Source organism: Haloarcula sp. H-hyl2, from assembly GCF_056934385.1.
On the sequence record NZ_JBRIIJ010000005.1, the window covers coordinates 1 to 57,671 of the forward strand.

Annotated in this window: 36 protein-coding genes and 8 pseudogenes (1 of these 44 running past the window's edge); 17 read left to right on the forward strand and 27 right to left on the reverse strand. The window is 52.1% G+C overall.

Annotated elements, in window-relative coordinates; all coding sequences use genetic code 11:
- Positions 1-579: IS630 family transposase (locus tag Hhyl2_RS20120; protein ID WP_483552593.1), on the forward strand; the 579-nt coding region annotated here is incomplete at its 5' end.
- 103 nt (positions 580-682) lie between these two features.
- Here the strand turns inward: Hhyl2_RS20120 and Hhyl2_RS20125 are convergent.
- Positions 683-1,534 (reverse strand): fumarylacetoacetate hydrolase family protein, encoded by an 852-nt coding sequence (locus Hhyl2_RS20125; RefSeq protein WP_483552594.1) that lies wholly within the window; start codon positions 1,532-1,534, stop codon positions 683-685.
- 223 nt (positions 1,535-1,757) lie between these two features.
- Between Hhyl2_RS20125 and Hhyl2_RS20130 the strand changes: the two genes are divergently transcribed.
- The 4 genes and pseudogenes from Hhyl2_RS20130 to Hhyl2_RS20145 all read left to right on the forward strand — a co-directional run bounded on the left by Hhyl2_RS20130 (position 1,758) and on the right by Hhyl2_RS20145 (position 7,214).
- On the forward strand, positions 1,758-3,098 hold the full coding sequence (locus Hhyl2_RS20130; RefSeq protein ID WP_483552595.1) for a nickel pincer cofactor-dependent isomerase, group 22: 1,341 nt from the start codon (positions 1,758-1,760) through the stop codon (positions 3,096-3,098).
- Positions 3,099-3,280: 182 nt separating this feature from the next.
- Positions 3,281-4,378, forward strand: a complete 1,098-nt coding sequence (locus tag Hhyl2_RS20135; RefSeq protein ID WP_483552596.1) for a Gfo/Idh/MocA family protein — start codon at positions 3,281-3,283, stop codon at positions 4,376-4,378.
- Between the two features lie 661 nt (positions 4,379-5,039).
- Positions 5,040-5,719 (forward strand): annotated as a pseudogene (locus Hhyl2_RS20140) (IS6 family transposase).
- Between the two features lie 196 nt (positions 5,720-5,915).
- Positions 5,916-7,214, forward strand: a complete 1,299-nt coding sequence (locus tag Hhyl2_RS20145) for an IS4 family transposase (protein ID WP_483552597.1) — start codon at positions 5,916-5,918, stop codon at positions 7,212-7,214.
- 13 nt (positions 7,215-7,227) lie between these two features.
- Here the strand turns inward: Hhyl2_RS20145 and Hhyl2_RS20150 are convergent, their stop codons facing one another.
- The 3 genes from Hhyl2_RS20150 to Hhyl2_RS20160 form a co-directional block, all read right to left on the reverse strand.
- Positions 7,228-8,070 (reverse strand): SDR family NAD(P)-dependent oxidoreductase, encoded by an 843-nt coding sequence (locus Hhyl2_RS20150; RefSeq protein WP_483552598.1) that lies wholly within the window; start codon positions 8,068-8,070, stop codon positions 7,228-7,230.
- 713 nt (positions 8,071-8,783) lie between these two features.
- Positions 8,784-9,950: a mandelate racemase/muconate lactonizing enzyme family protein gene (locus Hhyl2_RS20155; RefSeq protein ID WP_483552599.1), complete on the reverse strand. Its 1,167-nt coding sequence runs from the start codon at positions 9,948-9,950 to the stop codon at positions 8,784-8,786.
- A 41-nt stretch (positions 9,951-9,991) separates the two neighbouring features.
- Complete coding sequence (locus tag Hhyl2_RS20160; RefSeq protein ID WP_483552600.1) at positions 9,992-11,143, reverse strand: hypothetical protein; 1,152 nt, start codon at positions 11,141-11,143, stop codon at positions 9,992-9,994.
- A gap of 188 nt (positions 11,144-11,331) precedes the next feature.
- Here Hhyl2_RS20160 and Hhyl2_RS20165 point away from each other — a divergent pair.
- Positions 11,332-11,940 (forward strand): annotated as a pseudogene (locus Hhyl2_RS20165) (transposase domain-containing protein).
- Between the two features lie 94 nt (positions 11,941-12,034).
- On the opposite strand, the gene Hhyl2_RS20170 reads toward Hhyl2_RS20165, so the two are convergent.
- A complete protein-coding gene (locus Hhyl2_RS20170) occupies positions 12,035-12,835 on the reverse strand; it encodes a creatininase family protein (protein WP_483552601.1) in 801 nt (266 codons plus the stop codon).
- A gap of 181 nt (positions 12,836-13,016) precedes the next feature.
- Between Hhyl2_RS20170 and Hhyl2_RS20175 the strand changes: the two are divergent.
- Positions 13,017-13,187, forward strand: a pseudogene (locus tag Hhyl2_RS20175) (IS1595 family transposase); the annotation flags it as partial.
- A gap of 134 nt (positions 13,188-13,321) precedes the next feature.
- Here Hhyl2_RS20175 and Hhyl2_RS20180 read toward each other — a convergent pair.
- Together Hhyl2_RS20180 and Hhyl2_RS20185 are read right to left on the reverse strand one after the other, a co-directional pair.
- On the reverse strand, positions 13,322-15,673 hold the full coding sequence (locus Hhyl2_RS20180; RefSeq protein WP_483552602.1) for a polysaccharide lyase 8 family protein: 2,352 nt from the start codon (positions 15,671-15,673) through the stop codon (positions 13,322-13,324).
- A 340-nt stretch (positions 15,674-16,013) separates the two neighbouring features.
- Positions 16,014-16,419, reverse strand: a pseudogene (locus Hhyl2_RS20185) (ISH3 family transposase); the annotation flags it as partial.
- A gap of 115 nt (positions 16,420-16,534) precedes the next feature.
- On the opposite strand from Hhyl2_RS20185, the pseudogene Hhyl2_RS20190 reads away from it, so the two are divergent.
- Positions 16,535-17,528: pseudogene (locus Hhyl2_RS20190) on the forward strand (IS110 family RNA-guided transposase).
- A gap of 1,025 nt (positions 17,529-18,553) precedes the next feature.
- On the opposite strand, the gene Hhyl2_RS20195 reads toward Hhyl2_RS20190, so the two are convergent.
- Positions 18,554-19,378 (reverse strand): IS5 family transposase, encoded by an 825-nt coding sequence (locus Hhyl2_RS20195; protein ID WP_483552603.1) that lies wholly within the window; start codon positions 19,376-19,378, stop codon positions 18,554-18,556.
- 104 nt (positions 19,379-19,482) lie between these two features.
- Between Hhyl2_RS20195 and Hhyl2_RS20200 the strand changes: the two are divergent.
- Positions 19,483-20,582, forward strand: a pseudogene (locus tag Hhyl2_RS20200) (ISH3 family transposase).
- 223 nt (positions 20,583-20,805) lie between these two features.
- On the opposite strand, the gene Hhyl2_RS20205 reads toward Hhyl2_RS20200, so the two are convergent.
- From Hhyl2_RS20205 to Hhyl2_RS20215, 3 genes are all read right to left on the reverse strand, one after another.
- Positions 20,806-21,999, reverse strand: a complete 1,194-nt coding sequence (locus Hhyl2_RS20205; protein WP_483552604.1) for a glycoside hydrolase family 88 protein — start codon at positions 21,997-21,999, stop codon at positions 20,806-20,808.
- A 192-nt stretch (positions 22,000-22,191) separates the two neighbouring features.
- Positions 22,192-23,718 (reverse strand): GAF domain-containing sensor histidine kinase, encoded by a 1,527-nt coding sequence (locus tag Hhyl2_RS20210; protein WP_483552605.1) that lies wholly within the window; start codon positions 23,716-23,718, stop codon positions 22,192-22,194.
- 354 nt (positions 23,719-24,072) lie between these two features.
- Positions 24,073-25,200 (reverse strand): ISH3 family transposase, encoded by a 1,128-nt coding sequence (locus tag Hhyl2_RS20215; RefSeq protein WP_483552606.1) that lies wholly within the window; start codon positions 25,198-25,200, stop codon positions 24,073-24,075.
- 322 nt (positions 25,201-25,522) lie between these two features.
- Here Hhyl2_RS20215 and Hhyl2_RS20220 point away from each other — a divergent pair, with 322 nt between their 5' ends.
- Positions 25,523-27,346, forward strand: a complete 1,824-nt coding sequence (locus Hhyl2_RS20220) for a DUF2264 domain-containing protein (RefSeq protein WP_483552607.1) — start codon at positions 25,523-25,525, stop codon at positions 27,344-27,346.
- A 332-nt stretch (positions 27,347-27,678) separates the two neighbouring features.
- On the opposite strand, the gene Hhyl2_RS20225 is transcribed toward Hhyl2_RS20220, so the two are convergent.
- Complete coding sequence (locus Hhyl2_RS20225; RefSeq protein ID WP_483552710.1) at positions 27,679-28,953, reverse strand: IS4 family transposase; 1,275 nt, start codon at positions 28,951-28,953, stop codon at positions 27,679-27,681.
- A 105-nt stretch (positions 28,954-29,058) separates the two neighbouring features.
- Positions 29,059-29,364, reverse strand: a pseudogene (locus Hhyl2_RS20230) (IS110 family transposase); the annotation flags it as partial.
- A gap of 192 nt (positions 29,365-29,556) precedes the next feature.
- Between Hhyl2_RS20230 and Hhyl2_RS20235 the strand changes: the two are divergent.
- The 3 genes and pseudogenes from Hhyl2_RS20235 to Hhyl2_RS20245 form a co-directional block, all read left to right on the forward strand.
- Positions 29,557-29,718 (forward strand): annotated as a pseudogene (locus Hhyl2_RS20235) (IS1595 family transposase); the annotation flags it as partial.
- A gap of 64 nt (positions 29,719-29,782) precedes the next feature.
- On the forward strand, positions 29,783-31,741 hold the full coding sequence (locus Hhyl2_RS20240) for an archaea-specific SMC-related protein (RefSeq protein WP_483552608.1): 1,959 nt from the start codon (positions 29,783-29,785) through the stop codon (positions 31,739-31,741).
- Positions 31,742-31,872: 131 nt separating this feature from the next.
- Positions 31,873-33,039, forward strand: coding sequence for an MFS transporter (locus tag Hhyl2_RS20245; protein ID WP_483552609.1), 1,167 nt, complete (start codon positions 31,873-31,875; stop codon positions 33,037-33,039).
- A gap of 39 nt (positions 33,040-33,078) precedes the next feature.
- On the opposite strand, the gene Hhyl2_RS20250 is transcribed toward Hhyl2_RS20245, so the two are convergent.
- On the reverse strand, positions 33,079-33,816 hold the full coding sequence (locus tag Hhyl2_RS20250; protein WP_483552610.1) for a uroporphyrinogen-III synthase: 738 nt from the start codon (positions 33,814-33,816) through the stop codon (positions 33,079-33,081).
- A gap of 91 nt (positions 33,817-33,907) precedes the next feature.
- Between Hhyl2_RS20250 and Hhyl2_RS20255 the strand changes: the two genes are divergently transcribed.
- Complete coding sequence (locus Hhyl2_RS20255; RefSeq protein ID WP_483552611.1) at positions 33,908-34,882, forward strand: deoxyhypusine synthase; 975 nt, start codon at positions 33,908-33,910, stop codon at positions 34,880-34,882.
- Positions 34,883-35,052: 170 nt separating this feature from the next.
- On the opposite strand, the gene Hhyl2_RS20260 is transcribed toward Hhyl2_RS20255, so the two are convergent.
- Together Hhyl2_RS20260 and Hhyl2_RS20265 are read right to left on the reverse strand one after the other, a co-directional pair.
- The gene (locus Hhyl2_RS20260; RefSeq protein WP_483552612.1) at positions 35,053-37,488 is read right to left on the reverse strand and encodes a heavy metal translocating P-type ATPase; all 2,436 of its coding nucleotides are present in this window, start codon (positions 37,486-37,488) and stop codon (positions 35,053-35,055) included.
- Between the two features lies 1 nt (position 37,489).
- Entirely contained in the window at positions 37,490-38,341 is an 852-nt protein-coding gene (locus Hhyl2_RS20265) for a sulfite exporter TauE/SafE family protein (protein ID WP_483552613.1), read from the reverse strand.
- Positions 38,342-38,450: 109 nt separating this feature from the next.
- On the opposite strand from Hhyl2_RS20265, the gene Hhyl2_RS20270 reads away from it, so the two are divergent.
- Positions 38,451-39,896 carry an amidase gene (locus Hhyl2_RS20270; RefSeq protein ID WP_483552614.1) on the forward strand — a complete coding sequence of 482 codons (1,446 nt, stop codon included), beginning with the start codon at positions 38,451-38,453 and terminating at the stop codon, positions 39,894-39,896.
- A 524-nt stretch (positions 39,897-40,420) separates the two neighbouring features.
- Here Hhyl2_RS20270 and gdhB read toward each other — a convergent pair.
- The 3 genes from gdhB to Hhyl2_RS20285 all read right to left on the reverse strand — a co-directional run bounded on the left by gdhB (position 40,421) and on the right by Hhyl2_RS20285 (position 44,861).
- The gene (gene gdhB / locus Hhyl2_RS20275) at positions 40,421-41,728 is read right to left on the reverse strand and encodes a glutamate dehydrogenase GdhB (protein WP_483552711.1); all 1,308 of its coding nucleotides are present in this window, start codon (positions 41,726-41,728) and stop codon (positions 40,421-40,423) included.
- A complete protein-coding gene (locus Hhyl2_RS20280; protein ID WP_483552615.1) occupies positions 41,725-41,868 on the reverse strand; it encodes a rubrerythrin-like domain-containing protein in 144 nt (47 codons plus the stop codon). Before Hhyl2_RS20280 ends, gdhB begins: the two co-directional genes overlap by 4 nt.
- A 113-nt stretch (positions 41,869-41,981) precedes the next feature.
- Complete coding sequence (locus tag Hhyl2_RS20285) at positions 41,982-44,861, reverse strand: bacterio-opsin activator domain-containing protein (RefSeq protein WP_483552712.1); 2,880 nt, start codon at positions 44,859-44,861, stop codon at positions 41,982-41,984.
- A gap of 259 nt (positions 44,862-45,120) precedes the next feature.
- On the opposite strand from Hhyl2_RS20285, the gene Hhyl2_RS20290 reads away from it, so the two are divergent.
- A complete protein-coding gene (locus tag Hhyl2_RS20290) occupies positions 45,121-46,356 on the forward strand; it encodes an MFS transporter (protein ID WP_483552616.1) in 1,236 nt (411 codons plus the stop codon).
- 646 nt (positions 46,357-47,002) lie between these two features.
- Here the strand turns inward: Hhyl2_RS20290 and Hhyl2_RS20295 are convergent.
- From Hhyl2_RS20295 to Hhyl2_RS20320, 6 genes are all read right to left on the reverse strand, one after another.
- Complete coding sequence (locus tag Hhyl2_RS20295; RefSeq protein ID WP_483552617.1) at positions 47,003-47,497, reverse strand: transposase; 495 nt, start codon at positions 47,495-47,497, stop codon at positions 47,003-47,005.
- A gap of 470 nt (positions 47,498-47,967) precedes the next feature.
- On the reverse strand, positions 47,968-48,717 hold the full coding sequence (locus Hhyl2_RS20300) for an SDR family NAD(P)-dependent oxidoreductase (protein WP_483552618.1): 750 nt from the start codon (positions 48,715-48,717) through the stop codon (positions 47,968-47,970).
- A gap of 208 nt (positions 48,718-48,925) precedes the next feature.
- A complete protein-coding gene (locus tag Hhyl2_RS20305; RefSeq protein ID WP_483552619.1) occupies positions 48,926-49,525 on the reverse strand; it encodes a TetR/AcrR family transcriptional regulator in 600 nt (199 codons plus the stop codon).
- Between the two features lie 1,505 nt (positions 49,526-51,030).
- Positions 51,031-51,405 (reverse strand): Rid family detoxifying hydrolase, encoded by a 375-nt coding sequence (locus Hhyl2_RS20310; RefSeq protein ID WP_483552620.1) that lies wholly within the window; start codon positions 51,403-51,405, stop codon positions 51,031-51,033.
- A gap of 74 nt (positions 51,406-51,479) precedes the next feature.
- Positions 51,480-52,259, reverse strand: a complete 780-nt coding sequence (locus Hhyl2_RS20315; RefSeq protein ID WP_483552621.1) for an HpcH/HpaI aldolase family protein — start codon at positions 52,257-52,259, stop codon at positions 51,480-51,482.
- A 151-nt stretch (positions 52,260-52,410) separates the two neighbouring features.
- Positions 52,411-53,565: an ABC transporter ATP-binding protein gene (locus Hhyl2_RS20320; RefSeq protein ID WP_483552622.1), complete on the reverse strand. Its 1,155-nt coding sequence runs from the start codon at positions 53,563-53,565 to the stop codon at positions 52,411-52,413.
- A gap of 122 nt (positions 53,566-53,687) precedes the next feature.
- Between Hhyl2_RS20320 and thsA the strand changes: the two genes are divergently transcribed.
- Positions 53,688-55,406, forward strand: a complete 1,719-nt coding sequence (gene thsA / locus Hhyl2_RS20325; protein WP_483552623.1) for a thermosome subunit alpha — start codon at positions 53,688-53,690, stop codon at positions 55,404-55,406.
- Between the two features lie 912 nt (positions 55,407-56,318).
- Here the strand turns inward: thsA and Hhyl2_RS20330 are convergent.
- Both Hhyl2_RS20330 and Hhyl2_RS20335 read right to left on the reverse strand, forming a co-directional pair.
- A complete protein-coding gene (locus Hhyl2_RS20330) occupies positions 56,319-57,152 on the reverse strand; it encodes a carbohydrate ABC transporter permease (protein ID WP_483552624.1) in 834 nt (277 codons plus the stop codon).
- Positions 57,149-57,671: the 3' portion of a carbohydrate ABC transporter permease gene (locus Hhyl2_RS20335; RefSeq protein ID WP_483552625.1), read on the reverse strand. Its footprint extends 404 nt past the window's final position; the window shows 523 of its 927 coding nt (coding positions 405-927); its start codon lies beyond the right edge, outside the window; the stop codon is at positions 57,149-57,151. Before Hhyl2_RS20335 ends, Hhyl2_RS20330 begins: the two co-directional genes overlap by 4 nt.

Genomic DNA, 57,671 nt, shown 5'->3' on the forward strand with positions numbered 1-57,671 from the left:
ATGGCGTACAAGAAACCCCGTCCACAGCCGGCGTCAGTTGATGAACGTGAGCGCGAGGCTTTCTACAAGACGGTTGTGGATCAGATTGGAAACCGTGACAGTAGCGCCGTCGTCGTCACGATCGATCACCTGCGGAAAACGGTCGGCACTGATCTCGCCTACGCGTGGTTTCCGGTCGTCGAACGCCCAACGATTGATGCATCAGCTTCACGCGACAGGATTAATCAATTGGGGGCGCTTACCGAACACGGCGAGACGCTGTTTCTGGAGTGTAACGGGTCGTTCACCAAGGAAGTCACAGATCGGTATCTCCAAACGCTTCAGGAAAAGTTTGGCAAGAGCTTCATCGTGGTGCTGGATCAAGTTCCGAATTTCATCGCCAACAAGGTAAAGAACTTTGTTGAGGACACAGCCATTGACTTGGTATACTTCTCCGCAGAATCGCCTGAGTTGAATTCAACTGAAGAGTGCTGGCGACAGTTCACGAAGGCGCATGGAAATCAGTACTTCGGAAGTCTTGATGAACTTCGAGCCGCAATCCGGCCAGCACCGCAATCAATCGATCCACCAGGAATCTAACAATACCTCTGTCAATGAGTATCATCTTGAGAATCGAAGCCAGTTCTGTCCAGCGATTCACCAGTGTCAATCAAGATTCTATGTATAAAAATCCGGAGACCGATTATTTACTGACGACAGAGTTTCGCAGCGTACCGATACCTTCAATTTGTGCTTCAACTGTTTGGCCCGGTTCTAGAACTTCGACTGGGTCACGGAAGATCCCAACGCCACCCGGCGTTCCTGTCGAAATAACATCACCGGGGCGTAGCGTCATTGCTTCACTAATGTAGGATACCAATTCACCAATATCAAAGATGAATTGCTCAGTGTTCGAGGCCTGTTTGGTCTCGCCGTCCACACGAAGTTCGACATCGAGTCCGTTGGGATCGATATCGTCCCCAGTCGCTAGTACTGGCCCCATCGGAGCGAACGTATCGTAGCTTTTCCCGCGGAAGAACTGGCCATCGGCCTCCTGGGCATTCCGTTCGCTTACATCGTTGAGTATAGTGTAGCCTGCGAGATGATCGTATACCTCTGCTTTGTTGACAGCAGACATTGTCTCGCCGACAACGGCAGCGAGTTCGACTTCGTAGTCTACCTGTGCATCGCCATCCGGATCTGGGTGGATGATTGGGTCGGTGGGATTGGTGATGGTCGTTGGAGCCTTGCCGAAAAGCATTGGACTGTTCGGAATATCCTCATTCTGTTCCTCAGCGTGGTCACGGTAGTTGAGGCCACAGCAGATAATTTTACCAGGTTGAGGAACTGGCGCGAGCAGTGAGACTGCTTCCGGAGCGAGCATCGTCAACGAGCCGTTTTCAACCCGATTGGCAACCTGGGATCGGTAGCTCTGATTCGCAATATCAGCGAGTGTCGGTTCCCCTCCCGGAAGACCCGCGAGTGAATGAATAGCATCGTTAATCTTGAGGCCCCAAGTGGGACTCGTCCCGTCGGTGTAGCGAACAAATTGCATCATCTTATGAAGGAACCTATCTCTTCTTAAATCTTGAGATTATCCAGCGGCCAGTACTCTTCACAGAAATGCTTGAGATGATCGAGCGTAGCGCGAGATAGATGGGTTCTATTAAAATATTTATATATTCTAAAAATATATTTTTGAGTAGACTATTATTTGTGCGCTAAATCCAAATACGGAATCAGCCATTTTTATGATGGCCTCGATATATGATGCGTGTATGGAACACAACCAAAGTTCTAGTGAACTAGCTGTCTCAGAATCAACAATTCTTGAGGCTTGTGGCAATCCCAAGCTACCAAGGGTCGGTATTATCGAACAGGTCTGGGAAACTGATTCACTCGGTCCAGCCGAGATTAAATCTCACGTCAGGCAGGCTGTTGACATACTCGAGTTGGCAGACGTCCCCAACGGCGGTGAAATCGCACTTGGCGTCGGTAGTCGTGGAATCGCGAACCTCGCTAGTATCGTCGACGAGACTGTCTCCGTTTTAACAGACAAAGGGTATAATCCATTTATTTTCCCGGCAATGGGAAGTCACGGAGGTGCGACAGGAGAAGGCCAAAGGGAGATGCTTGCAGAACTAGGGGTCACAGAAAATTCAGTTAACTGTGAGATCAGGTCGAGTATGGATGTGGTGGAGGTTGGACGGACACCTGAACGGGACGTACCAGTTGTCGCCGACGCCCACGCCACCGAAGCCGATGCTATTGTACCTATCAACCGCGTAAAGCCACACACCGACTTCGATGGGGCTGTTGAGAGTGGCTTATCAAAAATGCTTGTCATCGGGATGGGAAAGCAACGCGGCGCAAAAATCGCTCATGAGTGGGCTGTCGACTGGTCATTCAGAAATATGATTCCAGAAATTGCCGGACAATTGCTGGAGGAGTTGCCCATTGTGGGTGGCATTGCTTTGGTTGAGGACCAGCACGATGACACCACTCTGATTGAGGGCGTCCCACCGAGTGGCTTTCTAGATCGTGAGCGGGAACTACTCGAGCTCTCTTACGAGATTATGCCGACACTGCCGTTCGACGAGCTTGATGTTGTCGTCTTCGATCGTCAAGGTAAGGACATCAGCGGACAAGGCCTCGACACAAATGTCATTGGTCGCCGGACCTTCGCTATCAATGAGCCGGAACCTGATTTGCCTAACATCAAACGAATTTACACCCGTGGACTGACTGAGACGACACATGGCAACGCAATGGGAGTCGGCTCTGCCGATTTTGTCCACGAAGACGTTGCAGTTGAACTGGAAGCCGAGACAACGTTAATTAATGCACTCACAGCTAGCACGGTCCGTGGAGTTCGCTTACCACCAGTCGTCGAGAGCGACCGGGCCGGGCTTGTCGCAGCGCTGTCGACGATTGGTGTTGTCGATACCGATACTGTCCGCCTCATCCGTGCTAGGGACACTATGAATCTCGATCAGCTGATTGCCTCCGAGGCGCTTGTCGAGGAAGCGCGAACGCGAGAGGATCTGCGCGTCATAGCTGACCCGTCACCTCTCGAATTTACAGATGGCGAATTTGCTGCTCCATCCTTCAAAAAGTAATCGAACAGCAAGGTTAGCGATACACACCGAGTACCAGTCCGTGGACCAGTGCACCTACAAGTTTTATTACCTGGGGTGTAAATAATATATATATAGTGATAATCAAGGTGGAGTGAGCTGCGTTAGTCTTCATTACGATGAAGTAACTGACATATGTTCCCCACCGTGGAAATCATATAACTATGACATACAGGGCTGGAATTATTGGATCCGGCGGAATCGCAGGCATGGGTATTCTCGGTATGCACGACGAAGAGGCTATCGGGAAGGAAAAAATTGACGCGAGCCACGCAGGTGGTTATGCAAGTACTGAGGAAGTCGAACTGGTCGCCGTAGCTGATATCGACAAGGAAAAACTAAACCGGTTCGGAGAGGCATGGGAGATCCCAAAAGAGCGGCAGTACGTTGGTCATGAAGCAATGCTGGCCAACGAAGATCTCGACGTGGTCTCTGTGTGTACGCCGTCGTTCCTCCATGAAGAACACACGATCGCGGCGGCCCGCTCTAGCGCATCCCCGGATGTCATTTGGTGCGAGAAACCGATCGCCTCCCGGGTTAGTGCAGCTGAGGAAATGGTTGCTGCATGCGAGGAGACAGAAACGGAACTAGTTGTCAACCATTCTTTCCGTTTTACCGACAAACTTCAGCGGCTCTACCAGCTGGTCTCGAAGAGAGATCTGATCGGTGAAGTGAAGTCGGTCAGCACTCAGTACCGTATGGAACTGATGCGTAACTCAACGCACGTTCTAGATACGCTCGTGTATCTCTTGGACGCCAGAGCTGACCAGGTGAGCGGTTACATCACCGGGGAGAATGAGGCCGTTGACTCACTTGATGCGAATGAGACTGTGGTCGATGCTGGCGGTGGCGGGCACGTAGTTATGGATGATGGGACGTTCGTGACGATCGACTGTACAATACCACGTGAAATATCATCTATGACATTGAACTTCGTCGGCACCGAGGGTAAACTCTATCTCAACAACGATGATGGTGAGTGGCGCTACTGGGATCTGGTCGACGGAGAACACGTTGAGCGTTCACTTCCTGGCATCGACGGTGCCTGGACCTGGGAAGATGACTACAAGCAATCATTCTCCAATGCAGCTCATCATATTCAGGATTTGTTGAACGGTGAAACGGAGAACTACTCACCCGGCCTCGAAGCCACCCGGTCCTTAGAAATAATTGTAGGCTTCTATCTCTCGCATTATACTGACAGTAGTGTAGATATCCCCTTGGACAAGCCGCTTCGAGATATCTCTATCACGTCTTGGTAGCCACGCTCTGTATCATCCGCTTCACTCCAGTGTCTCGGATCCTTGTAGCTTAGTCAGTTGGTTATAGAAAAGAATATTTTTTCTCATTGACTGTGAATACTGCTGAGTGGTAGTGTGATGTCAATGTGGACAAGGTCCACGTCAACGGTTCCTAACACGGATTATCCTACCCATGTGTTTGGGTCGGAATCAAATGCACCGGACCTGCTGGAACAGGTTCGGTGACGTGACGGTATTGCCAGTCCTCACTGCCACTCAGACCGTCCAGTCAAGTCTGGAAATCGTAAATATTTGACATTATAATCACGATTATTTAGTAATTATTATAGAATGCCAGAGACGTGATTATTCCGCGCTCGAAATCGTATCTGGTCCTCCCAAGCAATATCAATGTGACTACCAAGATGTATAGATCAAGTCGACGTCTATGAAGGAAATTAGTAATTTTACTTTTGTTTCATCCTATGATAGTTAACCTCGACCCCATTACAAACATAGAGTTGTAATTTGAGCTAATATGTGGTGTCTATAACACCAGCTGTTCAGGAATACAGAACAAACATTGAGAATAACTTTCCTATTTAGTAGCCATCACTAGTGTATGAAAGGCACCGTCTAGTTGAGGAATTGAGAAGTGAGCAGGCCGTAGCGAGAGGTGTTCATGACACTCGCAGGCCAGCTCAGCGAACCGTTAGAGGAGGACAGTCAAGACGTTTGGGAGAACAAGCGCACCCCGACACCCGTCCGGCGGTTTGGGGTGCGTCTCCACACGGTGGGGCTGTCGATCATAGAAACGGTCGCCATCTTAGACCTGCTGGGTGTCGATCGCTCTCACGGTGCGGTCTGGAACTGGGTTCATACGTTGTCTGAATCCCAGAGCAACCCGCCGACTGCGTCGCCGTCGCAGGTCGCAGTCGATGAGAAACAAATCGAGGTTGACGGCGAGAAAAAGTGGCTCTACGCCGCTGTCGACACAGAGTCAAAATTACTGCTCGAAATCGACGTGTTCAGCCGCCGCGGGACTGACCTCGCGGCGGCGTTCCTGCATCGCCTCACTGAGAAACATGATGTCGCCGATTCAGTGTTTCTTGTCGATGCTGGCGGCTATTTGACTGCCCTCTCATGGCACGATCTGAGCGGTCGGTTCGACTATCGAATTCGGAATCACATCGAAAAGTGGTTCCAGACTGTGGCCATGCGGATCGACTGCTTCACTCGTTCTGGCGGGGCAGTCAATCCAGCGCGGAACAGTGGCTCCGGCGCTTCAGACACCACTACAGCCACGAACGACCGAACCAGGCACTCGACGGACGAACGCCAGCTGAGGTCATTCAGAACTAGACAGTGCCCCTCGCTTAGGATTTGTTCCTCGCAAGTACGAATCGATGCTATTCAAGACATCGTTGTTATCTCCTTAATGATCATCCGTCTTTAGCTAAGAGGAGAACCACGTGACAGCAGCGGCTTATCGAGGCTTCTTTTCGAGAGGAATGAGGAGGAGAAGTCTGTGCACAACCCTCGCTCCTCATCGAGAATCATGCGTCGGCTCACTACACTGTTTCCCTCTGAGTTCCTCGAAGAGCACGCCGAGGAACTCGGCGTGGTCGAGCGAGAGAGCAAGCTTCAGATTCCAGTCCTTGTGTGGGCGTTCGTGTTCGGCTTCGCCGCAGGCGAGAGCCGAACACTCGCTGGGTTCAGACGCTCCTACAACTCGACAGCTGACGAGACGATCTCTCCCGGCGGTTTCTATCAGCGGTTGACGCCCACGTTGGCAGAGTACCTCTGCGACCTCGTCGAGGCCGCGCTCGACGAGGTCGCTGTTCCCGACGCTGTTGACGCTGATATCGATCGGTTCCGAGACGTGATGATCGCTGACGGAACGGTGTTGCGGTTGCACCAGTTCCTTGCTGATGAGTTCCAAGCCCGTCACGAGGAGCAGGCTGGAGCGACGCTCCACCTGCTCCACAATGCTACCGACAAGACAATTGAACGGATCGATGTAACGGACGAGAAAACGCACGATAGCACGCTGTTCAAGACGGGTTCGTGGCTGCAAGGACGGCTGGTTCTGCTGGATTTAGCGTACTTCAAGTACCGCCGCTTCGCGTTGATCGACGAGAACGACGGCTACTTCGTGAGTCGGCTGAAACAGAACGTAAATCCGGTGATAACGGCGGAATTACGGGAATGGCGCGGGCGCGCCATTCCCTTGGAGGGCAAGCAGATCCAGGATGTGATCGATGACCTCTCACGGACGTACATCGACGTCGAGGTCGAAGCGGAATTCAAGCGAGGGAAGTACGAAGGGACGCGTTCGCTGGATACGAAGCGGTTCCGCGTCGTCGGCGTCCGCGACGAGGACGCCGACGACTACCACTTCTACATCACGAATCTACCGAGAGAGGAGTTTCTCCCATCAGATCTAGCAACGTTGTATCGGTGTCGGTGGGAAGTAGAGACGCTGTTCCGTGAGCTGAAGACGCAGTACGAACTGGATGAGTTCGACACAAGCAACCGTGATGTCGTGGAGATCCTGCTGTACGCGGCGTTGCTGTCACTGCTGGTAAGTCGTGAGCTGTTGGATCTGGTCACCGAACAGGCTGACGATGAGATCTTGTTTCCGCCGGAACGCTGGGCGGCGACCTTCCGGTCGCACGCCCAGCTCATCCTCAACGAACTCAGTGAGTACCTCGGCTACTCGCCACCGCCGCTGTTGGAGCGGCTGATCGAAGACGCACAGAAGATTCACCAGCAACGACCGATCTTACAGGAGACGCTCGCTACCGCCACGCAACCGAGGTGTGAGTCTAAGCTAAAGACGAATGGTCCTTCATGATTTCCGCACTATATTACTCACGCATTTGAACTTCCTTCATTTGGTATGCCTCGTTCATAAACGGTGTTGGAAGACTGGTTGTCAAACCACCATCAACAACAATGTTTTCACCGGTGATGAAGCTTGAACGTTCAGAGGCAAGGAAGAGTGTAGTGTCTGCAATCTCTTGTGGTGAACCAAACCGTCCAAGTGGATACTGATCGAGCCAGCCGTCCCGAGCACTGCTTTCTCCTGTGCGATCTTCAGTTCTTTTCATCTCCTCACGTCGATTAGCAGTTTCAATCGTCCCTGCAGAGATAACATTTGAGCGAATATCGTGTTGACCATAATGGGCAGCGATATTCCGCGAAAGAGCGAGCAATCCGCTTTTTGCTTCAGAATATCCAGAAAGTCCGATTCCGAACAAACCATTGACTGACCCCATATGGACCATTGAACCACCGCCAGCAGCCACCATTGCTGGCAAGACCTCCTTGCTCAACAGGAACTGGCTCTTGAGATTTAGATCTAACATCCTATCGAATGTCTCTTCATCGCACCTATGAATTGAATTTGCGGAATCGTCTGAGCCACCTGCGTTGTTCACCAATACTCGAATACTACCGAATTCCTCACAGGCTGTATCAACCAGTTTTCGGACTTGATCCTTTTCAGTAACATCACATTCAACAGGTACAACACGCCCATCGTGCGTATCTGTGAGTTCTTCGGCAACTGGTTTAATCCGGTCATATGATCGTGAACAGATAGCGACATCGCCACCGGCTTCAGCGAATAGCGATGCAATCTTACGACCAATTCCACGAGACGCACCAGTAACGATTGCCGGCCGATTCTGAAGTGATAACTCTACCATAGCAAGCCAATTGATGAGACCCTGCCTATTGAATTTTGTTCTGTACTGTGAGAGATGGCTTGCATCCCGATGTACTCACGCATATTCAACATCATTTGTCGTTAGATAGTAAGTCCATTTTTGTCTTCGTTCTTGCGTAGCACATTGTTGATGGAGAGCAGTCTTGCGATTCTATGCTGAACTAGGCTCAACGAGAACGAGCTGGTCAAGTGCTCAAACTACCGGGTTCAGTTATCAACCTACTACGGAACGCAGTATCAACAATCTCCTTCGGAAGAGCGTTTGTCTTACCGTTGTATTTTCGTTGATACTGTAACCAACAACGGTGGTGTAGGTGAGAAGGATGTTTTGTCGAAATGATGCGAGAAACCTCTTCTAAACACTAAAATCAGTAGTGTATAAAATACGGCCTTGTTTTAAACCCCTTCTTGTCTGGCATTTGAAAGAGGTTCTCTCTGGATTGGAACATGTGTGGAGGGAGCTACACCTATCCGGGCTTACCGCCCGACTGCCACCAGCGGTGGGGCGGTCTAATGCTGCTTCATAAGCAGCAGACTAATCAGAGCCATGCGTTCCGAAACGCTGTTGAAACATCGGCCTTCGTCCACCCTAGTCCTCTCCATGGACTTATCCGGCTTTCATTGCATCAGGACCAAGATACTGTTTTCTCCCAGACTACAACTTCAGAGTTCATAAAAGAAACCTCAATTCAACTATATTCGATATTCCTCAATTGCATCTAAGTCGACTGTGATGCCAAGACCGGGGCCACTTGGGGCAGGGAGGCTGCCATCAGAAACGTTGAAAGGTTCATCAATAATATCTGCCTCCCAAGCATAGTATGTTGAGTCAGGTGGTAGTGAGAATCCAGGAATACCACTGACTGCGTGGAGGATTGCGGCTGTCCGGACCCCAAGATCAAACGCACAGTGATGGGTAAACGGGACACCTGCTTCTTCGAGCACTGCTGCCTGCTGACGAAGTCCACTAATACCTCCCGCTGGAGTAAGGTCAAGGACAGCCACATCCATCGCACCAGCCTCAACTAACGAGAGAATATTATGCGAGATGTATGTGTCTTCGTTTGGTGCAATTGGCTGACGCAAGCGTTGGCGTAATCTCGATAAAGACCTGTGTGAGTCGACACGAATTGGTTGCTCAAGATACTGGAGATAGATCCCAGCATCTTCTAGCATCGAGCCGACACGTACAGCTTGATCGAGTGTCCAGCCCTGGTTAGGGTCTAATCGAAATTCGAGGCGGCCATCTGTCTCATCATGCATCGCTTTGATTCGCTCGACATCTTGTCGCCAATTCTCTCCAGCTTTAGTTTTAAGAACATCAAATCCAGCCTCAAGTGCTTCCCTTGCTTTCACACGAGATTCTTCAGGTGAGAGAATGCCTAAGCAGAATGCAACAGGGACCTCTGCTGGGGTCAGGTCCGCATTTGCAACTTTGGCACGATGTTGCTGAGTCCCCTGTGACGGGGCAGTCCAACCTCCAAGTAATTCATAGACTGGCTGTTCAAGAGCTTTCCCGACGATATCCCAACATGCTGTTTCAACAGCTGAAAAGAACATATCAACATTTGTGTACTCAACAAACACTTGACGACGGAGACGCTCGATCTCGAAGGGGGACTGACCGGTAATTAGTTGTCCGACACCATCTTCGATTATAGCCTCGGTAGTAGAGGGTGACAGAAACACACGCATTTCTCCCCAACCAATGATTCCCTCGTCCGTATCAACCCGAACAAGTACTCGCTCCATCGATTCGAGCTCACCATGATTTGTGGTATACGGTGCGATACCCAAATAATCGTCAAGGTCAGTTAATGGGACATCTACAGTAACCGCTGTCACGTCAGTTATCTCCATAGTTGTGAATGATTTGGGGGGGAGTAAGAAAGTATCGCTTGTCACAAATCATCGGTGTTCGTTGCTGCCGCGATCCACTCCAAACTATGCTCAGGTAGGAGACCATAGTTATAGAAAGATACGCGAGGCACCTCCTCAGTTCGGAGCGAATCTACAATGTCAATGAGTGTCTTTTCTTTGTGGATCGCTGGATGACCTGGGAGAAGGCCCACATGAAGAGGAACATCAGGAATTAACTCATCGACCGTCCGATACTGGTCCAGTACTGACTCACGAGAAGACTCATATGCTGGTAGGCAATAGTAATCTACGTGCTCTGACAATTGATTGAGATCAGAACCCACTATCCACTCTCGGCCGGGTTCAGGTATACCAACATAATAGCCGAGAGGAACTGACCCACTAGCCGATGCCAGCTTTTCGTAGAGAGATGAAAGTGTGTTTTCCCGGACGCTAACGTAGTCATACACTGCGTCGTTCTCCCGAATCCACAGTTCAGGTGAGAGATCGTGTGGGATAGATCCACCAATGATACTGTCTATTGTTTTGACGACTTTTTCTCGAACAAATTGGATATCGACCCCAGCGTCAGCGGCAGCGTCCTGACAGTAGTCACAGAAACAAAGGCCAAATAAAAATTCACCCAAAGTGCCTAATTGTGTGTGATTCTTCTGATGATGCCAACCGAACCCAGTTCCGTAGAAGTAGTCAAAAGTTTCTAATTCAATACGGTGAAAATTTTCGCGCGTAGCCAAATCCTCAATAAGTGAGATTAGGTAGTGTTGTACATCAGGATTGGACGGGCAGAGACCAAAAACTAAGTCATCACCATAAGCGGATGTCAAAGTCACATCACGGTGTTGCATTCCAAGCCGTGAATTGTGACAGCCAATAGTCCAAGATGTCAACTTCACGTCTGACAGCTCTGCAGCGATATCTGCAACCCAGTCACCCATCATCTCTGAATATGGTACCGGCTTGAGCTTCCCATAATTATCCCCGGGAGTGAAATACGAACTCGCTCGGGCAAACAGAGTTCGTCGCTCGGGATTATGAGGTAGAAAAGCCTGTACAGAGTGATAATTGGTAGCCAGATTTATTTCACTGATACCTAATTCCGTGAGTCGGGTAGAGACACGATTAGGACCCTCTGCCAGAATGTCCCAGGGATAAGCCCATGTGGAAAATTCCATACAAACACCTCTATCAGGGAGGCAATAAAAGTACAGGTAGTATTCATAGTTGTGTGCACAAATATCTAGAGACAGAATACATGTACAAAAAATGAGATGGTTGGGAGGCACTGTCTAATTGAGCGAGTTCAAAAAGTGAGGAGGTAGCGAGGAGCGCTCATAGACTCACAGACCACCTCAGAGAGACAATGGATCAGGACATGGAAGACGTTTGGGAGAATGAGCGCACTCCGACATCCATCCAGCGGTTAGGGGGTGCCTCTCCACACTGCGAGACTGTCAATAAGATGTACTGTAACTAATATTGACCTGCTGGGTGTCGACCGTTCTTATGGTGCAGTCTGAAACTGGGTTCATATGCTGTTCGACTCTCAGGTCGACGAGAAACAAATCGAAGTAGACGGCGAAAAGAAGTGGTTGTGCGTTGCTGTCGATACTGAGTCAATGTTGCTGCGCGAAATCAACATTTTTGCCGCCACGGGATGACCCCGCGACAGCGTTCCTGCACCAGATGACTCAGAAACACGATGTCGCCGAGTCAATGTTTCTCGTTGATGCTGGCGGCTATCTGACTGCCCTCTCAGGTCACGATTTGAGCGGTCGACTCGACTATTGAATCCGGAACCACATCGAAAAGTGGTTCCAGACTGTGGCCATACGAAGCGACCGCTTTCACTCCTTCCGGAAGGGAGTCAATCAAGCGCGGAACAGTGTTTACGACGCTTCAGACACTTAACCACGAAAGACCAAACCAAGCACTCGACGACAAAACACCAGCAGAGGTCATCCAGAACTAGATTGTACCGTAGAGATAGAATGATAGTACAGGTACAGTTTTTCAAAATATAATTCTTATAAATTTTTATATAGTATAAATATATTTGTCATGTATTATAAGTTATATTCATGTATAGCGACTAATAACGCGGCGAGCTCTTCGCTTATAATCGATAGTATCTGCTGACCCTTCTCAGCACTAGCCTTTTCTGCTGCACCGATTGCACCCGATTCAGAGTAGAAATCAAACGAACGGTACACACCGATGGATCCACCGTCAAGCAGATCTTGGCTAGCCCACCGATATGGATCATCGAGGGGCTCACTGTCAGATTCCCCCATTTCAGTGACAAGATCTGGCCGGAGGGCGAGCATAAGAGATGTTTCGAATTCTCCACCGTGCGCCATACCACCAGTACCACTATCTCGAATTTGGTCAATTCGATCCGATGCTAATTCGAAATATGTCGTCCCCAAAATTTCAGCATTGGTGTCAGTACCGACTGTACTAACGACTGATGAAATCAATGGCCCGTTACCACCGTGTCCATTGACAAACAACACAGCATCGAATCCATTTTCAAGACCAGTACTGGCGATATTTTCTAGCATCTTTCGTAACTGTTCAAAGTCGAGTGACAACGTCCCACCAAACACGAGGTGGTGTGGCGAGAAACCGCTCCAAACTGGCGGCGTCACTACAGCTGGGACATCATCAAGTTGATTGACGGCAGCATCGACGATAGCTTCAGCGAGAATCGTATCTGTAGCCACTGGTAGATGGTTTCCATGTTGTTCGATACTGCCGACAGGAATTACTAGGATCGACCCGTGTTTTTTACCAACGCTTCGAATCTCATTGGCGGTCATCCCGGCAAATTCTTTCGGATTCTGACCGATGGTTTCGTACATCATAGTGAGTTACATCCTCATCGAGGACCTCTATGCGCTCGTTATCAGTGGGACGAGGTCCACGTTTACGTATTGAACTCAAACGTAATATTCGCATCGAATACTCCGTGTTGTTGGCTTCAATCCTGGGTCAAGATTTCGGGCATTCGCCCCTACCATCTGTAAATGGCGATAACAGCGTAGCGTCAACACGTGCGAGAGCCACGCGTCGCAGATGCGACGGTGGCTCTCGCCCCACCGAGGTATCTCCAAAGACAAGCTAACACAGTATCTTAGAGCGTTTCAGCTACGCCGGGAGCTGTTTCGGAAACCCGGCCGAGACGCTCTCAAACACGCTGTTCGAGCGACTCTGTGAAATCAACAATGTGCTACGGATGAGCGATAATAATTATATAGAGGTTTGGCTTAGTTGGGCCAATTCGATTCCTGGAGGCCGGACATCATACCAGCTAGTTATTACCGAATCCCGTGGAAACTTGAGCTATGATATTAGTTTTGGCTCAAGGTCAGTGCGTGCGTTCTTCCCTTAGAACCGCCTACGTCCACTTCAATTTCAACATTGGGATGGAGTTGAGTGACACTAATGGACTCGTCGCTGTGGGCAACAGATCCCATTTTTCGATCAAGTTCAATAGTCAGAACTTCTTGGGTTCGGGTGGGGTCAGAGATAGCTACATGTAATTCGTTTGAATTACGTTCCAGCATTACTGAAGCGGGACCACTCACTACCATATTTTCGAAGTGCCCTGGTGAAGATGTAATAGAGCCTTTTTCCCAGAAATTAGCGGTGGAAATAGATAAGCGAGGCACCGAGACGGCTTGCACATTAGAATTGTTTCGAATTATCTTATAATCGGGATCTTGACTCCGTTCCCGGGTCTCTTCTGGATTAGAATCTGGTAGGAGAGCATATGCATATGTCTCGTTATTAGGACCAGCCCCATGGTCGTAATATAACGTCTGGTATCGGCGCGTGACCTCCGGGTAATCCTCTGGTGTAGATGCCGGATTAATATCTTGCCAAGCACCAGTACGATCCTCACGTAGAACATTCACACTATGACTTTCAGGGAAGTGATATCCTCCCACACCTTCTAGATGGGCCCAATCGGGATTTTCGTAGGTCTCGGACCAAGTGGGAGAGTTTTTATTATCTCCATCAATGGTGAACTCATCATCTCCATCTTTATGGAGATTCCTGTTCTCAATGATTGTTTCTACAGCATTGCTTTCATTACTAGAGATGTCTGCACCAAGTGCTATAACTAAATCATCAAGGAGGACCCATGATTTCTTCGCGGACAATGTACTTTTTTCGGCATCTAATCTCATGCCTGCGATCCCGAATTTTTCTTGCAGTTCTGCTCCACCAACCCATTTAGTTTCAGGAGTCGTGGATTCCCACCCCGGAAGATCTTCGCGCTCTTGCGTATCAACCGTAATTCCTGGCAGTCGATATGGATCCACAGTAGGCCAGAAATCATCGGTATAGTGCCCCTGATTTTCTTCGTTATATAGATAAGTCATCCCATCTCCCTGGTACCACCCATGGAGATTTTCGTCATTACCCGATTCATATCTCGCAATTCTTTCTGAGCACATACTAATTACATATGTCCAGTTATTTCGGCTATGAACTACCCGATCCATATTGTGGAACTGTTTATGATTTACGGGCTCTGACTTAGCCGAGATAGATGAATCTTTTATAATATTATTGGCTAGCGTGGTCTCCAAAATATTGGCATCATGGAAATAATCATCCCAATCATCGTTTTCGATCCATCCCTTTGCATACGATTTCAATTCTCCCTTATACGGTTCAGGAGCTGATTCGGCTAGTCTGAGGATATCTGCTGTCATCGCATGTCCTCTCCAATGATCCTGGGAATTATACCGACTTATTGAACGTCCACTAACAGCGTCCATCATGAGGCCCTTATACATAAACGGAGCGATGGACTTGCTAACTGACTTGTATATGATTTCTGCATCTTTATCCAACTCCCATTCCGATTCAGCAAATACCAAAAGTAGTTCCGCTAACCCTTGAAGCAGGATTCTTCCATAAGTTCCAATGTATGGAATATTGTCGTGGAAAACATATGAACCATCCCTATAGAAGCCATTGCCATCCTCGACGTACGAGAAGATATTGCTATTTACCACGGCTTCTCGAGCCTCACTGATTTTTTCGCCATTTTTACCCAGGATCCCACGTAGAGCGAGATTCACAACCTCATCCATTAGGTTCGTTCCGTTCAGTTCGACTTTTTTCGTATATGGCTCATAGCTAGATCTGCGATAATTTGGATCTTCAAGGAAATGGTCAATTGCGCTCATATATTTAGATATCTGTTCTTCAGTGAGTTCAGAGTAGATTAGCGTACAAATCTTTGTTAGGCGAGCAGGGATCCCAATTTCCCAAGGCCACCAGTTCCCAAATCGTTCTCCATTTTCGTTGTAAACACGTTGGTGAATGAACTCGAGACCATCAATAATGGCCTCAGCAAGGCCACCATCGTTCTGTAGACCCGCCCCAGGTGTCGCGTACGCAAGGGACATTTGATACAGTCGCTGATAGCTATCAGTGATGTCTGAGGGAGCTAGCAAGCCACCAGAAGTTGGGATTGAAAGATCTTCCCAAAGTTTTGTTCGATCGTCGGAAACAATCATATTGTCCCAATGATCTTTTGCAGTATCATTAATATTCTCAATGTCAGATTCATAGGCTGGATCGTCTGGCTGAATATCGCCCCCAGTCAGGTAATCCTTCCATCGTAGACGTAGACGATCAAATTCGTCTGCATCTTCAGTGGCAGCACTCGAAGAAATGGGCAATAGCGGCGCTGCTAACGCGGCCCCTGAAACCTGTAGAACTGACCGGCGGGACCAATTATGAGTCATTGTACCCTCCGATAAAGGTAAATTTAATGTCATTACTAACCATGCCATCACTTACCGGTTGCCATGATACTGGCATACTATCCACGAGATGCTAATGTATAATAATGTTTTTGGCCACAGTGAGTAGTAGGACTAAGTTTCAGTACCTCACAAAGCATCGCCAGTTAGCCTGAATTAAGCCACCTATTCCGTCAGGGTGAGTCATCGATAGTGGTCAAGGAACATTACTCGAAAGCAGCGCTCCCACTCTCCTGGAGGCGTGCTTGGTCATTGATTACTGGTGGAACCGGTCGTCAGGTGGCCGGTTCGCGGGGACAGCCCGGCGCACCGCGAGGGCCGTTCATGCTGCCCGATACAGCATGTTGATGAATCCCTTGAACGACGACTTCCAGAGGCGACGCCCCACGGCAGCGAGTCGCGACATACTCCCAATGGAAATACCCACACGTTCTGTAAAAGCAGACCCACTACGACGTACAACAGCCGTACGACCGAATTCCGCGTTGAGTCGTCGCAATGCTTTGTTCGGCGAGCCGATAGCTGGTTTCGATACCGAAGCGTTTGAAGTAGTGACTCGATGGAAACGCTGCTACTCCATGCGAACGTGAACCAAGATATGGGGCGCAAGAGACCGAGCTCGATACCGTGTCATCGAACACGTCGTAGTGACTGGTCCATGTGCGAAAGAAGCCGAGTCATGGGCGTTACAGCCCGGATGCGGCGAGGCGCGGCATCCGGGAAAGCCCGCATAGGTGGTTCTCTACTTCACGCACTGGCGTCCCGGGTGAACAGACTATGTACCTTGGAATCGATGTCCACAAACGGTACGCACAGGTGGCAGTAATGGATGAAGACGGTGAGATTGTCGAAGAGGTTCGCGTCGAGAACGCGAACCTCGACGACCTCGCCCAGCGGTACGCTGGTGCCGAGGCCGTCATCGAAGCGACCACCAATTACTACCACATCCACGACACGCTGTCAGAGCATTTGGATGTGACTGTTGCTCACCCTGGGAAACTCTCGCTGATCGCAAACGCGGATAAGAAGACTGATCACGTCGACGCTAAAGAGTTGGCGCGGATGGGTCGGTTGAATTCAGTGCCGGAGAGTTACGTTCCGACCGACGCAGGGAAGCCCGCGCACTCGTGCGCGGGCGACAGAACTGGTAGAGACTCGGACCGACTACGCCAACAAGATCCACGGATTGTTGTCCGAACACGGGATCACGCGAGAGATCAAGCCGCTGAGTGTATCGGGGCGAGAGTCCCTTCGGGACCTCTCGCTCCCGACGCCGTGGGACGAGTTGTTAGCGTTGTATCTCACGATGATCGAGACACTGACCGAAGAGATCGAGCGACTCGAAGCTGCAATCGAAGAGCGCGCTGGGTCTCTGAAGGAGACCCAGCTGCTGATGACGATTCCCGGCGTAAGCTACTATTCGGCGCTGATGATCTACGCCGAAGTCGGCGATATAGGGCGGTTTGATAGGGACAAAGAAGTCGTGAGTTACGCTGGATTGAACCCGGTGATCCGCGAGTCAGGCGACTCGCGGATCGAGGGTGGTATCTCGAAACGTGGATCCCAGCAGTTACGCTGGATCCTCGTCCAGTGTGCGCGCACAGCCGTCCATACCTGCAACGATGAGTATCTTAGTCGGTTCTACGACCGATTAGCGGGAAAGAAAGGATCGCAAAAAGCGATCGTCGCAACTGCTCGCAAGTTGCTGGTGTCTATCTTCCACATGCTCGACCGAGAGGAGGTGTATAACCCGCCAGGTGTGAGTGTCTGACCGCCGCCGGACCGGCGGCGGTCAGTGGCCGGGTCGCAGGCCGCATCAGCCACAGCTACCGCACACGATGTCTCCCGCCTGCCACTGATTGAGATCAGCATCAGCCTGTCGTCTGGTCATTTCCTAGATTTTGGGTCCAATCAGCGCAGCGGTCCAAAATACTATGTCGTCAACGGCGGTTTGTTCAGGTAGCAGAATTTCCATAGGCGAATACGGATGCATCTACTTCTTAGATGCTGGTTTCGGTGATCTACTGATCAGTGAACTGTTCTATGACACCCTGAGGTACTGAATTTAGCTCTACCGACCGTCACACGACTATAGACACAGAATTCCAAGGCCGCAAAACCAGGCCTCTTCGTTTTGACTCGAAATAATGCAACATATTCGTTGAATTTAGCAAAACTATGGAGCAGAACGTTCAACGATTCTCAACGGTGTTCTGTAAATTAATAAGTCTAATCAGAATAGTTCATATATACCATTTACTATGTATTTTTATATGTAAAATAATTTAATACTACTATAATGATTAGTTTTATCATCTACTTATGGGGGATGTGATGGAGTATGTGCATTTTTGAATTGGTCTTTGAGTATGTGTAAATATATTTCAGAATTAGAGTTGCTTCAGTTTCGAATTGAACCTGATCGGTTTGTGTTTATAAAGGATTACATCTATAGTTTTGTAATGTCATGAGAGGAGTGTACCGCCAATGAATAGTATATCCAGTAGTACAGACTTCTCCGTGAGAAAGACTCATATTACAAAATCAATAGCTCTGTCCCCAAATAGTTATATAATTTACATCATTTATCGCCGTCATAGCTGCTCGGTGGGTGTGTAAAATCTTGTAAGATAAACTATCATATTCAATAGGTTATTTGTGGGCATGCGGTATACACTGTGCAAGAGATGTACAGTGTTTACGAGAGAATAGGCAGCCCAATTGTCGATACAAACAACCCTCAGTACTTCACAAAGCCGGTTAGTTGTGCTCTGTTGAATAGATGCTGAGTCACTGTTAGAGTGGTTCACAGAGCGGTTCTATGTTTGAGATGGCGAACATCAAGACGATTTCACGGAACTGTCGATACCAGCCAAGCGCTCGCACGGCATCGCCGAGCGAGCGCTTGATTGTCGAATACGAGGTTTCGGCCATCCAGCGCTGAGAGTAGCCTTTTGAGCGGATGAGTGCATTATTTGCGGTTGCGTTCAGCGACGAGCCACGATAGTGAACAAGATAGTCGATATCTAGTGCCGCAATCTCGTACTCGGTGTTCCAGTCTTGGAAACCGTTGTCTGCAGCGACGGACAGCAGGTCGTCCGCGTTCCGGCGGACGACCTGCGGCCCGGTCTTGGTATCGTGTTGCCAGCGTGCCGAGATGTGTACGTCAAGCACTGCAAGCGATTCCACGTCGGTCAATGTCGTCACTTTCAGCGTCTGAACGCTGTTTCCTGAGCGTTGGCGGTAGTACGATGAGGAGATGCGGCGGTCGAAGAACGTGCTGTCTAGTGCCGCGTGACCGGACTGCGGGTGTTGCTGCGCTGAAACGCGCAGCAACGCCCGCCAAACCCACATCTTCAGCCGATCGAAGGACTTGTAGATCGTTGTGTAGTCCGGGAGTTCGTCCTGATCAAGATCAAGAACATCACGGAGTTCAGCCATGTACTCCAGCCGATTCGGCGTTTCACGGTAGCTGTGCTCTTCTTCGACCCGGAAACAGTGCAAGACGACGTGAACCCAGCGGGCGAACCCGCCGCTGGCGGGCTCGCCCGCGTGCTTCCCTAACGCTTGTTTGACTAGACGTCGACACTGCTCAACGAAGTCGAGGATATCGATCTCCATAGGCAGAGACGATTTCCTCGGCTTCGTCCTTCTGCTCCGTGATATGGGCCGATTGGATCGCTATTCAACAGGGCAGTTAGTTGAGAGGTCTGCTTGCTGAAGGTGTGTCTACGACCCCGCAAGCAGACGGTGAAATCCACGAAGACCAGCTCCTTAACTTCCTCGTCAACAAGCTCGACGAGGAAGTTGATCTCGGTCTTGGCGCTAATGCTGAAATCGGCTCTGAGGATATTTACGAGGTCCTCGTCGGCGCTTGCGCCGACGGGACCTCGATATCTGAACTCTGTGAGACCAGTGAAAATTCTCCTCATCAAAACACGATTCTGTACCACCTCCGCGAGAAGTTCGACATAACGTCGGTTGAACAAGTCGGGAACGCACTCCTACAAAAGGACGTTCTAGAGGTTCTGCCCGAGCAGGTAGAGGTCGTCCCAGACCTCCACCTGCGGCCTTACTACGGTGACAGGGACGAAACAGACGGCCTCTACCACTCAGGGGCAAAACGTGGAACCACCGCGTTCCACGCATATGCAACACTGTACGCGCGTGTGAAGAATAAGCGATACACGCTGGCGGTGCGCCGTCTCGTCGACGGCGACACCGCCAGCAGTGTCCTCGCGGAGTTTCTTGGTTTGCTCGACGGCCTTGACCTCAGCGTCAAGGCCGTCTATCTTGACCGCGAATTCTACGATAGCAAGTGTCTCACGCTGCTTCAAGCCCACAACTCTGCGTACGTGATGCCAATCATTCGGTGGGAAAAACAATCAAGCAGGAATTCTCGGAAGGATGGAGTCGTGTCATCTAAGACGAGCTGACGGGGAAACTCGACGGTCCAGCTGTGACCGTCGAGTTCCCCGTCTACACCGACTGTACCTACCAAAACGGACGATATGACGAACATGGAGTGGTGCGTCACGGCTGCGCCGCTGACGCGCGGTTCATTCAAATACCACGAGGTGCTCGATACCACGACGCAGAATCCGGTTGTACGGCTGCTGTACGTCGTGGTTAGTCTACTCTTGCAGAATGTGTGGCGATATCTCTATTGGGAATATGCGGCGACGCCCCGCCGTGGCGGCGTCGCCTCTGGAAATGGTCGTTCGAGGAGTTCATCAACATGCTGTGTCGGGCAGCGTGGACGGCCCTCGCGGTGCGTCGGGCCGTCCCCGCAAACCGGCCACCGGACGACCGGTTCCACCGGTAATCACCCACCGAGGACACTGACTTGTGAGTGGCAACGCTGTCGCGTCGGCGGCTGATCGCCGCCGACAGCGGCAGCTCGGCCTTCGATTAGCGTTCTTTGACCACTATCGACGACTCATCCCAACAGAACAGGTGACTCAAGTCAGGTCAAGTGACGATGCTTTGTGAGGTACTGAAACTGTAGCACGTGTTGTGACACAACTAAATTATTCGCAAGGCAGGCACTACCAGTACGGTTCCCAATTTTGGGTTGCTCTGACTAGTGCTTCAAAAAAGTAGTAGTCTCCCCAAATACAGCACTCATCAACTCCATTTCCTGTAGGCTTACTGTACACTCCATGATCAAGAATACCATTCGAACACTTATTTTCTGTTGTATAATCTTCGCACAATGACACTAGACTTTGAATGGCCGCGTTCCGGTATATTGGTCTAGATTTATCACCAATTGGAAGAAATTTTATGAGCTCATCTAGCCCACAAACTGCAATTGCAGCTGCCGAACTATCACGCTCCTCGTCACCTGAATCAATATCTAAATCCCAGTATGGTACGTTGTCAGCAGGAAGGTTGGCAAGATAGTAATTTGCTGTTTGCTTAGCTGTTTCAATAAACTGACTGTTGTTAGTATATCGATGACTGAGAGGAAATCCATAGATTGTCCATGCTTGTCCTCTAGACCAGCAAGAATCATCAGCGCGACCTTGATGTGTCTCACCACCGAGCGGTTTGTTTTCACCAAGATCGAATTGGAAAGTGTGGTATGTTGAACCATCTTTTCGAACGATATGATCTGCTGTTTGTTCGGCGTGAGAATGAGCAAGTTCTTGATAATATTGACGGTTTGTTGTCTCTCCAGCCCAGTATAGGAGTGGAAGATTTAGCATGGTATCAGCTATAATACGACCGTGTGCCCAGGGTCGCTCTTCAGGATTTTCAATGTCACCCCATGCTTGAATAATTCCGGGACCTTGGCGAAACCGATCTGTGAGTAAATCTGCAGCTTTGAGAGCCACCTCTCGAGCAATTGAGTCCCCAGTCAACTTGTAGCCTGCAACTGCAGAAAGCGTGTAAAGAAACCCAAGATCATGATGATCAAGATGTTGCTTTCTTTCAATTCTTCTAGAGAACGAGTCTAAGTGATATTCCGCTATATTCCGGTACTTATCTTCGCCAGTTACTTCAAAGGCAAGCCAAAGCATCCCAGTCCAAAAGGATGTGGTCCAGCCATAATCATTCTTGACCGGTTGATAATTCAACTCCTCACTAGCAGGACCTGGGAACTTTTCCCTACCAAATTCCTCTATTAAAGCATCTATTTGATCTAAAACAAAATCAATATTATCTTCAATTGTCTCTTGATAATTCTCTGGAACCGTTGTATACTGTTTAGTAATTGAATCTAGTTGATTGCTCATATTAATTCTCAATCTAAGATATCCGCATTTGTATATATATATCTATCGGTTGGGAAAGTGGATGATTTCCCTGCTGGTACTCCAATCAGGACATTCTGGCAGTGTGCGAAAATCTGTAACTAATCTTTGACCGTGTATCAGTCACATCAAGCCCGAACCTATCTACTCTTCTTTCTGTTTGATTTCACGTTGTCAATCGCGTTCATCGGTCACATCTCGCCCAATCAATAGGTGCTGATCCGGCACAACGTCAAGTGTCACAGAGTATTCCATCACGTGCTTTTTTTCCCGCGTATCCGTCACTTTGACACGTTCGAGTGATTCTTGTAAGAGTTCATCGAGTACATTTGTCTGAGCAGAATCCGAGATTATGTACTCTTGCACGCGCTGTCCGACGAGTTCTTGCGGTTCGGCCCCAACAATTTCTCCAGCCCGCTTGTTGCTTTCAATAATTCGACCCTTGTCGTCAATAAACAATATCACTTCGAACGCATCATCGAAGGCTTGTCTGAACTTGTCATACTCTGTTTGGAGTTGGTCGTCGGAGTCGCTTAATGGTAGACTCGGCATTGTGTGAGGTAGTGAGATAGTTACCGTTGTTCCCTCGTCGGAGACGCTGGTCTCGATGTCGCCGTCGTGTTTCTTGATGATTGTACGAGCAATCCAGTGACCAAGCCCTGAGCTGTGAATGAGTGGTGTTTCGGTACCTTCAGCGATGACGGTCTGTTCCTCCTCTGGAAGTCCTGGCCCATCATCCTGAATGTTGATTTTCATGCCACTATCGAGATCGGTCGCCTCGATCAAAACCTCAGGTGTGTCTCCAGCGTGCTCGGTTGCGTTCTCGATGATTTCTCGAAGTGCGAGTGGGAGTGTTAGTCGTGCAAAATAATCAAGTGTATCAGGAATATCTACCGTAATGGATGCCGTTGGGACTTGGTTTTCTATGGTAGCGACGATACGTTCAATTTCGCGTGTCAACTCGACAGTCCGTCGGTCGGATGATTCCTGCAGGATCCGTTCGAGCTTCCGGGCTTTCTCACTTAGGTTGATCACTGAATCGACAGCGTCTATCGCAACTTCTGATGATAGATACTCATTGGAGCTCTGGGATTGTGTGTTCAAATATGCTTTCACGACAGTGAGTTTGTTGCGAATGTTGTGTCGGAGTACCCGTGTTAACGCAGAAACAATTTCTAGAGATTCGTCAAGGTCTGTTTCATACTGGGACTCGACAAGTTCGTTTTCGATGAATCGGGCAAGAAGCTCCAAGAAGATTGCTTCCTCAGAGTTGAATGGCTCTCGCGGGTCTTGCCCAACAAAACAGACGGTTCCAGAGATCTCGTCTCCTTCGTACAACGGTGTTCCAAAATACACGGTAACATTCAAGTCTTGAAAGGCAGGGTCATCCCCTAATCCTTGCTCAGTCGCGTCGTGAACTGTTAATGGGGAGTCGTCTTCGACGACACGGCGACAATACGTGTTCGACAGGTCGAGCGTAGTTCCTTCCGAGAACTGGCTGTCGTCTCCGGCGGTACTAACGATTGCTTCCCAGGTCGCTTCATCCTCAAATGTCTGTGAGACGAGTCCGGCATCTACATCTAAATACGAGGCCCCCAGTTCGAGTGCGCGCTGGATTTTCTGGTTGGCCGGCTGATCGGCTGTCATGAGTTTTTGCAACCTTAGGCTAAGAGTGGCCATATCTTGGTTTTGAGCGTCCATGAATCACTATAGATTTGAAAGGGTCGTGTTTACTTTTGATTCTATAATAAAGATATATCGAGGCGATAAAACAGTGTTGTCGAAATTGTTGGTTATCCTTACTTTCAGTAGCTGTAATAGTCTGTGCGTCGTACTTGAGTATAATCACCGATAGTGTCATGATACAGGGTCAGTTGATCACGTCGACAGCCGTGTAATCTCGTCTGATGGTGGAGAATCAAATCGAACTGATCGTGGAGTGTTTTCGAAGCACTGGTGAGCGCGATCTTCGGGATGAATCGTCGCTGTCGGCGGCGGACTGCCGCCGACGCGACAGTGTCGACACTCACGACCGCAGTCCGGATCGATGGACAGCTACCGGAAGAACCGGTCGTCGAGTGGTTGATTTGCTGGAACAGCCCTGCGCACACCGAGCGCTGTCCAGGCGGCCCGCAGCGTCATCTCACAGAACTCCGTGAACGACCACTGCCAGAGGCGGCGCCCCCCGCGGCGGGGCGCCGCCACGTACTTCCAGTGGAGATACCGCCAGCTGTTCTGGAGCAGCAGACTCACGACAAACATCACCAGCCGCAAGCCAGCGTCCTGAGAACTGGTAAACGCGAGGCTCTGCTTGGCTAATCGGTAGCTCGACTCGATGCCGAAGCGTTTGCTGTAGTGCTCTCGTGCATCCCGCGGCGTGTCGATGAACGGCGCGTCAGCGGCGTAGCCGTGACGCGCCACCCCGTGCTCGTCGTATCGTCCCTGCTGGTAGACGCAGTCGATGAACACAGGGAACGTCACCTCGCCGGCGAGATCGTGTTCGATCTCGCGGCTCCAGCCTCTGTTGAGTTCCTCTTGAATCGCCTCCCCCCACTTGACGATCGGCATGACGTAGGCGTAGTTGTGCGCGTACAACAGCCCAAGACAGGTGCTGTTGTAGAATCCGCGATCGAGGTAGACGGCCTTGACGCCGAGGTCAAGGCCGTCGAGGAGGTCGAGAAACTCAGCAAGGACATCGCTGGTGGTGTCGCCAGAGACGAGCTGGCGAACCGCCAGCGTGTACCGCTTGTTGCGTACCCGCGCGTAGAGCGTCGCGTACGCGTGAAACGTCGTTGTTCCCGCCTGCGAGGAGTACAGCGCTTCTGTCTCGTCTTCGTCGCCGTAGTAGGGATCGAGGTGGAGGTCTGCGCAGACCTCCACCGGTCGATCCGGCAGTGTCTCAAGCGCATCTCGTTGTAAGAGAGTGTCACCGACCGCTTCAACCGAATCAAGTTCGAACTGATCGGTGAGATGTCCCCGGACGGTGTAGGCATGCGGGGAGTCGTCGGTTGTTTCGCAGACGTGGTTGATCGAGGTCCCGCCGGCGAGGACCTCGTACAGTTTCTCCGTGGTGACTTCAACGTTCTCGCCGAGATCTATCCCAAGTTCCTCGTCAAGGCTGTTGACGACAAAATTAAGCAGGTACTCTCCCTCTATCTCACTGTCTGCTTCGGTAGGCTTCACACCACATCCAAGCAGACACTTCCTCTAACCCGATGTGATCGACTGGACCTCAGTTGAAGCCGTATCCACACATAAAAAGTATTGTTGTGGTGTGTCTTCGCCTAGTTGGTGCAATTCTCAATTACGGTCAAGGAACCAACCCGGACTCTGAGAAGCTATGAGGTAGATTCTATGATACGCCCAGAGGGAATGCCCGAGAATTTATATTAGAGGCACAAAGATAACAGACCACAATTGCATGTATAAAGTTGCCTGTCAGTACAAATGCCGAATAATAATCGAGAAATCGCATGCTAAATATAATATAAGAGGACTATAGCTAATGCCAAAGATGGATCCAGACATTCAAACTAGAACAGATGTAGAAAAGCTAGTAAGAGAACTTTTTGAGCCACTGAAACAGAAATTCAGTGACGGGAAGGCCCGGGTCGAGGTTGGCAATCTAGGGGCAATTCAGCCAGATACCGCATTAGAGGGATTTGCACGTCCACTTTGGGGTTTAGTGCCTTTAGCGGTGGGGAATAGTGATTTTGACTGGTGGGAACCCTATCAGACGGGCTTACTCAACGGTACTAATCAGACTCATGAGGAATATTGGGGGAAGATCACCAACCAGTCACAAAAAGCCGTTGAAGCACCAGCAATTAGCTTAGCCTTGGCACTTATTCCTAAGCGATTATGGGAACCGCTAACTCAAGAGCAACAAAATAAAATTTCAAATTGGTTATACGATATAAATAATGTTGAACTTATTGACAATAACTGGCTGTTCTTCCGAGTGATCACTAATCTCGGCTTGCGGAAAATTGGTGCACCCTATGACTGGGAACAGGTTGAATCAGATTTCAGACGGCTCGAAGAGTTCTATCAAGGAAACGGATGGTACACTGATGGGCCAAATAAGGGAGATTACTACATACCATGGGCCTTTCATTTCTATAGCTTGATATATGCGAAATTGGCAGAAGATATTGATTCCCAACGTTCTATCAAATTTAAAAAGCGTGCAAAAGAATTTGCATCAGACTATCGGTTACGGTTCACTAAGGAGGGGGAAGCACTTCCATATGGGAGGAGTCTCTTATATCGGTTTGCCCAAGGCTCTTTTTGGGGGGCACTAGCATATGCGGGAGTTGAGGCACTTCCGTGGGGGGAGATGAAAAGGATTTGGTTACAAAATATTCGGTGGTGGCTACAACAGCCGATTTTTGATTCTAACAGACTACTAACTTTGGGATATAGATACCCCAATAGCTCTATCATCGAAGATTACAGCTCTCCAACCTCCCCCTATTGGGCAATGAAAACATTCCTCCCACTTGCATTGTCTCCTTCGCATCCATTTTGGGAGGCTGAAGAAGAACGACATTCAACTCTTTCTGAAACACATGTGCAAGAAGAGAGTGGCATGATCGTATATTCTAGTAGTCAGGATAATTTCGTGTGTGCTCTCACTCACGGTCAGGCAACCCCATATGATGAAAAGTATAGTAAATTTGCTTATGCGACTGGATTTGGCTTCAACACTCGAACTGGTGGTTCCAAACTATCTAGTCAGGGAATAGATAATACGCTCACTGTGTCTGATGAGTCCGGGTACTACCGCTCACGAGATGAATTGGAGGAAGGTACGATGCATAATGGGATACCCTATTCCTTATGGAAACCGTGGAGTGACGTCGAAATTGAATCTTGGGTTGTTCCAAAAATGCCTTGGCACATCCGAATCCACAAGATTACAACTGACCGTACAATCAGGAGCGTTGAAGGTGGATTCCCAATCGCCTATAATCGAAGTAAAACACCGGAATCTGATATTTCATCAATTATTCAAGATGCATATAGTAAGGTCAATAACAGTAAGTATATAAGTGGTATCATAGATTTGATGGAAGACCGAACTTCTGATCTTCCGAAGTCAGACCCGAACTCTAATATTATGAACCCATGTACCCTAATTCCAATTCTAACGGATGTTCATGAGCCAGGTGAGCATATTTTGTCTACAGCAGTTCTGGGCGCGCCAGTGGAGAATAAAGACGATTGGAATGAGAAACCCGAAGTAAATATCCAGGAGGATACCGTTGAAATCAAAGATCCAGATATCGAAAGTGGCAAAGTTATAAAAATTCATAAATCAAAATGATATGGTTCATTCACAGAATCTCGACAAGTATCTGCAGCCAGACGAAGCAAAGCCACAGACGATTCACGTAGTGGTACTACGTCTTTCAACACACATCGACGCTGGCCATAACCCAAGCGTATTGAACAGCCGCTCATACCCAGGATTGCCTGGAACTATGCCTCCCCAGTGACCCCGAAGTTTGGGAGAGGATACATCTACCGAAGCACCTCCCAATATAGGATTCGCTCTTGCGAAGGAGATTATTGATTGCGAGAGCAGCGGCTGAAAGTCGAAGAGGGCAAGAGTACCGCGCCAGCGATGCCCAATATGTTCCCACCATTCGTCTTTAGCTAAGACTCACACCTCGGTTGCGTAGCGGTAGCGAGCGTCTCTTGTAAGATCGGTCGTTGCTGGTGGATCTTCTGTGCGTCGTCGATCAACCGCTCCAGCAACGGCGGTGGCGAGTACCCGAGGTACTCACCGAGTTCGTGGAGGATGAGCTGGGCGTGCGACCGGAAGGTCGCCGCCCAGCGTTCCGGCGGAAACACGATCTCATCGTCGGCCTGTTCGGTGACCAGATCCAACAACTCCCGGCTCACCAACAGTGACAGCAACGCAGCGTATAGTAGAATTTTCACGACATCAGGATTGTTCGTGTCGAATTCGTCCAGTTTATACTGCGTTTTCAATTCCCGGAACAACGTTTCTACCTCCCATCGACACCGATACAGCGTCGCTAGATCCGCCGGGAGAAACTCCTCTCGCGGCAGATTCGTGATGTAGAGATGGTAGTCGTCGGCGTCCTCGTTGCGGACGCCGACGACGCGAAACCGCTTCGTGTCCAGCGACCGTGTGCCGTTGTACGGCCCACGTTTGAACTCTGCCTCGACTTCTACGTCGATATACTTCCGCGAGAGATCATCGACCACGTGGTGGATCTGCTCGCCCTCCAAGGGAATGGCGCGGCCGCGCCATTCCCGTAATTCCGTCGTTATCACCGGATTTGCGTTCTGCTTCAGCCGACTCACAAAGTAGCCGTCATTCTCATCGATCAACGCAAAGCGGCGGTACTTGAAGTACGCTCGATCAAACAGAACCAGTCGTCCTTGCAGCCACGATCCTGTCTTGAACAGCGCGCTGTCGTGCGTTTTCTCATCAGTCACATCGATCCGTTCAATCGTCTGGTCGGTGGCATTGTGGAGCAGGTGGAGCTTCGCTCCAGCCTGCTCCTCGTGACGGGCCTGGAACTCATCAGAGAGGAACTCGTGCAACCGCAACACCGTTCCATCAGCGATCATCACGTCCCTGAATCGGTCGATATCAGCGTCAACGGCATCAGGGACAGCGACCTCGTCGAGGCCGCGCTCGACGAGGTCGCGGAGATATTCCGCGAGTGTCGGCGTCAACCGGTGATAGAAACCGCCAGAAGAGATCGGTTCGTCAGCTGTAGCGTTGTAACAGCGTCTAAACCCAGCGAGTGTTCGGCTCTCGCCTGCGGCGAAGCCGAACACGAGCGCCCACACGAGGACAGGAATCTGAAGCTTGCCCTCTCGCTCGACCACGCCGAGTTCCTCGGCGTGCTCTTCGAGGAACTCGGAGGGAAACAGTGTAGTGAGCCGACGCATGATTCTCGACGAGGAGGCGTCAGTGTGCACAGCGGACTCCTCCTCATTCCTCTCGAAAAGTAGCCTCGATAAGCCGCTGCTGTCACGTGATTCGTCTCTTAGCTAAAGCCGCGCGAGGTTTTTGGCGTCCTTGCGGTCGTTTTTCTGTTTCTGGTCTTCGAGCCAATCGGCCTTGGCCGGATTGGCAAGCGTCACATCCAACTCTTCATCAAGCCTATCGTAAATCGTGAAATAATTGCTTCCCGCTTCGAGTGCAGCACTACTTCCAGCGTACTTCTGTGCGATTTCGTCGAGGTCCGCGTTGGCGACGCGGACCTCTTCAACGACTTTGCCTTCGTCATCGAGGACAGCGACTTGCGCTTTGCGTTTGTGGACATCAATGCCCAGGTAGTGATCAGTGGTTGCGGTCATGGTGTCCTCTGGAGTCCTGAATGCGTGAAGCGGAACGACATCGCTCCGGGCTTGCAGCCTTGGCCGACCACGGTCGGCCAGGCTGCGATCCCAATTCTCCTGTTCCTTCGCATCCGAGGTCTGTCACCTGCACGCGCTTTGGTGCGCGGTTGACGTGGCGACCTTCGTGACTCCATTTCGTACTTCACGCTCCAGTGGTTTCAACGGGATTCTCATGGAGTTACCTGCGAGAGCCACCGAGGAGTGTCGAAAGATAAGCTAACGCCGTATCTTAGAGCCTTTCAGCTCCGCTGCAAACTCTACAGAAAACCAGGTGACGAAGCGCTCAAACATGTTCTCGACGCCGCCCTCTGAAAATCAACAACGTGCTTCACAAGAGCGTATAGGATTTTAATAGATAGAGCTATTCTGTTGATGTATGCCTAATTCAGACCAAGTTTCTCCTACAGTAGAATTTACTGTGGAGAACATTGGCGGTATCGACTATACCCAAGTTGCGATTCCACCTGGGGTAACCGTCCTAACTGGGGAGAATGCAACTAATCGGACATCGTTTCTGCAATCAATTATGGCTGCCTTGGGGAGTAATCAAGCGACACTCAAAGGCGATGCTGACGAGGGACGCGTCCAGCTTGCCCTCGACGGTAGTGCCTATGAACGGACACTCACCCGAACGAGCGACTCAGTTGTATTCGCTGGTGACGGCTATCTCGACGATCCCGAGGTTGCCAAGCTCTTCGCGTTCCTACTCGAAACCAACGAAACACGCCAGTCTGTCGCCCGTGGTGATGACCTACGCGAGATTATCATGCGTCCTGTCGATATCGACGATATTAAAAATAGAATCCAGGAATTAGAAGCACAGAAAGACAAAATAAACAATCAGTTAGACACTATCGAGAACAGAAAATCAGAGTTACCCAAACTCGAACAACGTCGAAAACAGGTACAGGAAGAGATACAGGACAAACAGAGTGAGCTTGTAGACAAGGAAGTAGAGATAGATGAGAGTAATCAAGAATTAGAGACAAGTCGACAAGAGAAAGAAGAGCTGGAAGCAAAACTCGACGAGCTTCGCTCGACGCGCTCAGAGCTCGAATCGACACGTCGCCAAATTGAGGGGCAAACTGAAAGTATCAATTCACTCAAAAAGGAGCGTAGCGAGTTCGAAGCCGAGCTCGAAGAGTTGCCCGAGACTCCGATGGGCGAACACCAACAGTTGGACACTGAGATCAAACGGCTCCGTGAGAGACGGCAAACGCTAAATTCTCAGATGGCAGACCTCCAGAGTCTTATTCAGTACAACGAAGAACGATTAGATGATGAGGACTACGAGGTGCTTGAGATGCTCGGTGGAGATGATCAGTCCCAGTCTACCGGCTCACTGACTGATAAACTCCTTGCTGACAGCGATAACAAAACCACTTGCTGGACGTGTGGCTCGACGGTCGAACGTGAGCAGATCGAGGAGACTGTCGCGCGTCTCCAAGAACGTCGGCAAAATCTAATGCAAAACCTTAACGAGGTTAAATCCGAGCTTAAAGACTTGAAATCAGAGCGGCACGAGGCGAAACAGCAACAAAATCAGCGTGAAGAGATCGAGCGCAAAATTGAGGACCTCGATGATGAGCTTGAAAACCGCGATGCACAACTCGACTCGCTCAGGTCCCAGAGTAATGAGTTAACGGACAACATTGAAACACTCGAAGCTGACGTTGAGGACCTCGAATCCGAGGATTTCGAGGAGGTACTCTCACTCCACAAAGAAGCCAACCAACTCGAGTTCGAAATTGACAGTCTCGAGTCGGATCTTAAGGAGGTCATCGAGGAAATTGAAGATATCGAGAGTATGCTTGACCGTGTCGATGGCCTCAGAGAAGAGCGGGAAGAGTTGGTCGAGCAACTGACTGAGGAACGGACGAAGATTGATCAGATCGAAGCCGACGCAATCAACGAATTCAACGAACACATGGGCGCGATGCTCGAGATTCTGGGGTACAAGAACCTCGAGCGCATCTGGATTGAACGCATCGAACAGACGGTCCGTGAGGGCAGACGGAAAGTCGACCAGACAGCGTTCGAGCTCCATATCGTCCGGACCACTGAGAATGGGGCTGCCTACGAAGATACGGTCGAGCACCTGAGCGAGAGTGAGCGCGAGGTCACCGGCCTCATTTTCGCACTAGCTGGATATCTCGTTCACGACCTTCACGAGACAGTCCCGTTCATGATGCTCGACTCGATGGAAGCGATCGACTCAGGCAGGATCGCCCGACTTGTTGAGTATTTCGAAGACTACGCTGACTATCTTGTGGTGGCATTGCTCCCGGAAGATGCACGAGCGCTAGACGGCGTGAACCGAGTCAACGCCATCTGAGCGACACGGTTCTAGTTACGACAAACTCCATAGAATTGAATTAGAACTACATCTCCAACACTGATCAGCGAGGCCACCGCCCTGTAGCGGATGACTTACGGGGAGCACTTACCGAGAGAGTAATAGAACGGATGGAATGGATACGGAAACTCCGGAATTCGCCAGCAGCGGCCGTGATTTTCGCGAGTACGCTTATCGCTGTCATGGGTGTCTCACTCATCAGCCCTGTACTCCCAGCGGTCCAGGAGGCATGGAACATTTCGGAGGCACAGGCCAGCCTCTTGCTGTCGGCGTTCACGCTCCCCGGGATCTTTCTCACTCTCCCGATTGGACTGCTAACCGACCGCATCGGTCGAAAACCGATTCTAATCCCGGCGCTCGTTGTCTTCGGACTCAGTGGGGGCGGTATCATCTTCATTTCCGACTTCACCCTGATCTTGGTCCTGCGAGCCATCCAGGGGGCGGCGAGTAGTGCGATTGCGATGCTCACGGTCACGCTCCTCGGCGACCTCTATTCCGGAGAACAACGACGAGTGCTAATTGGGGCCAACGCGGCGATTCTCGCGGTGGGTGCTGCTGGCTATCCGTTACTCGGCGGTGCGCTGGCGACAGTCGCTTGGTCGGCTCCCTTCGCGTGTTTTCTCCTCGCGCTGCTCGTCGCTGTACCCGGCATAACCTTGCTTGAGGAGCCACAGCGCGACGAGAACAATACGAATTCGAGTATCCGTGTATTCCTCACCGGGCCCACATCGATGAACCCCTTCGTCGTGCTCTATCTCGCAATCTTCGGTATCTTCGTCATCCTCTACGGCGCGCAGCTCACCGCCGTTCCGTTCCTACTCGCCAACGAATATCAGCTCTCTTCAGCCGGTATCGGTCTTCTCGTGGGATTACCCGCGGTTACGATGGGAGCGACAGCAATGCAAGGTGATCGCGTGCTTCGGTCGCTCACGAGCTTCCAATCGATAGCGCTTGGATTCGTGAGTTATGGGATCGGACTCGTCGGCGTCGCCGTCGCGGACTCCATACACGTAGTTGCTGGCGCACTCCTTCTATTCGGACTTGGTCAAGGACTTGCAGAGCCGATTACGGATACGGCACTCAACGAACGAGCACCGGACGAATTCCGCGGGAGCATTATGAGTATTCGGACAAGTGTTCTCAGACTCGGCACGACGGTCGGTCCGCCGCTTAGTGTCGGGGCTGCAGCACTGTTCGGCTATCGTCAAACCCTGTTAGTGTCTGGTGCCGCTGCCTTCTTGATCGGAGTAACGTGGTTTACGGTGAGACGTCAGTGAACACTCAAAGTCAGCTAACAGATTGGAGACGGAATGTGTTCATTGGTGGGTATCCCGAATTCGACGTACGGTGACCTCGGCAAGCTGTGTGAAACCCACTGTATCCGGCATAACATCGACAGCGATCCCATGCTTGTCGACAGCACGTTTTGTTGGTGCTCCTATCGCTCCAACAATCGTCTCCTCTAGCTCGCGTTGGAGTGCAGCGACAGCGTCACGTTCAGTCGCAATTTGAACGAAGTGCTCTACCGTCTTTGGCGAGGTGAACAGTATCCCGTCCAGCTTACCGTCTCCCGCAAGTGAGACCGACTGTCCCGCAGTCTCCGGTCGTTCCAAACGATATAAGGATGTTTCGCTAACAATTGCACCAGCTGCTTCCAGTCCTTCAACAAGTACTTCGCTGCCGTGTGCACTCCGAGCAAGTTCAACGGTTTGGCCCTCGACATCAGTAGATAACTCGTCGACGAGTCCTGTGGATGTGAACGTCGATGGAACGATATCGACTGAATAGCCCCGATTGCATAATGCGGTTGCAGTCTGATCTCCGACAGCACAAACAGTGGTTCCTCGTTGTTTCCATCCCGCTGTCGCAGCTAGATCGACACCGGTCTCGCTTGTGAAGATACAGTAATCCGCATGTTGGGGAACCTGACCGGTCGGCGTGATTGCCAACATCGGATCTGGAATCGGGGATACATCGAGTGTCTGGAGATACTCGACCGCCTCAACGATACGGCTGTCGTCGGGTCGGAGAACAGCTACCGTCGGCTGGGACATATTGAACAGTTAGCCGATGCTGGACTTGTGGGTATCGAGAATCGGCGACCAGTCTCGAACGATTCAAACCGGCATCCTGCAAATTGCCGGTGTGGACGAGGAATCTCACGACCACGTTGTTCCGGGAAGTGATGAAGAGTTGACCACGCCAGACGTGCAGGGCTACGACTTCCGTGGCGAATTCGATTTTCAGGAGATGCTGGAAGCGTATGCAACGACGGGCTTTCAGGCGACGCAACTCGCAGAGGCCATCGACATCGCCGAGCAAATGCAAGACGCCGATGCCACGATCTATCTCACATGCACGTCGAATATCATTTCGTCGGGATTGCGTGAAGTCGTCGCCTACCTCGTTCGTGAAGGGTACGTCGACGTGCTTATCACGACCGCGGGATCGCTGGCGGAGGATGTTATCAAAACGGCGAAGCCGTTCAAAATGGGAGAGTGGGATGCGGACGAGGCTGCGCTCCGGGAACAGGGAATCAACCGTCTTGGGAATCTCTTTGTTCCTTCCGACCGATACGTCTGGTTGGAGGAGTACCTGTACAACTTCTTCGAGGAGTTCTTCGCCGACGAAAAGGTCCGGACGCCGACGGCGTTTGCCCGCGAGTTAGGGGAGACACTCGACGATCCCGATTCGGTCCTGAAGCAAGCGGCGGACAACGACGTTCCCGTGTACTGTCCAGCACTGACAGACGCCGAAGTTGGGAACTTTCTCTACTATTACAGACAGGGATACGACTCGGAGGTCGGCATCGAAATCCTCGACGATTATGACTCGCTTATCGAGGACGGGATGCTTGCTGACACGACAGGTCTGATCGCAGTTGGAGGGGGCGTCCCGAAACACCACGCGATTATGACAAATCTATTCCGTGGCGGGGCGGATTACGTCGTCTACATCACGACTGGTATGGAAGGGGATGGCTCGCTCTCTGGAGCGCCCCCGAACGAGGCAGTATCGTGGGGAAAGATCAAAGACGATGAGCGGACGAATTACACGCAGGTTGAAGCAGAAGCAACGCTCGTCTTCCCACTGCTTGTAGCGGGTGCTTTCAGCGAGTGAGTGCGATCTGCTGATTGAACTGGTGCTGTAGCAGACTGTAGCTATACTGTCGGTCGTACGTCCTTGTGCGACGTCCCCGACCCGTCGATGCGACGATGCACAAATAGCTACGACCGACAGTATAGAAAGCGTAGTAGGGTGGTTACAGTTGATGCTTGGCGGTCGACCGTTCAGTCCGAGTGTGCGGGAGATCCAAGTTGATCGTTGCCTTCGCTAGAGTCGGTTGCAGCCACCTGATCTCCGTTCGCCGAGAGCAGGCGGCGCTTCGAGTTGAAGACGACGATGAGACTACTGACCGCCATCATAACGGCGGCGATCAACGGCGTGATCACGCCAGTCATTGCCAGTGGAAGCGCGATCGCGTTGTAGCCAGCCGCCCAGAGCAGGTTCTGTTTGATTCGGCCTCGTGTTTCACTCGCCAGCTCGAAGACCTCGGGAACGGCGTCGAGACGGTCGTCCAGTACTACCGCGTCGGCCGCCTCGATCGCCAGATCGGTGCCGCTCGAGACCGCGATCCCGAGGTCTGCGCTCGCGAGGGCGGGCGCGTCGTTCGTTCCATCGCCGATCATTGTCGTCGTCCCGCGCTCCCGGAGACCCTGGACTATCGCTTCCTTGGACTCGGGGCGCACGCCTGCAAATACGTGATCGATCGCTGGATGGTTTGCAAATGTTTCGGTCATCCGTTCGTCGTCGCCGGTCAGCACGACGATTTCCCGGTCCGCATCGGTGAGATCGGTAACCACGCGTTCCCAGTTCTCACGCGGCGTATCTCGGACCGAGACGATCCCCTGGACGACACCCTCCCAGGCAATCGCCGTCGGATGATTGCCCGATTCGTAGGCGTCCGTGACGGCTGTCTCGATCTCTGCAGGTATCGTCCACTCGTCGGCGTCAAAGGAGTCTGGATGGCCGATAACCACGCGGGTATCGTCGACGAGGGCTGACACGGTACGGTCGGCGCTCTCGAAACGCGACACAGAGCGTGTGGTCGGCGGGGCGGCATCGTCGATCGCAGCGGCGATGGGGTGGCTCGACCGGCGTTCGACGGCGGCCGCCATCGCAAGCACTTCGTCAGGATCGTCGCCAGCAACGTCCACAAGCTCCATCTCCCCCGTGGTGAGCGTCCCAGTCTTGTCGAACACGACGACCGCGGAGTCGTCGATCCGCTCGAGCACTGTCTCGTTGAGAACGAGTATGCGATTATCGGTGGCATCGCGGGTGGCCGCCGCGAGAGCAAGCGGGGTCGCGATCCCGAGCGAGCACGGACACGAGACCACTAACACAGAGACACCGACCATTATAGCTGTATTCGGGTCGTTGCCGAGGACGAACCAGCCAGTGGCAGTTAGCACGGCAAGCCCGAGTACGAACGGAACAAACAGTACCGCAAAGCGGTTGACAAGATGCTGGACACCCGTCGCAGAACTCTTGACGTTCCAGAGGAGTTCGACGAGGCGATCCATCGTGCTGGTGTTTTCTGGACCAACTTCGACGACAACCGCATTGTCTGTGGGGATCGACCCGCCGAGTACAGTGTCCCCGACGGATTTCCGTTGCGGGAGAGATTCACCTGTGACGAGTGCCTCGTCGATCGCGGCAGTCCCGTCGACAATCTGGCCGTCGACTGGGACCCGTTCGCCAGGTTTGACTAACAGTTGATCGCCAGGCTCACACGCTTCAATGTCGATGGTTTCGGTGGCCTCGCTGTCGTCGTCGAGCCGGCGGGCGTCATCGACGCGTGAATCAGTGAGGTCAGCGCGATTGCCGAGTGCAGCGCGTTTGACCCGTGACTCAATATGGTTGCCGATAGTGACGATCGCGAGCACCATCACTGCGACGTCGAAGTACGGGTCGCGCCCGCCCGAAAGGTAGGTGGCCAGCGAGTAGAGGTACGCTGCGAGCACCGCGATGGCGATCAACACGTCCATGTTCGGGCGACCGACTTTCAGGCTCACATAGGCCCCACGGAAGATCGGATATCCGAGCCCGATAACGATGAGTGTGCTCCAGACCGCTAGCGGCCCGAACACCATCGCCTCAACGGTACTCCCGTAGAGAAAGCTCTCGGGATAGATGCCGAGGTATACCGGATAGATGAACAGGACGTAGAGAATCAACACAGGCATCATCAGTACCGCCGCGAGCACTGCACGGTATTTGCTGAACTCGACACGCGAACGCAGCGAGTCGTTTTCCTCGTCGGGACCGTGGGCCTGATAGCCCAGTCGACTGAGTGCAGCGGAGATCGCGTTACGGTCGATCTGGGCAGGATCGTACACCACCTGCGCCATTTCAGTGGCGTAGCTCGTACGCGCCTCGTGAACACCGTCCTCTTCCTCGGCAAGGAGTTCGATGAATCCTTCGCAGGTCTGACAGTGCATACCGTCGATCGAGAGGTAGGCCGTTTCGGCGCCCTCGGGGACATCGGGTTGGGAATCCTCGGCCGCGACACGGTCACGGACGGCCGTAATGGAGAGGTCGATGTCCTCACCGTTGTCAACCAGGCGTGCGACCTCTATACAGCCCCGACAGCAGAACTCGCCGTCGATGGCCTCGTCGATGATTGGGTCTTCGACAGGGAGGTCACAGAGTGTACAGGTGGACATGTTACGCAACCGCCTCCGAGTCGGAGATTGGTTGATAGTACGGGATGTCGGGCAACGGGAGCACGACGCCAAACCGCATGAGCCCCATCGCTAACAGGACGTATCCGAGCCCAATGAACAACACACCGAGTCCATAGTGGACCACCTGTCGCTGGCGGGCGCTCACTGACTGGATCACCGTTCCGTAGAGGAACACGCTAGGAACCGTCCCGAGCCCAAGCGCGGCGAGCGAGAGGAGACCATATACAGGCGAGCCCTGTGCGAACGCATACAGGAATGCTGGATAGAGCAGCATACACGGCAACAATCCATGAAGCGCGCCAAGCCCGACGATGCCGATGCCGTTGACCCAGCGGTCGATCCGTGTCGAGATCACTGTGTAGGTTCGCGCGAATACTGATCCGATACCAATATCGTCAATTACACCTTCGACGGCTCCTTGTTGGTAGCCGGCCAATCGGGTGATTCCCATCCCGAGGATTGCCACGCCGATGCAGATGCCGACGACACCTTGGACTGGCCCGAGAATCCCGGCGAGCCCGATCGTCCCATAGAGCAGCGCGCCAGCAGCCCCGAAGACAGCCCCGATGAGGGCGTAGCTCATCGTCCGGCCGAGGTTGAACAGCGCGTGCTGCCGCACTTCATAGAGAGTGAGTGCGCCAGACCAGCGGTCGTCGGTTTCCATACGCTCGGCGTAGGTTGCAACGAGCGGGCCGCACATTCCAATACAGTGTGCACCGCCGAGGAGACCAATCAGAAAAAACACCACCAGTCCGTAGCCACTCGCGATGCCGATCTCACTCAGTTGTACTAGGACCGCCGAGATCATACTCACGGCTGGCAAAGCCAGCATAGATTAGAGCATACCGCCCGTCCTGTGTAGTTGGTTTCGGTTCGGGCCGTGACTTCGAAAGTCACTGATGAGAATAAATAGGAACACACAGCCCGAATGTTCATTAGATATGCCCGAATTCATGCAGCAATCGGCACGGGAACTTGCGTCTGAAGCCCGTACTGGATGTGTGTCTGCGCTAACCCTCCTCGAGTCAACCCTAGAGCGTATCGGAGCAATCGATGATTTGAACGCGTTCATCACGATCACTGAGAAATCGGCACGGGAGCGTGCTCACGCGGTCGACGCTGCAGCGGCCCGTGGAGAAGACCTCGGCCCACTCCACGGTGTGCCAGTCGTAATCAAAGATCTTCGGAGCCGGAAAGAGGGTGTCAAGAATACGATGGGACTCGCTCCATTGGCCGATAACGTGGCCGACGAGGATTCCATCACAGTCGAACGGCTGGAAGCTGCCGGTGCCGTCATCGTCGGTACGACCAACACACCGGCACTCGGTCACACTATTAAGACAGAGAATCGGTTCGTTGGCGCGACTCCGACCCCGTTCGACTCCGATCATTCTGCGGGCGGCTCATCTGGCGGCTCGGCAGCGGCGCTTGCGGCGGGTGCAGTACCGCTTGCCACCGGGTCGGATATCGGTGGCTCGCTCCGGGTCCCAGCCTCCTGTTGTAACGTCATCGGGCTGAAACCGACGTTCGGGCTCGTTCCCGAACGTATCCCATTCGACGGATTCGGCACCCACTCTCCGTTTTTTGTGGGTGGGCCGATGGCACGAACAGTTGAGGACACAGCTCTCTTACTCGATGTCCTCGCAGGCTATGACGACCGAGATCCATTTAGTGTGCCCCGTCCAGAAACGGAATACGTCGAGGCCACTAACCGGCCGACTACTGAGCTATCGGCTGCGTACAGTCCGAATCTGGATTTACAACCAGTTGCATCGACGGTGCGTGAAACAGTTGATTCTGCCGTCACGGACCTAGCGGCCGGCGGTGCGACAGTCGATACTGTGGACGTCTCGCTCCCGTCGTATGAAGAGCTCTCGATGGCATACGTCACGCAGGTTGGCGTCTTCTTCAGTGCATTCGCTCAACAAGTCGAAGATCGGTATGACATCGACTTCGAGACGGCAGATATCGAAGAAACAGTTCGGTCGACGATCATATTAGGAAAAGAGACCGAGGCTACCAACAACCAACTACAGAACGGGCCACGGACTGCTGCATACGATGGCATTCAGGACGCGCTAACTGGCTACGACGTTCTCGTGACACCCACTCTTACCATCCCACCATTCAGCAAGCATCTCACCGACGGCTACCCAACGGAGATCGACGGTCAAGCAGTGGTTGGTGTCCCGACAGACGTGATTTTGACATGGGTGTTCAACATGACTGGCCATCCTGTAGCGTCAGTTCCTGCTGGGATTACCGACAACGGGCTCCCAGTTGGATTACAGATTGTTGGCCGGAGATTTACTGAGGCAGATATTTTGAGCGTCGCTGCAGCACTCGAACGAGTTCGACCGTGGATAGATCAGTATCCTGTACGGTGAACTGCCCGGTCATCTGTAGCAGACCCAGCGTCTGGACTCACTTGAACAGTTCTCGAGAGCAAACGTAGTAACTAACTACTTTTGCATTGCACAATATTTTTCTTTTCTACAGAAGACTGCTTACTATCTCAGCGAGACATGCTTGGACGGCCCCGAATGTAACTCGTATAGTAGCGGCCCCAAATCCAAGGGCAATGACACTCATTATAACAACGTAATTAGCCTTCGAATCGTTGGGGCTGAGCAGGAGCGTGAGCACTGCGAGCGTTCCCGACATTGTACAGATGAAGAGCCCTGTCAGAAATGACAATACTGTGAAAAATGGGTCAGTGAAACCCATCACGGAGTATGCTGGTTTATATACTCCAGCGAAAGATAAAGTGAAGCCGACGACGACGTATCCAATGAAGCAGATAGTAACGAGTTTCGCTCCCGGACTAACAAGTTGATACAGTCGAAAAAATCCACGTTCAAGCGGTGTAGCTGGCTGTCGAATTCGTCTGAATGGTCGATGATCCATCTCCCTACGGCCAGAGCCCCCGCGCCTCGTGGGCTTCAGCGATTCGTGAGAGAGCGACAATGTAGGCTGCATCGCGCCACGTGACGTCGCGGTTCTCGTATTCGTCTTTGACTGCTCGCCAAGCAGCCTGCATCTCCGCCTCGAGTTCGTCGTTCACCCGTTCAAGCGACCAGGCTCGCCGATTGATGTCTTGGAGCCACTCGAAGTAGCTCACAGTGACACCGCCCGCGTTGGCGAGAATATCGGGAATCACGGCGACATCCCGGTCGGCGAGAATCGAACCAGCCGTGGACGTCGTCGGGCCGTTGGCACCCTCGACGACGAGATCGGCGGCAATTGCTTCCGCGTTCTCTTTGGTAATCACGTTCCCTAGGGCGGCAGGAATGAGCACTTCGACATCGAGAGTGAGCAACTCGTCGTTCGAAATCACGGTGTCCGAGTATTTGGTGACGGCTTCCGGCTCTTCGTCGTGTGACGGAACTGACGCCGTGTCGATCCCATCCGGCTCGTACATCGCTCCATTCACGTCGCTGATCGCGACGATGGTCGCACCCCACTCGTCAAGGAGTCGGGCCGCGTTCGCCCCGACGCTCCCGTACCCCTGGACTGCCACGGTTGTCTCATCGAGCGGCTGGCCGTAGTACTCACATACCAACTTCGTGACAATTGCGACACTCCGTCCGGGGGCTTCTTCACGGCCTTCGCTCCCGCCGACTACGGGCGGCTTCCCGGTGACGACGCCCGGTGTAGTCTCGCCCTCCTGCATCGAGTAGGCATCCATCAACCAGGCCATTGTCTGGGGATCTGTACCCATATCGGGAGCTGGTATATCCTGGGTCGGGCCGATAACGTGGCGAATTTCTTGTGCGAATCGTCGAGTCAGCCGCTCTTTCTCTTCCGAACTCAGCTCTTTGGGGTTGACGGTAACGCCGCCTTTGGCCCCCCCGAATGGGAGGTCCATGACGGCGCACTTCCAGGTCATCCACATGCCGAGCCCGACACACTCGTCTCTACTCACGTCGGGGTGGTATCGAAGCCCCCCCTTAAATGGACCTCTGACACTGTCGTGTTGGGCTCGGTAGCCCGTGAACACCTCGACCGTACCGTCATCTCGCTCGATCGGGACTGTCACTTCGTGGACCTTCTTTGGATATTTGAGCCGCTCGACGATACTGGAATCAATATCCAAGTAATTGGCAGCATGGTACAGTTGGCGACGGGCGGTTTCGAGTGCCGATTCAGATGCGGTTGATTCTGCCGCCTCGTCGCCTGAATTGTCGTGGGTGCTTTCGGATTTCGATGCCATGATTATTCGAGCGGCATTCGCCGGTTTCGTATCGGACCGCTACAGTCGGGACACTGGCCGGGGCTGTTCTCTGCGATGATGATGTTGCCACACTCGAAGCACTCGTATGGGGTTTCTTCGTCGGATTCAGGTTCGACATCTATCATAGTGGGTTCACGAGTGCCGGCCGGGAATCCAGGGCACTCTGTGCAAATATAATAAGTGTATTAGGGAATATTCAGCCGTTAACCACCAAATGGTTCCTGAAATACAAGGTTAGTTATTGAACCATACTGGTTCCCGAAATTGAGACATTGTGCTCCTCGAAGAGCGTTTCGAACAGTTTGCGCTGGACGGTCCGAGAGTGTTTATAAAATGCTGGCGGGGAGATTCCAAGTGTCTCCGCAACATCTTCGCCTGTGCTCTCGCGTGGTGACTCGAAGAACCCGCTGTAGTATGCCGTCTGGATCACCTCGAGTTGCCGTGAGGTCAGCTTCTCGAGGAACTTCGAATACAAGTCGCGTTCCATGGACTGATCCAGCGTCTGCTTCGAACGGAGTTCGACGGTGGAGAACGTCTCCCGGACGAGTTGGGCGATTGTCCGGACGTCGATACTGTCCGGGATATCGATGGTGAGGGTTGTGGACGTCGGGTCGGCAGTTGCCTCGCGGAAGATAGCACCATGATCGGCCAGCTCCAGGGCGAGAAATGGCTGTGTAAGCCGAAGCCGGAGCACACCCCCCTCACCGTCTGCACTGATCTGTTGCACCTCGTCGATCCCGACCAACTGCGAAGCAGCGTCTACAACGTCAGATACTGCTCCATCGCCAACAGTTACAAACACGTAGCTTCCCTCTGTGGACTGCTGGACACCACCTCGATACGAGAGTGTGCACACTGCGTCTCGAGCGAGCCGTGAGAGAATGAATGCCGGATCATCAATACCGAATTCAACACGCGTCATCGAAGTCGTGAGCAGTGCATTCTTTCGTTCGATAGCACTGAGCGCAGACGCGATGGTCTCGCCGAGTTCAGCCAGGACAGCCTTCGTCGTGTCGTCGAACGCGTCCTGGGTCGGTGCGTAGACAGTCAACACGCCGTGCGTGAGGTCGTTGTACACGAGAGGAATGCTCAATACAGAGAGGTAGTCACGAACGAGTGCGGCCTTCCGCCACGGCTCCTCGCGGAGCCCGGCGGCGACGTTCGTCACCATCGTCACGTCGCTAGTGGCAGCGGTTTGCCCGGCTGGCTCCCCAGCTGACGCGTCGATGGCGAATGCTCGGCTATCCAGATATCCCTGTTCGTTGCCTGCCCAGGCCCGTGGTTCGACGGTGTCGGTCGTCATACCGACCGTACCGATCCAGGCGAATCGGAACCGATCCTCGCCGGTCAACAGCTCACAGACTGTATGGTCGATTTCCTCCCGTGTTTCCGCTTGCACGAGAGCTTGATCAATCTCCCGGATCGTCTCGTTGATTCGATTCAGCGCGGTGAGCTGTTCGTTTTGTGCCTGCAGAGTGCGATCTTGCTTTCGGAGTCGGGACTCTCGAGTGACGCGGTCGAGGGCTGCCTCAGCGGTTGCAGCGAGAAGATCAGCCAGTTCCCGGGTTACGTCGTCGAAGACACCGACTCGGTCCGAGCCAGCGACGAACACACCGTGGTTGCCGAGTGGAATGTAGGCTACACTACGGAGGTCAGTCGTCCGGTTTTCGAGCCGGTCTGCCTCGTGAACGTCGTCGAACAACAGCGCTTCATCCTCTACGAAACTGTAGCCTGGAAGCGTTTCGCCGTCGGCGTGTACGGTAGGGAGCGGACCGTTGAGTTCTTTCATCGTCGCCGAGTGCGCTGCGGGTCGAAGCTCGTTGGCATCAGCATCGAAGAGATAGACCGCACTCGCATCCAGATCGAGGACACCGGGTGTATCGTCGACGACATGCTGGGCGATTTCCTGATGCGTTTCGGCGTACAAGAAATCACGGGCGGTCTCTTGGAGGGTCGCAAGCGCCTCCTCGCGTTGCTTGCGTTTCGTGATATCCCGACAGCTGAAGAGAAGCGTCCCCCCCTGGATGTCGACCTCCCGGACGTTGATCAGGAGCGTGTGCTCACGACCCGCTTTGTCCGTCGCGGTCGTCTCGATGTTCTTGAGCACGCCATCCTCTGCGAGCTCCTCACGGTCGAAGAGGTCCGTACCGAGGAGGTCGTCGATCGTCCTTTGCTCGTGAATCTCGTCGGCCGTGTAGCCAAAGATGAAGTGGACGTTGGGACAGACGTAGGTGTACTCGCCAGCTTCGTTCGTGATGAGGACGGTGTCGGTCATGTTGTTGAGGGTGACGCGGTGGAGCTCCTCCGATTGTCGGAGGTCGCGTTCGAGATCAACGCGCTCAGTGATGTCGACGCCCTCAACGACGATTGAAACGAGATTTCCGCGCTCGTTCTTGACTGGGCGCACGGAGAGATCGATGACGCGTGGGTCCTCGATGTGTGGGGGCTGTTTGACGACCGCATTTCCGAATTTCCCATCGAGTGCGTTCTCCACGATTTGTTGTACGTCCGTGCTCTTCGTATCGGTCTTTGCCCACCACGGAAGCGTCCAGAACGGTTCACCGACGATGGTTTCAACGCCCACATCGATCATTTCCCGTGCTGTCTCGTTCACGCGCGTAAGTGAGCCAGCAGGATCGAGCACCCACGTTGCGGTCCGCGAATCGTTGAATATGGCGTCGAACTGTCTGGCGCGATCCCGTCGTGTGGCTGCCCGCCGTGCGGATCGGACGGCACGCTCGGTTCGTTCGATGAGTTCGTCGGTCATCTCTTCTACCGGCTCCGTGAGCGCGATGTAATCCGTGACACCGGCTTTGATAGCGTCGCTGGCGATGGCTTCGCTCCCAGCGGCGGTACAGATCACGACCGGAAGCGTCGTGGTTTCGGTGCGGATCTCCTTGAGGAGTTCCAGCCCTGTTGCTCCTTCGAGCGTGTCTCCGCTGATGAGACAGTCAATGGTCCGCTTCCGGACGATACCACTCGCTTCGGACTTGGTTCCAACTATATGCACAGTCGCATCAGTCTGTGTCTCAAGCGTTGCAGCGAATCGCGTGAGCCAGTCATTTGTTCCGACGAGCAGTACCGTCGACGAATCGAGGACGGATTGGGAAGCGACCATTATTCGATCACTTGAGTACAGGGAACGATTCTCTCGGGGCCGATTCGAATTCGCCCCCAGTTCTGCTGCTGGCCTGGTCCGGAATGCACACACATAGATAGTTAACTATCTAACCACTAGGAGCTAAAAGCATTTGTTGTCTAACCTCCAGAGGTATGCAGAGCGAGACGTAATATGGGGACACCATCATCGAGATTCGTTGCAGGCACCTGTCGATTCCCGATTTCCGTGGTTCGCCGTCCGACCACATTATCGAGTAATGACTACCCAACCGACCACCCACCAGCAAGAAACTACTAGTAGCGATCCGCACCAGAAGCATCAGTCGACGTGGGGTATCGTTGCCGGCGCGAGTCTCATCTCGACAGGGTTAGCTGCCTACGAAATTGTTCCTGCGAGCGTCACCCCGCTCATTCGTGACTCGCTGGGTATCGGTCCAACAATCGCAGGCTTCCTTGTTGGAGTCATGTTCGGTACTGCAGTGATTGCAAGCCTCCCAGCTGGTGCGGTGCTTGACCGGACAGACTCCAGGAACGTGATGGCACTCGCTGTTCTCACACTACTTGTCGCCGGAACGTGGGGATGGGTCGCTGGACAGCGGGGGGACTATCGATCTGTGATTGCGTCGCGAGCGCTTGGTGGGATCGCCTACGTCGTCGTGTGGAACGCTGGCATCGATATCGTGAGTCGAGCAGCCACCAGCGAGAACCGGGCAACGGCTGTCGGCATTTTCACCGCGAGTGGCCCGATCGGGTTCGCGCTCGGGCAAGGAGTCGGCCCATTGATTGCGCATCAATTTGGGTGGCCAACAATTTTTATTGCGTTCACGGGGCTCACAGTCATCGGTCTCGTCGTATTCTGGCCAGCTAGTCGAGGGATCGGGACGAACCGGGGAGATGCTCCCTCAGTTCAGGAGTTCGGTTCAGTTCTTCGGAACCGGAAGGTCTGGTCAGTCGGATTGCTCGGGTTTCTCGGCTATTCACTGTACTTGTTCGTGAATAGCTGGGGTGCGTCGTATCTCACGACCGAACTCGGGCTGTCACTCGCAGTGAGCGGACTCCTAGTGGCCACATTCCCCGCAATCGGGGTGGTCTCCAGAATCAGTAGTGGCCTCCTGTCTGACCGAGTCTTCGGTGGTCGCCGCCAACCCATCGTATTCGGGTCCTTCGCAGTTGCTGCTCCGCTTGTGCTCGTGTTCACACAGTTTCGGTCACTTCCACTGCTCGTTGGGCTCCTGCTGCTCACCGGGTTTGCGGTCCAGCTTACGCTGGGCCTGTCCTTCACGTACGTCCGAGAGGTTGTCGATTCACGGGTCGCTGCGACAGCCGTCGCGTTCCAAACAAGTGTCGGGCTGGCAGGGGCGTTCCTTGCCCCAATTGGGGGCGGCGTTGTTGTCGACCTAGCGGGGTTCGATACGGCATTTCTCCTCGCTGGAGCCCTCGCTATCTGTGGAATCGCGGTTGCTTGGCGAGCTCCAGAACCAGGATACTCGTAGCACGGACACCTCCAATCCTTGTGAACGACACCACAGATACGCTTGGTCGGACGGTAGATCAATATGAGCGTGCGAAACAGGGCGCTGACCAAGTCTTTCTCCGAGTCCGTGTCTAGATTGGCGAGAGACCAGTTGCTAGTTCTCGATTCAGACCAACTCAATAAAAAGCACATATAAAGTCTATCCTCCGAGATTGCACTGAAACAAACCGAGGCCGGCCGACCACCACCGAGACCTCTGCCCGACAGATATATTCACAATTCATTCAGCTAGAGGATGTCAAAGCAATTCGAAGGGAAGACAGCAGTCCTGACACCCTCTCACGGCTAAACAGTAGTTGCCGATTCAAATTGCGGTGTGTTCTCTGGGGTATGACGAGATTGTTGAAATCCGGCTTGATCCGGTCGTTTGAGCAGTGATTCGAATAGGCGGTGAACGGGGAGATAAGAAATTCATGGCGACTGGAAGTCTCGCCAGTACGGAGGGACGTGCTGACCCAGGCGCTCGCCTGGGTCTGCCGCCCCGATGAGGATTATCCGTACGTCACTGGCCCGAGGAAGAACCGAAACGTCGCCGTGGAGACTACTGGTCTCGTTTTCACCCGGCGTTGCTCAGAGAGCAGCAAACACACCACGATCCAGAGATTTTATAGCGCCACAGCGAACAGAAAGCAGAACAACCGCACCGCAAACATCGACGACGTAGTCCGGGTCAGAAACTCCCCGATCTTCCGGTAGGACGTTTCTATTCCCCCACGACGCTGATACGCTTGTTCGAGTGTCATCGCTTCATCCATCGTTCTCGGTTGATTCGTGATCAGACACAGCGAGTCGTCGTCCCGCGAGTGGTGCGGGACGACGACGAGCGTAACCAGGACACGCATCGTGGGAGACTGCTTTCTGACCAGCTCGTAGTCGGTGACGAATTTCTCTTCATCGTGTTCAGCAAGAACGCGCTTGATCCCCGATGTTTTGGGTGCGCGCATGACGAACTTTACACCGAGATCGGCGAGTTCGTCGACCAACTCGATCCGATAGAGGCCACGATCACCGCGCGGATGGCCTTGATCAAGGTAGGTGTGTCGGTACGAGCAACGTGCTCGGACGTCAGCATGAATCGTGCCGCCGGCGACACAATGCACAGTGTCACGAAGACATAGGTGAGATCGGTCCCTCGATCAGGATTGACTCGTGACATCGGTGTCTGCTTCGAGCCGTAATAGAGCCACTCATGGAGATTTACCGCAACTTCTGCGGTGTTAGGAATCGACATGCTTTGCGTATCTGCGTGATGACCTAATCGCGGACGCCATCTAACTGAGCGTCGATGACGTCCGCTTCCATCCGCCCGAGATTGTACAGGAGTGACTTCCCGACTGATGTCGGAACACTCCTCACTCACGGTAAGGGCAGGATTCCCTCCTTGGTATAGATGGCAGAACCTGACGAGATGGCTGCGACGGTCACCTGGCTGGCCTCTGAAGACGCATCCTTCGTCAACGGACACGCGCTTCCCGCCGAGGGTGGGAAATTGGCTTGAACGGCGCCTAGCTAAGAGAAGCAATTCGAGTCCTGCCTCGACTGCAAGAGATAGCCGGATAGCAGAATACTGTTACTGCTGTGATTCACCGCCGTCGATTGGGATGACCTGCCCAGTAATGAACGATGCCTCGTCTGAGCAAAGCCACAGAATCGTATTCGCCACTTCCTCCGGTCGTGCCGGACGTCCCATCGGCACCTTCGAAGTTACCTGCTGCTGCTCGTTCTCTGACATTGCTCTTAACGCAGGTGTATCAACGATTGTGGGACAGACTGCGTTCACGCGGACCCCTGCATCTGCGAACTCGAGGGCGGCTGTTTTGGTCAAGCCGACAACGCCGTGTTTGCTCGCGCTGTACGGCGTGCGTCCAGGGCTCCCCCGGATGCCAGCCATCGATGCGACGTTGACAATCGCACCACCGTCCGATGCTTGGAGAGCCGGAATCTGCTCTTTTATTCCCGCCCACACACCCTTCTGATTGATGTTATTAATACGGTCCCACTCACTTTCCTCGATGTTGGTGACCGGTGCGGGATCGTTGCCCGTCGCCGCGTTGTTGACTGCATAATCGAGCCGTCCATACTGTTCAAGGACGGTGTCGACGGTGGATTCAATTGATTCAGGACGCCCGACATTGGTTTTTTCAAAGGTCGCAGTCCCACCAGCCTCTTCGATCTGGCTAACTGTATCCGTGCCACCATCCTCATCGATGTCTGCTACGGCGACCATCGCTCCTTCTCGCGCGAACCGTTTTGCTGTTACCTGACCGATACCGGATCCAGCACCGGTGATAAGGGCCACGGTTTCAGACAGTTCGTACATCGTTTCCTTATATATTGAATATATTGTAAAGAGCTTTCTGATTTCGCTGTTCGGACCGAAACCCAAGCAAATCGGTAGTGACGGCGTGGGGCAGTAGCTCGTAGCCATACCAGACACACCAAGGGATACACAACAGAATACTCTAAACTCTGACAGAAAAAGAGACAGTCAAAAGGGACAGCGATTACAGAGGGTAGTAGGACTGTCGTTAGTTCGCTGTAATCCGCTCGATGTGCGTGGTAATTGCATCTCGAAGCTTGTGGATCGATTCATCTGGGTCATAGACGGTAAGGCGTCGGGTTCGCGTCCCTGTGAGCAGCGAGAGGAAAAGTTCGGCCTCGACTGCGGGGTCAATTTCTGCAAATTCGCCAGCTTCGAGACCTCGGGCGAAAATGTCTTGGAGAAGTTCTCTCAGCTCCTTGTCGACGCGAAGATACTGTTCGCGAGCGTCCTGGTTGTGTGGCCCATTTACTCGTAGTTCAAACATTGCAAGCTGAATTCGATAGACTTGCTCGTCAAGAGTTGCGGGGAGGAGGGTTTCAACAAATGTCTCGAGTTCAGCCCGTGGCGACTTCTTTTCGCTGGGGAGGCTCTCAAGAAACTCGCACAGAACGTAATCGAGGAAGTCAACCAGTAATTCATCTCGTCCATCGTAGTGATAATAGAGTAGTGTTCGACTGTTATCAAACTCATCAGCAATATCCTGAATCGTAAGGCTGTCGTACCCGTGTTTACCCAATGCATGATACGTTGCCTCCATGATTTCCACTTTTGTCGGCCCAAGTTCACCGGGACTGTTGTTGTTCATCAGTGTATAGATACTGAATGTCTGAGACAGAGTTCTTTTTGCATTTGCATTATCGTTTATTTCGTTACCGGGATTGGAAATCGAAACGGATGGTCAGTTGGTCGGCCATCAGAGTGTTACGAGATATATAAGCCACAGGACAACTGAGAACCCACCGATTCCGGCTAAGAGTGCACAATACACCGTTGGGGCCCGGTCTTTGATTTTGTACCCACTGTAAATCGATCCAAGCCCTGCGATGGGAAGGACGAACAGTGAAACGAGGGCGCTAACAACGCCGAAGATCAGATAGCGTCTGGTAGTGGCTCGACTCATTGGATATCCTCATCCTGACTTACATTGATGTTAATATATAAATCCTTTGGAGAGGTTGTGTTGACCCCTTGAAAAGAATAGCTCTTGGTTGATTTCCCATCAATTTGTATGGATGCTAGGAATATTATAAAATAATCACACACCGTAATCATAGTACTTTCCGGATTGTCTCCTCGTTCGTAGATTAGTGATAGCGACGACGAGGCGAGAGTACAGAGCGAGGATAAACCTGCGCTCGTGCGTGGACAAGCATGATAGACCCAGCCTTCCGTATGTCGTTTGTCCTCGTGATCTTCCTGTTGCAGAACCTCTGGCTCAGGGTGCGATGGGGCGTGCTCGCCCCGCCGCAACGCAGCGTGAGAGCGCTTCCTGTTAGGTTCCGGTTAGAGGTATTCCGTAAGTGAATCACCCGATATCTCGACGGCCGGAATTGAGAGGCCCCGACCCACCGAATCAGAATCCTGCCAACCTACAGTCAGTGGATGCGGGCTGAACCATCCGCGTCCAGCGGTCACCTGTGAACGAGCGACAGCTTCTTGTTTTGTCTTAGGCGACGATATTCTCACTGGAATGAGATCGCCGTCTTGGGTCGGATATTCACTCACCTGTGTCAGTTACTCTCGTCTCCCTCCAGGAATCGAGTCAGTAATCAGGAACGATAGGGACTACGGAAAGTCATGATGCGTGGGGGAAGTCTATCCATAGATGGATTGATTATCGACCAACGCTCTTCTGTAGGAGATTGTTGATACGGTCGTGGTATTCTCACCGGTATCTACAACTGCCGATCTGAATGCTTCTCTGCGCTGAATAGAGGGTCTCCGAGACAGACCGAAATCGCAAGACAGCAAGCCATCAACAATGCTCTACACAAGAGCGATCGACCAATTCGACAGATACGACAAGCAACCACCACGTTGGTATACCTTTTGGACGGGTAGTCAATATAGAGTGAAACAGTAATCTCACTACCGCAAGTGCACCCATAGTGGTGCCCCACCCTTGTCTAATATTCGTTTTTGTATATGAATATGCCTATATAATTCTAAAAAATTCTATTCTACATCTAAATCCAATTTTGTTATCGAAATAAAAAATAAAAATGAAATACGTATGAGGTATAATAATTGAAGTGATAGATTATAATTGTATATTATTCTCGCCGAGGTCAACAACTACGAGTGGTCAAATTAGCGCTCTGCGATGACCTCGATTTCCACGTCGATGTCCACGGGAAGTTTCACGACTTCGATAGCACTCCGGGCTGGGTATGGTTCGGACATGAGTTCTCCGTAGACCTTGTTCACTTCATCGTAGTACCGCATGTCCTTGACGAACACTGTCGCTTTCACCACATCATCGAGCGATGCGCCTCCTGCCCGAAGAATCGCATCCACATTTTGGAGTGTTCGTCTGGTCTGTTCAGCAGGCGAGCCGTCGATTACGTCGCCAGTGTTTGGGTCAACTGGACCCTGACCGGAGACGTAAATCTTGTCTCCGGACACAATCGCTTGGGAATACGGTCCGATACTGTCAGGTGCATCGTCGGTTGTAAGTTCGTCCATTGGTGTTTTTTTTTTATAGCATGGTGGTCAGTCTGTCAATATTGTTATGGCTCAAAGTGAATAAGCACATTTCGTCAATTATAATCTTCCTCTACAGCATCTTCGAATGCGTCCTTGAAACGTGCATTTGCAGAGTTGAGATACGCGATGTCACTCCCGTTTGCTAAAAAGTCGATACCACGATCAAGCCAGAGTGAGATATCGTCGACATCGCCCACAACTGTCCCGACAACAACATTGTGTGCTTGGGCTGCGTTGACGATACGTTTGACAGCATCGTCGAATGGGGCAGTTTCGTCACTCCCGTAAGTACCGAGCGAGACAGCCAGGTCCCCAGGACCGATGAAAACTCCATCAACCCCGTCAACTGCGGCGATATCTTCAGCATTTTCGACTGCTTCTGCTGTCTCGATCTGAACGATAACGATGGGGTCCTCTTCAGCCGCTTGTTCCATGTACTCGTCGAACTCTTTTCCGTATTTTGCAGGCCGTAGTGGGCCAACGCCACGAACCCCATTAGGAGGGTAACGAGTTGCCTCAACAGCATCTTTAGCTTCTTCAACGGTATTAACCCACGGAACCAGAATGCCACGTGCACCGTTATCAAGGACACGTTTGATTGTGACGTGATCGTTCCATGGGACGCGCGTAATCATCTCTGCATGACCGTCCGAGGCATCCATCGCTCGCCCCATCTTGTTCACAGTCGAAATGTCGAGTGCGGAGTGCTCCATGTCGACGATGATGAAGTCGTTCCCGTACTCGGCAATTAGCTCGACGATCGATGGTTCCTCGAGTACAACCCATGAACCGCGAACGTACTCCTTTTGCTTCAACCGCTGTTTCAAATCCATAACAATTGGAGTGTTATCATAGACCAATATAATCCTTTGTATTCCTCGAGAGGCTTAAACGCCCGCTAAAAGTCTCTAATTGGCCCGTAGACCTATATTCTAATTGATCCTCGGGGAATTATATTGACGAGTTCGAGATCGACTGACTATGTTATACCAGTCGTTCGCCGTCGCCTCCGAACAGCTTGACGCTCTCTGGAGGCACCTTGACGGATACAGTATCGCCAGCTTCGAGGCCGGTCACATCGTCCATCAACACCGTGATTTCATCACCATTCTGGCTTTCAAGATAAATCGCGGCCCTGTCTCCGTGTGGTTCGATAACGGTAACAGTGGCTTTGAATAGCCCGTCATCCTCAAATGAAAGTGCTTCAGGCCGGACTGCAGCGCTGACGTGGTTCACGGAATCCGTATTGATTCCATCCGACTGCTCCGTTGTAAGGGGTAGCTCAAAGATATCGGTCGAGATGACCGACTCATTGTCGCGTTCGATGAGTTTACCATCAAAAAAGTTGGTTGGCGGAGAACCAATGAAGTCAGCAATAAACCGTGACTGTGGATCGTTGTAGATCTTGTCAGGTGTCCCGACCTGTTCGATATGGCCGTCGTTCATGACGACTAGCTTATCTGCCAGCATCATCGCTTCTTGCTGATCGTGCGTCACAAAGATCATCGCGATGTCAAGTTGCGACTGAAGCCGCTGGACCTCAACGCGCATCTGGTCGCGGAGGTTCGCATCCAGAGCCGAGAAGGGTTCATCGAGCAGGAATGCGTCGGGCTGAATCACCATCGCCCGGCCTAGACTAACGCGCTGTTGTTGTCCGCCGGAGAGAGCAGATGGCTTCCGGTCGAGGAGTTCACTGATTCCCAAAATCTCGGCGGCCTCTTCGACACGCTGTTCTTTCTCCTCGGAGGGAAGATCGGTCTTCATATCAAGACCGAATCGCATATTCCGACGGACGCTCATGTGGGGAAAGAGCGCGATAGATTGGAACACGAACGCAAGATCACGGTCCTTAGGTTTTTTATTTGTGACGTCCTCTCCATCGATGACGATGTTCCCGGAGTCGGGAAGTTCTAGCCCAGCGACGCAACGCAACGTGGTCGTTTTACCACAACCGGACGGACCGAGTAGGACGACGAACTCACCCTGTTTGATGTCAAGATTGATATCCTCGCAGGCAACAACATCGCCACCATCGAACGTCTTAGTGATTGACTCGATTTTGACGTGGCCATCGGTGGATTCCGTTCCCTGCCTCGGCTGTCCCTCTTCAATCGACTGGGCACTATCGTAGCTGCTCATTGGAGTAGTAGGATATGGTGCATTGTCATTAATAAATCTACTCAATGCGTCCGTACGTTATCTGGATAGAAGAAACTATTTTTTGGATTAAGTAGACAGCCTATTCGGGGGATTAGAGGGGTATGGACGACTGGTTTGCAATCGGGAGTTACACACGAATATTTGTCCGGTTGAACACAATCCTTATGTTCACAGTCACTGCACATTGTGATAGTGACGGCACAATGAGCCATCAGTCATCAAAGCAACTTCAGGCTGTTATCAACAGTGCGTATGATCGGTTTCAGGGCGAAGACGCACAGTCGATGAATCTCGTTGCAGGACAGGCACTTGGCGAAGCAACTCGGACTACGTTAGGTCCTAACGGGATGGACAAAATGATTGTCGACTCCCTTGGGGGCGTAACCATCACAAACGACGGTGCAACAATCCTCCAAGAGATTGACCTTGACCATCCCGCTGCGAAACTCGTATCTGAAGTCGCTCAGTCACAGGAACAGGCTGCTGGTGATGGTACCACTACTGCTGTCGTTCTGGCTGGTGAACTCCTTGCAGAGGCAGAGAAGTTGATTGACGAAGGTATCCATCCCACTTCAATTATCAATGGGTACAGGACTGCGGTTTCAGACGCTTACGATGTTCTCGATAACAATGCAACCGAGGTCACGCCGGGAGATACTCGAACGCTTTCACAACTAGCACAAACTGCGATGACGGGGACTGGGGCGGGAGGAAGTCGGGAGTACCTCGCGGACCTCGTGGTCAAGGCAACCAAACAGGTGAGCGCTGATGGTATTGTGGACACCGATGCAGTCCAGATTGAGAGTGTTCCGGGTGGGCTTCTCACGGACTCGGAGTGCATTCTGGGAACTACCATTGAAAAAGAACCGGCTGCGATGGAAATGCCTCGCTTAGCTACCGACGCGAAAATTGTGCTCCTCGAAGATGCACTTCAGATAGAGGACACGACTCTTGATGGTTCAGTTTCATTTAATGACCCCGAAACTCGACAACAAATACTCGACACTGAAGACGAGACACTCACCGCAAGGGTTCAACAGCTCGTCAAGCTGGATGTGAATGTCGTCTTTGCTGGCGGAGAATTGAGCAAGCGAGCAATCGAGGAGATGGTCCAGCATGGGATGATGGTATTCAACAAGACGCCAACTGAGGCACTCGAACGTCTCGCTGGGGCTACCGGCGCAACCATCAGCACCGGTGCCGATGCACTCACCAGCCAAAAGCTTGGATACGCCGGTCATGTCGAATGCGGAGCGAAAGACTGGCAGGATGTTGTCTTCGTTGAGGAGTGTAACGACCCGGACAACGTTACGCTGCTGCTGCGTGGTGGACCGACACATGTTATGGATGAACTGGAACGCCCCATCGCTGACGCTATCGCTGTTGTGAGCAACGCGATCGAAAATGGTCGATTCTCCCCCGGTGGCTGTGCTATTGAAATAGAGATTGCACGCCAGCTCCGGTCGACGGCTGGAGGGATTGCGGCACGGGAGCAGCTCGCCGTTGAGGCTTTTGCGGACGCTGTCGAAGTACTCCCGCGCACGCTCGCAGAAAGTGCAGGACGCGATCCTATCGATACTCTCGTTGAACTCCGCCAGCGTCATGCCGAGGGAGACGTTACGACTGGAGTCAATGGCCATGCAGGAGCGATTGAAGACACTCTGGCTGCAGGTGTAATCGATTCTGTTCGAGTGAAAGAAACAGCGATTGAGACCGCTGCACAGGCTGCGATACTGCTGCTACGGATTGACGATATTCTTCTCTCCGAACAGCAGCCAAATCGATCCGAAGGCGGAACTGCGCCGAACATGCCGCGATAGCATTTAGCCCAACGGAGTCCCCTACATTTCGCTTTTTATAAGCACCCTGGTCTAAATGGTTCAGAGCTTGGAGGAAGAACGGAATCGTTAATCATGGCTACATGCAGGTCGATTACACTACCTCGTCAGTCACCATACAATACGTCAGGCGGACTTTGCTTCACGAATGGAGGTTTGTACTTGTCTGATGAGGACCACCAGGATAAGCATGGTAAACACCAACATGAACCCGATGACGATAATGTTGCCTTGGTTCAGCGAGAGGAAGAGTCCCAATCCAAGTGCGATAACACCGAATACAGTAGTAATCGTTTGCTGCGTCAGTATCTTGTCTAATGGTGAAGGCAATTTCATGTTCGTATAGCACATTGACACACTAGCTCATAGTACTTTTGTTCGCTGGCGACTCCTATCGCTACCAGCACGTCGGAGCGGTCCAATATATGGGCTCAATCTCACAAAGAATGATACTATTTTAATCTTCAGCAACGGTTGACTCTGAGGTGGGGACTCTCAGACATTTCCTATCGCGAGAGAGAGACCCCCCGTGTGTTTTCTAAACGGTGCTGAAGCAGTGTAGCGGGCATTCAGTGATGTTCACCGTTCGGTCCCTGATATGATTGGGCTCTGGACGACCACGGTTGTTACGAGTCACGTGCTAAAACGTAGGGGAGCGATTCCCCCGTTGGTGTCTGATTTGGTCTGTTCAAATACTGAATAGGATCTATTGTAGCTGGTACTCCCCAGCAGACCTCTTAAAATTCGGTCGCTGACTAACGCCAAGTCTTCAACGTGTTCTATAGTGTCTTGAGACCCTTACAGCATACTCTAACTACTGGCCCATGTGACGAAATTGGGAGATACTGTCACTCTACAAAGCAACAAGTAGTGAAAAACCAACTGCGCTCGGCGCTACTGGAACGTCTGTGTCAGGCTTTTGCGCGCGAACAGGTACATTATCGCTGGGGGAAGACTGATGAGCACGGTTCGAGCCATAATCGTCCCCTGCTTGAGTGTTGCTTCAGAACTCACGGCCGCGTTGAGGCTTGCAATCGCCGGTTTAGCCGTGTCAACAGTCAGTAGGAGTCCGAAAAAGAACTCATTCCAGCTGATGACGAACGAGAAGAAACTGACAGCGAGGATCCCTGGCACCGATAGTGGAAGAATTACTCTTACGAAAGCGGTGAACGGAGTACATCCGTAGACCTGTGCTGCCTCTTCGATGTTCGCCGGTAGGGCCGTGAGGTAGTCCCGCATCAGGAACACAGTGAAGGGGACTAGGAAGACCAGGTCGACGAGCCACAGACCGACGATGTTGTCAGAGAGGCCTAGCTCGAAGAAGGTAACCGTGATCGGAATCGCGACGATAATCACTGGGAACAGCAGGACCCCTACGACTGCATAGAAGAGCCGTGAGCGGTGAGCAAAGTCCCGCCGTGCGAACGCATAGGAGGCTGGAACTGTGACGAGTAGCGTGATGATCGTCGATCCCAATGCCCGAAGATAGCTATTCTCGAGCAACGGTGCAGTGTCATTCCATGATTGGATGTACCACTTGAACGTCGGCGATTCAGGGATCCAGATTGGGCTGTAGAAGTTCGCCGCGCTTCGGACGGACATGGACACAGCGAAGAGGACTGGGACCACTGCTGCTACGATGAGAGCACCGATGAGAGCGACCCGTCCAACTGACCAGAACCAATCTGAGGGGCTGTGCTGTTTATTGTAACCTTTGAGTAGACTCATGTTGCTGCCTCCTGTTCACTCGCGACACGTTCAAACCACCACATCAACGGGACAACAGCGACGATGACGACAAGGACAGTAATAATCCCGACCGCCGCGGCTCGTCCCATCTGCTGGTTGGTAAATGCCAAATCGAATAGCGTCACGGACAGGGGTGAAGTATCGTATCCCGGCCCACCACGCGTTAGCTGCCAGTTCTGTGCTGTCTTGAGCATGTTCTGGACGACACGGAAGATTACAACGAAGATAATTGCACTCTTTAAATGAGGGTAGGTGATATACCGGAACATCTGCAGTCGGTTTGCCCCGTACATCTTTGCCGATTCATACAACTCATCAGAGACACTCTGTCGACGTGCAAGGATGATGAGGAAGACCCACGGCCAGTATGTCCAGGTAAGGCTTCCCAGCACGACGCTTATAGCCGGCCAGGTTTCTTGTCGCCAGTAAATTGCTGTCTCAACGAGTCCCAAATTTCCGAGGATACTAAAGAACGGTCCGAAGTTCGGCTCTAGGAAA

Bases quoted from the DNA above. Each gene is read 5' to 3' on its own strand.
- Hhyl2_RS20125 (WP_483552594.1), bottom strand. From the start codon at position 1,534: ATGCAATTTGTTCGCTACACCGACGGGACGAGTCCCACTTGGGGCCTC.
- Hhyl2_RS20130 (WP_483552595.1), top strand. From the start codon at position 1,758: ATGGAACACAACCAAAGTTCTAGTGAACTAGCTGTCTCAGAATCAACA.
- Hhyl2_RS20135 (WP_483552596.1), top strand. From the start codon at position 3,281: ATGACATACAGGGCTGGAATTATTGGATCCGGCGGAATCGCAGGCATG.
- Hhyl2_RS20145 (WP_483552597.1), top strand. From the start codon at position 5,916: ATGCGTCGGCTCACTACACTGTTTCCCTCTGAGTTCCTCGAAGAGCAC.
- Hhyl2_RS20150 (WP_483552598.1), bottom strand. From the start codon at position 8,070: ATGGTAGAGTTATCACTTCAGAATCGGCCGGCAATCGTTACTGGTGCG.
- Hhyl2_RS20155 (WP_483552599.1), bottom strand. From the start codon at position 9,950: ATGGAGATAACTGACGTGACAGCGGTTACTGTAGATGTCCCATTAACT.
- Hhyl2_RS20160 (WP_483552600.1), bottom strand. From the start codon at position 11,143: ATGGAATTTTCCACATGGGCTTATCCCTGGGACATTCTGGCAGAGGGT.
- Hhyl2_RS20170 (WP_483552601.1), bottom strand. From the start codon at position 12,835: ATGATGTACGAAACCATCGGTCAGAATCCGAAAGAATTTGCCGGGATG.
- Hhyl2_RS20195 (WP_483552603.1), bottom strand. From the start codon at position 19,378: ATGGAGATCGATATCCTCGACTTCGTTGAGCAGTGTCGACGTCTAGTC.
- Hhyl2_RS20205 (WP_483552604.1), bottom strand. From the start codon at position 21,999: ATGAGCAATCAACTAGATTCAATTACTAAACAGTATACAACGGTTCCA.
- Hhyl2_RS20210 (WP_483552605.1), bottom strand. From the start codon at position 23,718: ATGGACGCTCAAAACCAAGATATGGCCACTCTTAGCCTAAGGTTGCAA.
- Hhyl2_RS20220 (WP_483552607.1), top strand. From the start codon at position 25,523: ATGCCAAAGATGGATCCAGACATTCAAACTAGAACAGATGTAGAAAAG.
- Hhyl2_RS20225 (WP_483552710.1), bottom strand. From the start codon at position 28,953: ATGCGTCGGCTCACTACACTGTTTCCCTCCGAGTTCCTCGAAGAGCAC.
- Hhyl2_RS20240 (WP_483552608.1), top strand. From the start codon at position 29,783: ATGCCTAATTCAGACCAAGTTTCTCCTACAGTAGAATTTACTGTGGAG.
- Hhyl2_RS20245 (WP_483552609.1), top strand. From the start codon at position 31,873: ATGGAATGGATACGGAAACTCCGGAATTCGCCAGCAGCGGCCGTGATT.
- Hhyl2_RS20250 (WP_483552610.1), bottom strand. From the start codon at position 33,816: ATGTCCCAGCCGACGGTAGCTGTTCTCCGACCCGACGACAGCCGTATC.
- Hhyl2_RS20260 (WP_483552612.1), bottom strand. From the start codon at position 37,488: ATGTCCACCTGTACACTCTGTGACCTCCCTGTCGAAGACCCAATCATC.
- Hhyl2_RS20265 (WP_483552613.1), bottom strand. From the start codon at position 38,341: ATGCTGGCTTTGCCAGCCGTGAGTATGATCTCGGCGGTCCTAGTACAA.
- Hhyl2_RS20270 (WP_483552614.1), top strand. From the start codon at position 38,451: ATGCCCGAATTCATGCAGCAATCGGCACGGGAACTTGCGTCTGAAGCC.
- Hhyl2_RS20280 (WP_483552615.1), bottom strand. From the start codon at position 41,868: ATGATAGATGTCGAACCTGAATCCGACGAAGAAACCCCATACGAGTGC.
- Hhyl2_RS20285 (WP_483552712.1), bottom strand. From the start codon at position 44,861: ATGGTCGCTTCCCAATCCGTCCTCGATTCGTCGACGGTACTGCTCGTC.
- Hhyl2_RS20290 (WP_483552616.1), top strand. From the start codon at position 45,121: ATGACTACCCAACCGACCACCCACCAGCAAGAAACTACTAGTAGCGAT.
- Hhyl2_RS20300 (WP_483552618.1), bottom strand. From the start codon at position 48,717: ATGTACGAACTGTCTGAAACCGTGGCCCTTATCACCGGTGCTGGATCC.
- Hhyl2_RS20305 (WP_483552619.1), bottom strand. From the start codon at position 49,525: ATGAACAACAACAGTCCCGGTGAACTTGGGCCGACAAAAGTGGAAATC.
- Hhyl2_RS20310 (WP_483552620.1), bottom strand. From the start codon at position 51,405: ATGGACGAACTTACAACCGACGATGCACCTGACAGTATCGGACCGTAT.
- Hhyl2_RS20315 (WP_483552621.1), bottom strand. From the start codon at position 52,259: ATGGATTTGAAACAGCGGTTGAAGCAAAAGGAGTACGTTCGCGGTTCA.
- Hhyl2_RS20320 (WP_483552622.1), bottom strand. From the start codon at position 53,565: ATGAGCAGCTACGATAGTGCCCAGTCGATTGAAGAGGGACAGCCGAGG.
- thsA (WP_483552623.1), top strand. From the start codon at position 53,688: ATGGACGACTGGTTTGCAATCGGGAGTTACACACGAATATTTGTCCGG.
- Hhyl2_RS20330 (WP_483552624.1), bottom strand. From the start codon at position 57,152: ATGAGTCTACTCAAAGGTTACAATAAACAGCACAGCCCCTCAGATTGG.